This window comes from Acinetobacter haemolyticus, assembly GCF_900406815.1.
In the GTDB taxonomy this organism is placed as follows: Bacteria; Pseudomonadota; Gammaproteobacteria; order Pseudomonadales; family Moraxellaceae; genus Acinetobacter; species Acinetobacter haemolyticus_A.
On the sequence record NZ_OVCN01000023.1, the window covers coordinates 1 to 51,615 of the forward strand.

At 38.5% G+C, this 51,615-nt stretch carries 42 protein-coding genes, 3 tRNA genes and 2 pseudogenes; 20 read left to right on the plus strand and 27 right to left on the minus strand.

Features of this window, described 5'->3' with window-relative positions; all coding sequences use genetic code 11:
• Together DK207_RS14145 and DK207_RS14150 are read right to left on the minus strand one after the other, a co-directional pair.
• A pseudogene (locus DK207_RS14145) lies at positions 1-509 on the minus strand (hypothetical protein); the annotation flags it as partial.
• A 101-nt stretch (positions 510-610) separates the two neighbouring features.
• Positions 611-2,965 carry a Tex family protein gene (locus DK207_RS14150; protein WP_109441739.1) on the minus strand — a complete coding sequence of 785 codons (2,355 nt, stop codon included), beginning with the start codon at positions 2,963-2,965 and terminating at the stop codon, positions 611-613.
• Positions 2,966-3,352: 387 nt separating this feature from the next.
• Between DK207_RS14150 and ompR the strand changes: the two genes are divergently transcribed.
• From ompR to DK207_RS14165, 3 genes are all read left to right on the plus strand, one after another.
• A complete protein-coding gene (gene ompR, locus DK207_RS14155) occupies positions 3,353-4,117 on the plus strand; it encodes a two-component system response regulator OmpR (protein WP_109441740.1) in 765 nt (254 codons plus the stop codon).
• A gap of 18 nt (positions 4,118-4,135) precedes the next feature.
• The gene (locus tag DK207_RS14160) at positions 4,136-5,590 is read left to right on the plus strand and encodes an ATP-binding protein (RefSeq protein ID WP_109441741.1); all 1,455 of its coding nucleotides are present in this window, start codon (positions 4,136-4,138) and stop codon (positions 5,588-5,590) included.
• Positions 5,591-5,711: 121 nt separating this feature from the next.
• Positions 5,712-7,226, plus strand: a complete 1,515-nt coding sequence (locus tag DK207_RS14165) for an acetyl-CoA hydrolase/transferase family protein (protein WP_109441742.1) — start codon at positions 5,712-5,714, stop codon at positions 7,224-7,226.
• 147 nt (positions 7,227-7,373) lie between these two features.
• On the opposite strand, the gene DK207_RS14170 is transcribed toward DK207_RS14165, so the two are convergent.
• The 5 genes from DK207_RS14170 to DK207_RS14190 all read right to left on the minus strand — a co-directional run bounded on the left by DK207_RS14170 (position 7,374) and on the right by DK207_RS14190 (position 9,652).
• Complete coding sequence (locus DK207_RS14170) at positions 7,374-8,093, minus strand: hypothetical protein (RefSeq protein ID WP_109441743.1); 720 nt, start codon at positions 8,091-8,093, stop codon at positions 7,374-7,376.
• An 82-nt stretch (positions 8,094-8,175) separates the two neighbouring features.
• On the minus strand, positions 8,176-8,622 hold the full coding sequence (locus tag DK207_RS14175) for a hypothetical protein (protein WP_109441744.1): 447 nt from the start codon (positions 8,620-8,622) through the stop codon (positions 8,176-8,178).
• A gap of 262 nt (positions 8,623-8,884) precedes the next feature.
• Positions 8,885-8,960 (minus strand) — tRNA-Phe (locus DK207_RS14180).
• Positions 8,961-9,095: 135 nt separating this feature from the next.
• Positions 9,096-9,171 (minus strand) — tRNA-Phe (locus DK207_RS14185).
• Between the two features lie 103 nt (positions 9,172-9,274).
• Positions 9,275-9,652: a GNAT family N-acetyltransferase gene (locus DK207_RS14190; protein WP_109441745.1), complete on the minus strand. Its 378-nt coding sequence runs from the start codon at positions 9,650-9,652 to the stop codon at positions 9,275-9,277.
• 104 nt (positions 9,653-9,756) lie between these two features.
• Between DK207_RS14190 and hisB the strand changes: the two genes are divergently transcribed.
• The 6 genes from hisB to DK207_RS14220 all read left to right on the plus strand — a co-directional run bounded on the left by hisB (position 9,757) and on the right by DK207_RS14220 (position 15,148).
• Positions 9,757-10,350, plus strand: a complete 594-nt coding sequence (hisB, locus tag DK207_RS14195) for an imidazoleglycerol-phosphate dehydratase HisB (RefSeq protein WP_109441746.1) — start codon at positions 9,757-9,759, stop codon at positions 10,348-10,350.
• Positions 10,350-10,967: an imidazole glycerol phosphate synthase subunit HisH gene (hisH, locus tag DK207_RS14200; RefSeq protein ID WP_109441747.1), complete on the plus strand. Its 618-nt coding sequence runs from the start codon at positions 10,350-10,352 to the stop codon at positions 10,965-10,967. Before hisB ends, hisH begins: the two co-directional genes overlap by 1 nt.
• Before the next feature lie 185 nt (positions 10,968-11,152).
• Entirely contained in the window at positions 11,153-11,686 is a 534-nt protein-coding gene (locus DK207_RS14205; protein WP_109441748.1) for a DUF805 domain-containing protein, read from the plus strand.
• Positions 11,687-11,854: 168 nt separating this feature from the next.
• The gene (gene hisA, locus DK207_RS14210) at positions 11,855-12,586 is read left to right on the plus strand and encodes a 1-(5-phosphoribosyl)-5-[(5-phosphoribosylamino)methylideneamino]imidazole-4-carboxamide isomerase (RefSeq protein WP_005087083.1); all 732 of its coding nucleotides are present in this window, start codon (positions 11,855-11,857) and stop codon (positions 12,584-12,586) included.
• A gap of 236 nt (positions 12,587-12,822) precedes the next feature.
• Positions 12,823-14,277, plus strand: coding sequence for a SulP family inorganic anion transporter (locus tag DK207_RS14215; RefSeq protein ID WP_109441749.1), 1,455 nt, complete (start codon positions 12,823-12,825; stop codon positions 14,275-14,277).
• Positions 14,264-15,148: a DMT family transporter gene (locus DK207_RS14220; protein WP_109441750.1), complete on the plus strand. Its 885-nt coding sequence runs from the start codon at positions 14,264-14,266 to the stop codon at positions 15,146-15,148. The genes DK207_RS14215 and DK207_RS14220 overlap by 14 nt, the downstream gene beginning before the upstream one ends.
• Before the next feature lie 35 nt (positions 15,149-15,183).
• Here the strand turns inward: DK207_RS14220 and DK207_RS14225 are convergent, their stop codons facing one another.
• From DK207_RS14225 to DK207_RS14235, 3 genes are read right to left on the minus strand one after another with little or no spacing between them, the layout of a single operon-like run.
• Positions 15,184-15,576: a DUF4870 family protein gene (locus DK207_RS14225; RefSeq protein ID WP_017395074.1), complete on the minus strand. Its 393-nt coding sequence runs from the start codon at positions 15,574-15,576 to the stop codon at positions 15,184-15,186.
• Between the two features lie 36 nt (positions 15,577-15,612).
• A complete protein-coding gene (locus DK207_RS14230; protein WP_109441751.1) occupies positions 15,613-16,230 on the minus strand; it encodes a DUF1294 domain-containing protein in 618 nt (205 codons plus the stop codon).
• Between the two features lie 9 nt (positions 16,231-16,239).
• Positions 16,240-17,190 (minus strand): homoserine kinase, encoded by a 951-nt coding sequence (locus tag DK207_RS14235; protein WP_109441752.1) that lies wholly within the window; start codon positions 17,188-17,190, stop codon positions 16,240-16,242.
• Positions 17,191-17,302: 112 nt separating this feature from the next.
• Here DK207_RS14235 and hisF point away from each other — a divergent pair, with 112 nt between their 5' ends.
• Positions 17,303-18,061, plus strand: coding sequence for an imidazole glycerol phosphate synthase subunit HisF (hisF, locus tag DK207_RS14240; protein WP_004641438.1), 759 nt, complete (start codon positions 17,303-17,305; stop codon positions 18,059-18,061).
• A 300-nt stretch (positions 18,062-18,361) separates the two neighbouring features.
• Here the strand turns inward: hisF and DK207_RS14245 are convergent, their stop codons facing one another.
• Complete coding sequence (locus tag DK207_RS14245) at positions 18,362-19,009, minus strand: sterol desaturase family protein (protein ID WP_109441753.1); 648 nt, start codon at positions 19,007-19,009, stop codon at positions 18,362-18,364.
• Between the two features lie 115 nt (positions 19,010-19,124).
• On the opposite strand from DK207_RS14245, the gene DK207_RS14250 reads away from it, so the two are divergent.
• On the plus strand, positions 19,125-20,132 hold the full coding sequence (locus DK207_RS14250) for an AraC family transcriptional regulator (protein WP_109441754.1): 1,008 nt from the start codon (positions 19,125-19,127) through the stop codon (positions 20,130-20,132).
• A gap of 169 nt (positions 20,133-20,301) precedes the next feature.
• Positions 20,302-20,427 (plus strand): annotated as a pseudogene (locus DK207_RS14255) (aquaporin); the annotation flags it as partial.
• Positions 20,428-20,496: 69 nt separating this feature from the next.
• Here the strand turns inward: DK207_RS14255 and DK207_RS14260 are convergent.
• The 3 genes from DK207_RS14260 to DK207_RS14270 form a co-directional block, all read right to left on the minus strand.
• Positions 20,497-20,739, minus strand: coding sequence for a hypothetical protein (locus tag DK207_RS14260; RefSeq protein WP_075314483.1), 243 nt, complete (start codon positions 20,737-20,739; stop codon positions 20,497-20,499).
• Positions 20,740-20,810: 71 nt separating this feature from the next.
• Entirely contained in the window at positions 20,811-21,887 is a 1,077-nt protein-coding gene (locus DK207_RS14265; RefSeq protein WP_075314481.1) for a DNA/RNA non-specific endonuclease, read from the minus strand.
• Positions 21,888-22,046: 159 nt separating this feature from the next.
• Positions 22,047-23,927, minus strand: coding sequence for a potassium transporter Kup (locus DK207_RS14270; protein WP_109441755.1), 1,881 nt, complete (start codon positions 23,925-23,927; stop codon positions 22,047-22,049).
• Positions 23,928-24,048: 121 nt separating this feature from the next.
• Between DK207_RS14270 and DK207_RS14275 the strand changes: the two genes are divergently transcribed.
• Both DK207_RS14275 and DK207_RS14280 read left to right on the plus strand, forming a co-directional pair.
• Positions 24,049-24,139: transfer RNA gene (locus DK207_RS14275), tRNA-Ser, on the plus strand.
• A 183-nt stretch (positions 24,140-24,322) separates the two neighbouring features.
• Positions 24,323-25,507 (plus strand): tyrosine-type recombinase/integrase, encoded by a 1,185-nt coding sequence (locus tag DK207_RS14280; RefSeq protein WP_109441756.1) that lies wholly within the window; start codon positions 24,323-24,325, stop codon positions 25,505-25,507.
• A 67-nt stretch (positions 25,508-25,574) separates the two neighbouring features.
• On the opposite strand, the gene DK207_RS14285 is transcribed toward DK207_RS14280, so the two are convergent.
• On the minus strand, positions 25,575-26,705 hold the full coding sequence (locus tag DK207_RS14285) for an N-6 DNA methylase (RefSeq protein WP_109441757.1): 1,131 nt from the start codon (positions 26,703-26,705) through the stop codon (positions 25,575-25,577).
• A gap of 85 nt (positions 26,706-26,790) precedes the next feature.
• Between DK207_RS14285 and DK207_RS14290 the strand changes: the two genes are divergently transcribed.
• Positions 26,791-28,506: a helix-hairpin-helix domain-containing protein gene (locus DK207_RS14290; protein ID WP_162540242.1), complete on the plus strand. Its 1,716-nt coding sequence runs from the start codon at positions 26,791-26,793 to the stop codon at positions 28,504-28,506.
• Positions 28,506-29,402: a hypothetical protein gene (locus tag DK207_RS14295; protein WP_109441759.1), complete on the plus strand. Its 897-nt coding sequence runs from the start codon at positions 28,506-28,508 to the stop codon at positions 29,400-29,402. Before DK207_RS14290 ends, DK207_RS14295 begins: the two co-directional genes overlap by 1 nt.
• Before the next feature lie 164 nt (positions 29,403-29,566).
• Here the strand turns inward: DK207_RS14295 and DK207_RS14300 are convergent, their stop codons facing one another.
• From DK207_RS14300 to DK207_RS14320, 5 genes are read right to left on the minus strand one after another with little or no spacing between them, the layout of a single operon-like run.
• Entirely contained in the window at positions 29,567-31,516 is a 1,950-nt protein-coding gene (locus tag DK207_RS14300) for a hypothetical protein (protein ID WP_228247951.1), read from the minus strand.
• 12 nt (positions 31,517-31,528) lie between these two features.
• On the minus strand, positions 31,529-35,140 hold the full coding sequence (locus tag DK207_RS14305) for a hypothetical protein (RefSeq protein WP_109441760.1): 3,612 nt from the start codon (positions 35,138-35,140) through the stop codon (positions 31,529-31,531).
• Between the two features lie 39 nt (positions 35,141-35,179).
• Complete coding sequence (locus DK207_RS14310; protein WP_109441761.1) at positions 35,180-37,387, minus strand: DEAD/DEAH box helicase; 2,208 nt, start codon at positions 37,385-37,387, stop codon at positions 35,180-35,182.
• The gene (locus DK207_RS14315; RefSeq protein ID WP_109441762.1) at positions 37,384-38,700 is read right to left on the minus strand and encodes an ATP-binding protein; all 1,317 of its coding nucleotides are present in this window, start codon (positions 38,698-38,700) and stop codon (positions 37,384-37,386) included. The genes DK207_RS14310 and DK207_RS14315 overlap by 4 nt, the downstream gene beginning before the upstream one ends.
• 1 nt (position 38,701) lies before the next feature.
• A complete protein-coding gene (locus tag DK207_RS14320; RefSeq protein WP_162540243.1) occupies positions 38,702-40,978 on the minus strand; it encodes a TerB N-terminal domain-containing protein in 2,277 nt (758 codons plus the stop codon).
• A 415-nt stretch (positions 40,979-41,393) separates the two neighbouring features.
• On the opposite strand from DK207_RS14320, the gene DK207_RS14325 reads away from it, so the two are divergent.
• A complete protein-coding gene (locus DK207_RS14325) occupies positions 41,394-42,851 on the plus strand; it encodes a hypothetical protein (protein WP_109441764.1) in 1,458 nt (485 codons plus the stop codon).
• Positions 42,852-43,004: 153 nt separating this feature from the next.
• Here the strand turns inward: DK207_RS14325 and DK207_RS14330 are convergent, their stop codons facing one another.
• The 5 genes from DK207_RS14330 to DK207_RS14350 form a co-directional block, all read right to left on the minus strand.
• Positions 43,005-43,235, minus strand: a complete 231-nt coding sequence (locus DK207_RS14330; protein ID WP_109441776.1) for a helix-turn-helix transcriptional regulator — start codon at positions 43,233-43,235, stop codon at positions 43,005-43,007.
• 88 nt (positions 43,236-43,323) lie between these two features.
• Positions 43,324-44,226 carry a hydrolase or metal-binding protein gene (locus DK207_RS14335; RefSeq protein WP_109441765.1) on the minus strand — a complete coding sequence of 301 codons (903 nt, stop codon included), beginning with the start codon at positions 44,224-44,226 and terminating at the stop codon, positions 43,324-43,326.
• A gap of 142 nt (positions 44,227-44,368) precedes the next feature.
• Positions 44,369-45,511: a YqaJ viral recombinase family protein gene (locus tag DK207_RS14340; protein ID WP_109441766.1), complete on the minus strand. Its 1,143-nt coding sequence runs from the start codon at positions 45,509-45,511 to the stop codon at positions 44,369-44,371.
• Between the two features lie 150 nt (positions 45,512-45,661).
• Positions 45,662-46,711, minus strand: a complete 1,050-nt coding sequence (locus tag DK207_RS14345; protein ID WP_109441767.1) for a DUF932 domain-containing protein — start codon at positions 46,709-46,711, stop codon at positions 45,662-45,664.
• A gap of 63 nt (positions 46,712-46,774) precedes the next feature.
• The gene (locus DK207_RS14350) at positions 46,775-47,092 is read right to left on the minus strand and encodes a hypothetical protein (protein ID WP_109441768.1); all 318 of its coding nucleotides are present in this window, start codon (positions 47,090-47,092) and stop codon (positions 46,775-46,777) included.
• 807 nt (positions 47,093-47,899) lie between these two features.
• On the opposite strand from DK207_RS14350, the gene DK207_RS14360 reads away from it, so the two are divergent.
• The 3 genes from DK207_RS14360 to DK207_RS14370 all read left to right on the plus strand — a co-directional run bounded on the left by DK207_RS14360 (position 47,900) and on the right by DK207_RS14370 (position 49,275).
• Positions 47,900-48,175, plus strand: a complete 276-nt coding sequence (locus tag DK207_RS14360; protein WP_109441770.1) for a hypothetical protein — start codon at positions 47,900-47,902, stop codon at positions 48,173-48,175.
• Positions 48,176-48,353: 178 nt separating this feature from the next.
• On the plus strand, positions 48,354-48,662 hold the full coding sequence (locus tag DK207_RS14365) for a hypothetical protein (RefSeq protein WP_322872394.1): 309 nt from the start codon (positions 48,354-48,356) through the stop codon (positions 48,660-48,662).
• 100 nt (positions 48,663-48,762) lie between these two features.
• Positions 48,763-49,275 carry a hypothetical protein gene (locus DK207_RS14370; protein ID WP_109441772.1) on the plus strand — a complete coding sequence of 171 codons (513 nt, stop codon included), beginning with the start codon at positions 48,763-48,765 and terminating at the stop codon, positions 49,273-49,275.
• Positions 49,276-49,374: 99 nt separating this feature from the next.
• Here DK207_RS14370 and DK207_RS14375 read toward each other — a convergent pair whose 3' ends face one another.
• Positions 49,375-50,238 carry a hypothetical protein gene (locus tag DK207_RS14375; RefSeq protein WP_109441773.1) on the minus strand — a complete coding sequence of 288 codons (864 nt, stop codon included), beginning with the start codon at positions 50,236-50,238 and terminating at the stop codon, positions 49,375-49,377.
• A gap of 53 nt (positions 50,239-50,291) precedes the next feature.
• Entirely contained in the window at positions 50,292-51,248 is a 957-nt protein-coding gene (locus DK207_RS14380; protein WP_109441774.1) for a YagK/YfjJ domain-containing protein, read from the minus strand.
• Positions 51,249-51,615 lie beyond the last annotated feature (367 nt).

Here is a 51,615-nt window from a genome sequence, read left to right on the forward strand (position 1 = left end):
CTAAAATGAGTACAAACATTTAATATATCAATATTAAAAAGTTCATCAACCACAAGCTTAACGAACTCCAATGTATCATCCGACTTATCCTTATACACCTTTCTAAATAATATAAAAGATAAATTATAATAAAAAGTACTTTTATTATGACTTACTTCTCCAATTAGGTGAATAAATCTCTCCTTCGAAAGTTTATTCAACAAATATAAGTCTATAATTTTCAACAAAACTAGACCAAACCAAAGATTAGAGAAAAATTTACTTTGTGTTTCATAAAATCTTATTTTTTTATCTACCTCCTCATTATTTTCATTTTGATTTTTATTGTTTTTCTGAGACTTTACTGCATTAATTAAATCAGCACTAACCTTACCAAGAGATTTAACTATATTATCAAACTCAGTATCTGTAAAAACTAAATTACGAGTATCCTCATTATCCTCAAATCTCCCTTTAACAATTCCTTGATACTTAAGATACTCAAGCACTAATTTAAATTTCTCATTCATAAAATTACCAATTATTTTCAAGTTATTAATTATTCTAAAATTTTCAAATAAAAAACCTCCCTAAAGAGGTTTTTTTATACAACAATTATTTAGAGCCTTAATTACTTAGAGCCTTTAATGCCTGCTTGTAATAACAAGGCACCCAAACCACCGATTTTTTGCTCTTGTGGCTTGTCAGTTTTTGGCTTGTTATGTTGCGGACGCTTAAAGTCACCGTCTTTACGTGGCGGACGTTGACCTTGAGGCTTACGCTCTGAACGTTCAGGACGATCCTGTTGTGCACGTTGCTGACGTGGTGCTTTAGCAGGTGCAGAACCTTCTGCACGCATACTCAAGTTGACGCGATTACGCTCCACATCCACTTGCATCACACGGACTTGGACGATTTGACCTGGTTTCACTACTTTGTGTGGATCAGAAACAAATTCATTTGCAAGTTCAGAAATATGCACTAAACCATCTTGATGTACACCCACATCCACGAACGCACCGAAGTTGGTCACATTGGTTACAACGCCTTCAAGCTGCATACCTTCAGTCAGTTGGGCAACTTCAGTGATGTCTTCACGGAACTTCGCGGTGCGGAACTCTGGACGTGGATCACGGCCTGGTTTTTCCAACTCAGCTAAAACGTCTTGAATCGTTGGTAATCCGAATTTGTCATCAACAAACTCATCCGCTTTGACTTGGCGAATGATTTCAGTATTGCCAATAATGTCTTTTACTGTAGTTGCTTTTGCTTCAACGATTTTTTCCACTAAACCATAACTTTCAGGGTGAACTGCTGAGGCATCCAATGGCTCAGAACCATTTTGAACACGTAAGAAACCTGCGGATTGTTCAAAAGTACGCTCACCTAAACGTGGTACTTTTTTCAAAGCTTGACGGTTATCAAAACGACCGTGCTCTTTGCGGTATTCAACGATTTGCTGAGCAATTGCTTTGTTCAAGCCTGCAATATACGCCAAAATTGCTGGTGACGCGGTATTCACATCCACACCGACCGCGTTCACACAGTCTTCAACAACTGCATCTAGTGTTTTTGCTAAACCTGTTTGGTTTACATCGTGTTGGTACTGACCTACACCAATTGATTTTGGATCAATTTTTACCAGCTCAGCCAACGGATCTTGCAAACGACGTGCAATTGAAACTGCACCACGAATAGAAACATCAAGTTCAGGAAGTTCTTGTGCAGCCAACTCACTTGCAGAGTAAACCGATGCACCTGCTTCACTTACGGTAATACGTGTTAATTTCAGATCTGTATTTGCAGCCATCATTTCTGCAACAACTGCTTCGGTTTCACGGCTTGCTGTACCATTTCCGATCGCAATAAGTTCCACGTGGAACTCTCGACACAAACGTGCAAGTTCTGCAATTGAACCTTCTTTATCTTCTTTTGGTGCGAAAGGATAGATGGTGCTGTGCGCAAGAACATCACCCGCATCACTCACCACAGCAAGCTTCACTCCTGTACGAATACCAGGATCCACACCCAATGTTGTACGGCTACCTGCTGGGGCAGAAAGTAGTAAGTGACGTAAATTTTCAGCAAACACATCCATCGCTTCAGCTTCAGCAGCCAAACGCTTATCCGTGAGTAATGAATGCTCAATTTGAGGACGCACCTTACCCAGCCAGAATAATTTTGCAGTTTGCTTTAAATAGTCCTGACGGTTTTGTGGTTGAATTTGTTCAAGATTATATTCAGTTTCAATACGCGCCAATGGTGCATCATCTTCACCATCTACTTTTAAGCCTAAAACATTTTCTTGACGGCCACGTAACATTGCCAATAAACGATGTGAAGGCACTTTATTAAGATTTTCTGAAAATTCGAAATAATCACGGAATTTCTTACCAACTTCTTTCTTCTCTTCAGAAGCGACTGCACTTTTCAGTACGGCAGTTTTAGAAAAAGTTTGTTTTAATTCAGTGGTTAATGCAATATTTTGTGCCCAATCATCAATCAAGATATGTTGAATCGCATCAAGCTGGCTTTCAACATCTGGGTAATCTTCATGACTAAACCCAGCCAACGCTTCCGTTGGATCAATTTGTTCTGCAATAATTTTTTCTGCAATCGGACCTAAACCCGCTTCTTTTGCTTTAAAAGATTTACTGGTACGTTTTGGTCGATATGGCGCGTAAATTTCTTCGAGTGCATTTTTCGTTTCAGCTGCATTTACACGCGCCAATAAATCATCACTTAATTTGTCTTGTTCTGTTAAAGACTGAATCACTTTTTCACGACGTTCATACAAATCACGCAAATACGTTAGACGTGTATCGAGTTGACGCAATTGAGTATCGTCTAAGCCTTGCGTGACCTCTTTACGGTAACGTGCGATAAAAGGAACACTGGCGCCTTCATCAATTAAACGAATAGCAGCTTCTACTTGGTTTGGACGTACGGCAAGTTCATTTGCCAACTGCTGAACTATGTCAGTCATCGTGATTGATTCCACAAGGGTTAAGTCTAAAAGCACTGATTATAAAGTTCATGACCATAAAATCCACTATTGTTTTTTTAAAATATTGTGCACAAGCTCCATTCCTTTGTAAAAAACCCTAGAGTTTATGCTAATTCACCAATGTTTCTAAAATACCGTGCTTTTTTTGCCTATCTATTGAAAAATAGGTTGATTGTCATATTTTCACCTGTATATATTTGGTATCTTTCTCTTGATTTTATTGGCAATATTTGTTGCTTTATAACATAGTCAAATCTGTACAATGAATCGTATACTCGTGGGTCTACGGATACTTCATAATTGAAATATCAATACATCCATAGCATTGCATAAAGACGATGACAATAAACGATAAAGGAGCACAGCATGAGTTTAGTTGTACCTGCCGAATCGACGGAAACTGCTCAACATGAAACAGACCGCGTCGAACGCATTTTAGTGGTCGATGACGATGTGCGTTTGCGTACACTTTTACAACGCTTCCTCGAAGATAAAGGTTTCGTCGTTAAAACAGCCCATGACGCAACACAAATGGATCGTTTGCTGCAACGCGAATTATTCTCGCTGATTGTTCTTGATTTTATGTTACCTGTTGAAGACGGTCTTAGTATTTGCCGCCGTTTACGCCAGTCCAATATTGATACACCAATCATCATGCTGACAGCTCGTGGTAGCGACTCTGATCGTATTGCTGGCTTAGAAGCAGGTGCTGACGATTACTTGCCAAAACCATTTAACCCAAATGAGTTACTTGCTCGCATCCGTGCGGTATTACGCCGCCAAGTGCGCGAAGTCCCAGGCGCACCAAGCCAACAGGTTGAAGTGGTCAGCTTTGGTCCTTGGGCACTCGATCTTTCTACTCGCACATTGACCCGTGAAGGTCAGGTCGTCACCTTAACCACAGGTGAATTCGCGGTATTAAAAGCATTGGTTCAACATCCTCGTGAACCTCTAACCCGTGATAAGTTGATGAACTTGGCCCGCGGACGTGAATGGGGTGCAATGGAACGTTCAATTGACGTTCAAGTCTCTCGCTTACGCCGTTTAATTGAAGACAACCCTGCTCGTGCTCGCTACATCCAAACCGTTTGGGGTGTAGGCTATGTATTTGTTCCAGATGGTGCTGAATAAGTTCAGGAAATTTAGACGTTGAAACTTGAACCTATCGACCCACAAGAGTTTACTGATTTTGTGGCCTATTCAGAGCGGCCACGGACCAAATGGGAACGCTTTTTAGATAAAATCAAACCTCGTTCCGCAGCCATGCGTACCACGATCTTGGTATTGCTCATGGTTTTTTTCAGTCTTTTTATGTCGTTATGGTTCTTTTGGCGTACGCTCTATTTACCTGAATTACAGCAACATGCACGCTATCTCGCGATTGAACTTGAACTGGTTAACAATCCTGATATCCGTATTTTGCATCGTGATACCGAAGTCGATGTGGATACATGGCTTAAAAATCGGATCGGCATTGAATACATTACCGATCCTAGAGAGTTTCCAAAAGTTGAAGATAAGTTTCTAGCTGAACTATTCACCAATCAAATCGAGGAAAAACTAGCCAAAGAATTAGGTGTAGATGACGTTACTGTCTATTTTAAATTTAAACCGATTCCACGGATCTGGATTCAAACCCCAGAAATGAATGGCAACTGGGTTCGTGAACCCCTAAAAACCTATGTCAACTATAGTGTTGAGCTCATCGCAACGTGGCTATTCGGTGTCCCAATTCTTTCCTCAATTATTATCTTAATTTTGGTTCGCCAGATGAATCGTCCATTACGACGTTTACAAAATGCGGCGAATACCTATAGTAAAACAGGCAAATCCCCTTATCTTGATACCAATCACGGCCCACTTGAGATTCGTCAAGTGAACCAAGCCTTTAACCATATGGTGTATACGCTTGAGCAGACCGAACGTGATCGTCAAATCATGCTAGCTGGTATCTCGCATGACTTACGTACACCACTAACACGTATCCGTCTCACCGCTGAGATGTTACCTGATGAGTTTTTGCGTGAAGGTCTGGTATACGATGTTGATGATATGGATGCGATCCTAAATCAATTCATCTCGTATATGCGTGATGGTTCAGATGAAGAACTCAGCGACACCAATATCAATACTTTATTACAAGAACTGGTGGTGCAATTCCAGCCTCTCGACATCCAGTTTGAAATGCAAGAATTGCCGATTATTCCTGCACGTAGCTTGTCATTAAAACGATTGATTGCGAATTTATTGAATAACGCCAAACGTTATGGTTCAGAACCAATTGAACTCTCAGCAAGCCATGTCGATGACCATATTCTGATTACTGTTGCGGATCATGGTGAGGGTATTCCACCAGATCAAGTTGAAGAACTGATGCAACCGTTCGTGCGTGGTAATTCGGCACGAACAATCCAAGGCAGTGGACTGGGATTGGCAATCGTGAAACGAATTGTGGATATTCATCAAGGTCAGATCAATATTCGTAACCGTGAGCAAGGTGGTTTAGAAGTTGTGATTTCATTACCGATCCCATCGCCTGAATCAGATGAACCACAAAGTAATACCATTGATAAAATTAGACAAACACTAACGGGACACTTTTAATCAGACAATTTCTGATCAAATATATTGTTATTCACCTTAGACCTTAGCCTAAATTCAATACACTTTTCACATTTTAGGGATAAAATCCATTGCTGATAAAAAGCAACATTGAGAATGGATGATGTCACTAAGTCGCATTCGCCTTCACAGCCTACATAACAAAATTATGAGTGCTGATCAGGCTTCCAACTTTATTGAAAATGATATGACAGTTGGCATGAGCGGTTTTACCCGTGCAGGTGAGGCAAAAGCCGTTCCGCAAGCATTGGTTAATCGTGCCAAAAAAAATCCGTTAAAAATCACGTTAATTACGGGTGCAAGTTTAGGCAACGATTTAGATAAGCAATTGACTGAAGCAGGTGTATTGGCGCGTCGCATGCCATTCCAAGTGGACAACACTTTACGTCGCGCCATCAACAATGGTGAGGTCATGTTTGTTGATCAGCATTTGTCTGAAACTGTTGAACAGATGCGTAATCAACAGCTTAAACGCCCAGATATTGCCGTCATCGAGGCGGTTGCGATTACTGAACAGGGGCATATCGTCCCGACCACTTCTGTGGGTAATTCGGCAAGTTTTGCGATTTTTGCTGAAAAAGTGATTGTCGAAATCAATACATCATTAAGTGAGAACTTTGAAGGTTTACACGATATTTATATTCCGACTTATCGTCCAACGCGTACGCCAGTACCGTTAACCCAAGTCGATGATCGTATTGGTTCAACAGCGATCCCGATTGATCCCGCTAAAATTGTAGGGATCGTTTTCAATGACACGGCGGACTCCCCTTCAACAGTGACTGCACCAGATGCAGAAACGCAGGCGATTGCCAATCACTTAATTTCATTCTTTGAAAAAGAAGTTGAAGCGGGGCGTTTGGCTAAAAATTTAGGGCCGTTACAAGCAGGCATTGGTTCAATCGCCAACGCTGTGCTCACTGGTCTAAAAGATTCTCCATTTGAAGATTTAGTCATGTATTCAGAAGTACTTCAAGACTGTACTTTTGAACTCATTGATGCAGGGAAAATCAAGTTTGCCTCAGGCAGCTCGATTACGCTTTCTGCAAAATGCGGCGAGCGTGTTTTTGGTCATCTAGATCAATACAAAGACAAATTGGTACTCCGCCCACAAGAAATTTCAAACCATCCAGAAATCGTACGTCGTTTAGGCATTATTGGGATCAATACCGCGCTTGAATTTGATATTTATGGAAACGTAAACTCAACGCATGTTTGCGGCACTAAAATGATGAATGGAATTGGCGGTTCGGGCGATTTTGCACGTAATGCACACTTGGCTATTTTTGTGACCAAATCCATTGCTAAAGGCGGTGATATTTCGTCAGTTGTCCCTATGGCAAGCCACGTCGATCATTGTGAGCATGATGTGGATATTTTAGTAACCGAGCAAGGGTTGGCGGATTTACGTGGTTTAGCCCCGCGTGAGCGTGCTCGCGTGATTATCGACAATTGCGTACATCCTCTCTATCAAGCTGCATTAAATGATTACTTTGATCGTGCTTGTGAACGTGGTGGACATACGCCTCATATTTTACGTGAAGCCCTGTCATGGCATGCGAATTTTGAAGAAACGGGACACATGCTCAACGCTTCTCCAATTGCTAAAACAGCTTAAAAACGGTATTTAAGATTGAGGAAGTCCGCTATATAGCCACTTCCTTAGTCTACGTTATTCCAAACCAATTTAAGTCACGGTCATCACCGAAATTCTCAATAAAACCAACAATCTTAAAATTTATAGCGTTCATAAACAGATATACGATTATAGAACCTCAACAATCCGATAACTTGCTTGAGCAATTGGTTTAAGTTGATCGTGCATTTGATAAACCTTGACATCATAAGTACCTATTTGCCACCCAGCTGGAGGCGCAGCACTAACCCAGTTCTGGGAAACATCTTGGGTAATCTTTCGGGGGGTAAACATCAACACTTCGCCAGTGTCACGATTTAACCAACGAATAAATATTTGCTCATCCGCAGGGAACTTACCCAAGGTATCAAAATGCGCAAAAATGCTTTGATTTGAATGGACCTGACTTAAATCTTCAGAGATTTGCGGCATCACAGGAGTAAATCCTAATACTAAACGACCAGATAAAGTCTGTTGATCATTATGCGAACTCAATTCTTCTAAAGCCCGTTGAGCAAACAATTTTTTATTTTGGATCGCAGTGAAATCCTGTTTGGGAAAAGCTTTATTTAAATATTCATCGATTTGCTGTTCAGATGCATTTTCAATAATTTTAGACACTTGTTCACGTTGTTGCTCTGACAAGGTCTTGATTGATGATGTTGCGCTGTTGGTTATCGGTGATGGCACTGAAGCGACGATTGCTTGTAAATCGTTGACGACCATCGGTGTATTCTGTACATGTTTATCGAGGGGCGCCAATGAAGGTACGATTTGCTTAAAATCAGCTACCAAATACCCCAATCCGAACCCAATGATTAAGAATAAAATATATAAATACTTTTCCATGACGGACCCCAAAATTAAAGGTGAACACGTCACCTTTAATCGCTAAGCTTGGTTTAATAACCACTAAGCATGGTTTGAATTTTTACGCACACTTAATCGTCGTGCCGTTGATAATCAAGTCACCACCAGAGGTAAATAAAGCACCCTCTGCCAATACCTTTTGTTTGCTATAACCTGTACCTGTCAGCAATCTTAACGCGGTACTCGTTCCACCACTGATACAAACACCTGTTTGCTGTTTTCCACCAAGCGTAGCGATACAGCCATTTTGTGTGACCGTCGTCGTATCCATACTGGTGGCACACTGCGCAGTAATTACAACGCCTGGCGTTGATGTCTCGCAAGCTGAACAGTCATTATTGTTTTCACATGCATTTGCCGCAGATTGAGATTTACAGATATAAGTCACTCCATTTTTGTTAATTGTTTTAGAGAAAGAAGAATTAAAATTATCACCATCCCCTCCTCCACATGCCGTTAAAGCACCTAACAATAATGCAGCAGTCGCTAATTTGATTTTGGATAACATATTAAGGCCTTTATCATTTTATCTAATTTAAAGTTTTGTTCGTTTGAGTTTTTATACTCAATTTTTGGATTTCGCACGCTTATTATTTTTTGAATTCAATTCGTTTCACATAAGCACACTTAGCGAAATACATGCCGAAGATTAGCGTAAGGGTACATGATTAATCAATCAAATAAATTAATCAAAGAGTCAAAAACTATTTTTCAAATCAAACCAAGACAATAAAAAAAGCCCCAAACTTTTGTTTGGGGCTTTTTGAATATGGTGGCGTGACCCAGGATCGAACTGGGGACACACGGATTTTCAATCCGTTGCTCTACCGACTGAGCTATCGCGCCAATGGCGTGTATTAAGCCGTATCTAGCCAAAATAGTCAATCAATATCCTGAGCTTTTGATTTAAATGCTTATTTTTCAGGCAAACATGAGGCAAAAAAAATCCCTGATGGGATCAGGGATTGAAATTTGAATCTATGGTGGCGTGACCCAGGATCGAACTGGGGACACACGGATTTTCAATCCGTTGCTCTACCGACTGAGCTATCGCGCCAAAGTGGGCGTATTAAACAATGTTTGTCAAAATCCGTCAAGCATATTTCTGGATTTTTCGATTGAGCGTTTAATTTTGCTGCAACACCCATTATCCAAACTCATTAAATTTTGCCAATATGCGATAAGCAACGATGGATTGCACCACACCCGGGTTCAAATACCTTTACCCCGTGCTCTTCTTCGAAACGGCACACTTCTTCCACAAGGCGTTCAGCTACGCCACGGCCACGATTTGCAGGGTGCACGACCACATATTCCAAAACTCGGCTTTCACCTTGTCCTGTCACCCAAATTGCACCTATAATTTTGCTGTTAAATTCAGCGGTATAAACTGTGGTATATTGCTGTAGATTTTGTTCAAGTTGCTCCACAGCATCTTGCCCATCACCAAACTCTGGGCTGGTGTCATAAAGTCGCTCTAGCTGGGTGCGTATTCCTAGATTTTCTAGTGAACTGTAAGCATGTACGCTAATAGGCATTGATTAACCCTCCTGAGCAAACTATGATGCTGTCACTTTTTCGTCACAGCGAAACTATTGGTTTTTAATTCAATCATTTTTGACGTTTTTTGAGGAACGTGTCCATGACGCAACGTATCAGTGAAGTGGTAAGAAATACCAACGAAACAAAAATTCGAGTTCGTCTCAATCTCGATGGTACTGGTCAAGGCACACTCAACACTGGAGTTCCATTTTTAGACCATATGATTGATCAAATCAAGCGCCATGGTCTATTTGATATCGATATTCATTGCGATGGTGACCTAGAAATCGACGATCACCATACTGTTGAAGATTGTGGAATCACCTTGGGGCAAGCCTTTGCTCAAGCTTTAGGCAATAAAAAAGGTTTAAAACGCTACGGTCATTTTTATGCACCTTTAGATGAAGCCTTATCTCGTGTTGTGGTAGATCTTTCTGGTCGCCCTGGTTTGTTTATGGACATTCCATTTACACGTGCCCGTATCGGAACATTCGACGTCGATTTATTTTCAGAGTTTTTCCAAGGTTTTGTCAATCATGCATTGATGACCTTACATATTGATAATCTGAAAGGTAAAAATAGTCACCACCAAATTGAAAGCGTGTTTAAAGCATTGGCACGTGCGTTGCGTATGGCGTGCGAAGTTGATCCGCGTGCCGAAAATACCATTGCGTCAACCAAAGGTAGTTTGTAATGACTCGTATTGCTTTACTTGACTATGGCATGGGCAATTTACATTCTGCTGCGAAAGCACTTGAACATGTCGGCGCAACTGTTGATGTCACTAACGATCCAAAGTTAGTCGCGAAAGCAGATAAAATCGTATTTCCCGGTGTGGGTGCCATGCGTGACTGTATGCAGGGCATGCATGAAGCAGGCATTGATGAGGTGGTTCGTCAGGCTGCTTTTAACAAGCCTGTGTTGGCCATCTGTGTAGGCATGCAAGCCTTGTTGCAAACATCAGAAGAAAATGGTGGTGTTGCTGCGCTCGGTATATTTGATGGTGTGGTGAAGCATTTCCCAGAAATGCCAAATTTAAAAGTTCCACATATGGGGTGGAATCAAGTGCATCAACTTGACCCAAGCCATCCGATGTGGAACAACATCGAGCAAGATGCGCGTTTTTATTTTGTACATAGTTATTATGTTGAGCCAAACGACTCGTCTGTGATCGCTGCAACTTGCGATTATGGGGTGAATTTCTGTACTGCGATTCACAAAGATAATTTATTTGCCACTCAATTCCACCCTGAAAAAAGCCATACCGCTGGTTTGCAGTTGTTAAAAAACTTTGTGGAATGGAAGATTTAATTCTTTTCAAAATATTTTTTTAAATATTCAAAATCAAGCCACTTTATGTCGGCTTGATTTTTTATAGGCTTTTCTATTTATTTTCAATTATTTTTTGCTTATTATGCAAACGCTTTGAATAAAAACCAAACAAGTTATCTTTTAAAAATTTAATTTTAAAAAATCAGCGACTACAGGAAAATAAAATGTCATCTCATCTTCAAACAAATGATTCGGGTTTTAGTGCAAGTGGACGTTTTGGCCGACTATCTTATTTAGGCTGGAATATGTTACTCGCAGTCTTCGTATTCATTTTAGGTATTATCGCTGCAATATTTATCCCTGCTTTTGATACTTCATCAACAAGTTCAGCTGTATATATCTTAGGTGCACTCTTTGTTATTGTTTACATAGCCATGATCTACTTCAGCTTCGTTTTTTCAATTCGCCGTTTACATGACCGCAATCAAACAGGCTGGCTATCACTTTTAATGCTTATCCCATTAATAAACTTCTTCTTTTTCATTTATTTAATTTGTGCGAAAGGCGACCCAGATTCAAATAAATATGGCACTCCTCGTATCACGAAAGGGTGGGAAAAAGTATTAGCATGGATATATATTATCCTTTTACCTCTTAGTATTGTATTTTTAGCGGCTACTGCAATCCCAGCTTATCAAAGTTATGTTGAGCGAAGCCAACAGATTCAAATGCAATATCAACAATACGATGCTGAATAATATTTCTTCTCGCTAGATCAATCGGCCAAGCTATGATGCTTGGCTTTTTTATAAGCATAAAATCTACAGAAAGATGCAGTCGTGTAACGTCCAAAGCTTAGCGATTGAGCAATAACTTTGCTAATATGTAGTCAATTTAAACTCCATGATGTCGCAAGGAGCGAAAGCATGCTAATCATCCCTGCAATTGACCTGAAAGATGGCAAATGTGTTCGTTTAAAACAAGGTCGTATGGAAGACGATACCGTTTTCTCAGATGATCCTGTGGCAACTGCACAACACTGGGTCAATGAAGGTGCACGTCGTTTACACTTAGTTGATTTAAATGGTGCTTTCGCAGGTACACCGATTCATAAGCCAGTTGTAGAAGCGATTGCACGTGCGCAACCTGAACTTCCGATTCAAATCGGTGGTGGTATTCGTTCACTTGAAACCATTGAACACTATCTTGATGCTGGCGTAACTTTTGTCATTATCGGAACAAAAGCCGTGAAAGAGCCTGAGTTTGTTGAAGAAGCATGCAAACGCTTTGCAGGTCATATTATTGTGGGTATTGATGCGATCAATGGCATGGTGGCAACTGATGGTTGGGCAAATGTCACCGATGTAAAAGCCACTGATTTAGCGAAACGCTTTGCTGATGCGGGTGTGTCTAGCATCGTTTACACCGACATTGCACGTGATGGCATGATGCAAGGCGTCAACGTAGAGCAAACTGTAAACTTAGCGCAATATTCTGGCTTACCAGTGATCGCTTCAGGCGGTGTCACCAACTTAGATGATGTACGTAATCTAAAAGGTCAAAAAGGCATTTTAGGCGCGATCACAGGACGTGCGATTTATGAGGGTACATTGAATCTTCGTGAAGCGCAGTTATTGCTGGATGAAGACCGCCTATAATCGATCAGAAGCTCTAGTGATTTAAATAATGGCTAGAGCTTTTTAAGCTTAAATGTTATCCTTGCCTCGATTTTTATTTTGCTCTTCAATTTTATAATGACACTTACGCCACCCTAGTTTTTACAGCCCCCCTTTTTGTAAATAACTCATCACTGTCTAGTGATGTGGTGTAGTCGTGTGTTTGTTATATATCACATCACTAGCCTTTAAAATATTTTTTAAAATAGGCTATTTCTATGTTTTCCAATGTACGAGAACAATGGTTCTCTAATATCCGAGGCGATGTCCTGGCAGGCCTGGTGGTCGGCTTGGCGCTGATCCCTGAAGCCATTGCATTTTCCATCATCGCGGGTGTAGATCCCAAAATTGGTTTATATGCTTCCTTCTGTATCGCCGTGGTGATCTCATTTGTTGGTGGTAGACCAGGCATGATCTCCGCTGCCACGGGTGCGATGGCTTTACTCATGGTCACTTTAGTCAAAGAGCATGGTTTAGAATACTTACTTGCTGCCACCATACTGACTGGGGTAATTCAAATCATTGCGGGTTATTTAAAACTGGCTAAGTTAATGCGATTTGTCTCCAAGTCAGTGGTGATTGGTTTTGTAAATGCCCTCGCCATTCTGATATTTATGGCGCAACTTCCTGAACTCATTAATGTGTCTTGGCATGTATATGCCTTAGTTGCATTGGGTTTAGCCATTATTTATTTATTCCCTTTATTACCTAAAATCGGCAAATTAATTCCCTCTCCATTGGTGTGTATCATCATCATTACCCTGCTCGCGATCAGCTTCGGTATTGATATTCGTACTGTTGGGGATATGGGGCAATTACCAGATACCCTTCCTGTGTTTTTGTTACCTGATATTCCTTTAAACCTTGAAACATTGACGATCATCTTGCCCTATTCGATTGCACTTGCGGCAGTCGGTTTACTTGAGTCCATGATGACCGCCACGATTGTGGATGAAATGACAGATACACCGAGTGATAAATTTCAAGAGTGTAAAGGTCAAGGTATTGCCAATATCGCTTCAGGTTTTATGGGGGGTATGGCAGGTTGTGCCATGATTGGGCAATCCATGATTAACGTCAAATCTGGTGGTTTAACACGGTTATCTACCTTTTCAGCAGGTGTTTTCCTTCTGATCTTAGTGGTATTTATTAGCGATTGGCTGAAAGTTATTCCAATGGCGGCCTTGGTTGCTGTCATGATTATGGTCTCAATCAGTACCTTTGAATGGAAATCGCTCACCAGTTTCAAAGAAAATCCGCAAAGCAGCAACGTTGTCATGGTCGCAACCGTCATCATTGTTGTGGCAACCCACAATCTCGCACTCGGGGTGCTCACAGGTGTACTCCTCTCGGCGCTATTCCTTGCCAATAAATTGGAAAATGACATTCGTGTAGAACGTTATCTCGAAGGTTCAACCCGTGTTTATGATCTCCGAGGACAAATCTTTTTCAGCTCAGCAGAAAAGTTCATGCAGGGTTTTGACTTTAAAGAGAATATTAATGACGTCATTATTGATTTAACACATTCTCATATTTGGGATGTTACCTCTGTGGCGATGCTGGATTCCGTTGTGAATAAATTCCAACGCAATGGTGTTCAAGTCAGTGTTCGTGGTTTAAATGAGGCCAGCTCGATCATGATTGATAAATACGGTACACATGCAAAAATCTAATTCTTATCTTCCCCAATTGGCGCTGATTTTGATTACCGTCATTTGGGGCGGGACATTTTTAGCAGTGCAATATGCACTGAATTTTAGTACGCCAATGTTTTTCGTTGGCTGTCGTTTTGCAGTGGCTGCATTCGCAATCCTCCTGATTTCATTAAAATCAATGACAGGCTTAACACTCAAAGAAACCTTTGCTGGAACTGCAATTGGGGTCATGATCGCAATTGGTTACGGCACACAGACCATTGGTTTGCAAAGCATACTCAGCAGTGAGTCTGCCTTTTTGACGGCATTGTATGTTCCCTTAGTCCCAATTTTGATGTGGATTATTTTTCAGAAGCGTCCTTCTTTGATGACATGGATCGGTACCGCTTTGGCGTTTCTCGGTTTGGTGTTGCTAACCGGTAATGGTTTTTCGAGTATCACCTTGAGTTATGGGCAAGTCCTGACTTTGATCTGTGCATTTGTGATTGCTTTAGAAATTATCTTGATTGGCTTTTTTGCTGGCAAGGTCAATTTAAGACGCGTCACCGTGGTTCAACTCATCGTTGCCTCGGTTTTGTCTTTTGCTTGCATGCCGTTTGTGGGTGAACATCACCTGCCTGCATTTTCATGGCCATTACTCCTCATTGCAGTTGGATTAGGACTGGCAAGTGCATTGATTCAATTTGTCATGAATTGGGCACAACGAATGGTTGATCCAACTCGCGCTGCGATAATTTATGCGGGTGAACCCGTTTGGGCAGGGTTATTTGGACGGATAGCAGGTGAACGCTTACCACTGTTGGCTTTGTTCGGTGGACTGCTTGTGGTTTTAGGGGTATTGATCAGTGAATTAAAATTTAAATTCTTTGAAAATAAAAAAGAGAGCTAAAAAGCTCTCTTTCACCAATCTAGCAATTGTACAAATTACGAATACATTGGTTTATTATCATTAAGTGCAATCAAACCACGAATGGCGCGATATACAATCCAAATCCATGCGACAAACACCACAGCAAAGGCAAATGTGACCGCAGAAAGTGCAACACCTGCAAATACGTTTGGATTATCACCTGTAAAAAACAGGAAAAGGAACGGAATAAAGGCGATAATATTCCATGCCAGATACCACCAGAAAGTGCGAATCTGCCATGTAAAATGACTCTCAAAAATAGAACCTTGCACATCACGACGTTTGACATAGTTAATGATCAAAGCCACTATTGCCAACAAACCACCAGTAAAAATCGCAATGATATAAAGCACATAAAGAATTAAGGTCAAGGTGCGATTCGGATCTTGATCAACAGAATAATTCATTTTTTATTTCTCCAGTACGAACCAACTCCCCTTAATTTAGTAAAAAACATTAAGCGGAGAAATTAACCAACATATCAACAATATATGAAAAGCTATGGTACAGAAATAAATCTGACGAAACGGTTGTTTTTGTGTTTTATGTCTCAGTTTTTGCTGAGCATACCAACCAGCACACCATCCACCCAAAGCATCGACAATATGTAAAGTCTGTTCAGGTACACGGCGATTGCCCAACTGCGCCGCTTCTTTATCTTGAGCATATAACCAATAACTCAGCGCATTCATCAAGCTTACAAACAGTAAGCTATACGGCGGTAGCCATTTGGCTAAACTGGCAACAACCATAAAGCAGATATAGACCAAAATCCCAATTTTCATCGGCGTCCATGTCTGCTTCTGCTTAAGCTTATTCGGCGCTGCTCTATGCTCAATCACTTGTGATGCTTTCAAATAGGTCACTTGCTGTGCACGATAACGTCCGCGCTCATCCAGAATCACGAGGTATTCCAACGCACACCCCACAATAGGACGCGGCCCAGGACGAGCAAAGTCTTTGATATGCAAAAAAACGCGATCTTTAAATGCATCATTAGGCTGAATAAAGCCGTAGCCTTTTTCATCAAACCATTCGACTAATCGACCTTGATCTCGCATCACTTCTTCCTAAGCTGTGGTATGTTGTAAACGGTCTTGCAACATCATGCGCATTTCCATTGGATCTTTTTGCAAAATATCGCCACCTGTACGTCCATGTGCTGCATTTTTTTGCGCAACTTGCAAACGCATACTCCAAAAACGACATGCAGCCATCGCCAAAAATACATCTAAACACGCTTTCTCATCGTGGGTGAGCTCACGAATCGTTTGATAAGCTTGCAAAAACGCGTCGGCTTTGGCTTGATCAAGATGAGCTTGCGGATAGGCAGTACAAAAGTCATTGATACTAATCGCGATATCAAACAGCCATTCATCCTGATTTAACTCATAAAAATCTAAAATGCCCTGTAATTGATTGCCTTCAAACAGCGTATTGTCTCGAAATAAATCTGAATGAATAAAACCTGTTGGGCGATCTGGATGCTGTTGGGTAATTTCTGCAAATTGTTGAAAAACCTGTGCCAATAAATCCTGATCCGCTTGACCCATGTGAGGTTTCAACTGTTCAGCAACGTCAGTCCAATACTGATGGTTACGATTAAAATCACGAACTAAAGGAAAATCTTTTAAAGCCAAATGCATTTTAGCTTGTGCTTGAGCGATCGCTTGTATCTGCTCTATGGTGGCATCTTCAGGATGTTCACCCATCAAACGTGGCGCAATTTGGGCAGGTTTGTTTGCAATACTGTGAATTGCTTGACCATGGTGTTTGAGTGGTACCGCGACAGCGACACCAGCCTCACCCAAGCAGTCCAATACAGGGACCAACTCACCTGCACCTTCCGCATCTAACTCTTCAAATACTGTCAAAACATATTGCTTTTGTGTTTGATCCACCAAAAAATAATTGGTGTTTTGAATACCGCCTTGGATTGGAATCAGATCAATCACTGCCAAACCATAAGGCTCAGCAAAGGCTTGAACTTCATCTAAACTCAACGGGGTATAAACCGACATGGAAAACCTGCAAAAAATAGCTGTGAAGTTTGATAGAATACCCTTTCCCACCATGAAGGTGTAGCACCTAAGTCGGTCTCCTTTCTTTATTGGCGATTTTTTGGAAAATTTTATGCTCGCAAAACGTATTATCCCTTGCTTAGATGTTGATAATGGTCGAGTCGTCAAAGGCGTTCAATTCCTTGATATTCGTGATGCAGGTGATCCTGTAGAAGTTGCTCGTCGTTATAACGAACAAGGTGCCGACGAAATTACCTTTTTAGATATTACTGCCACCCATCATGGACGTGATACGACCTATCGTACCGTAGAGCGAATGGCTGAAAGCGTCTTTGTTCCTTTAACTGTAGGCGGCGGTGTTCGTAAGGTTGAAGATATTCGCTTATTGCTCAACGCAGGTGCGGACAAAGTCAGTATTAACTCAGCGGCAGTGTTTACGCCTGAGTTTGTTCAAGAAGCATCACAACGTTTTGGTGCGCAATGCATTGTGGTCGCAATCGATGCCAAGCAAACAGGCGAAAATAAGTGGGAAATCTTTACCCATGGCGGCCGCAAGCCAACAGGTATCGATGCCATTGAATGGGCGGTCAAAATGGCAGACTTCGGTGCGGGTGAATTGTTAATTACCAGTATGGATGCTGATGGCACTAAAGCAGGCTATGATATTGCCTTGATGCGCCAAATTAATGATCGTGTCAGCATTCCAACCATTGCTTCTGGTGGCGTTGGAAACTTACAACATTTAGCAGATGGGATTTTAAAAGGCGGCGCAGATGCAGTATTGGCAGCTTCTATTTTCCACTTTGGTCAACATACTATTCCAGAAGCGAAACAATATCTGGCTGATCAAGGCATTGAAATGCGTTTATAAGCATTAAAGTGATAAACAGCAGCCTCCCAGCATGATCGCTTGGGAGGTTTTTTATTGAGAAATTTTAGTCAAAAAAATACCTTGCTATGCAAGGTATAGAAACTGCGTTTATTCAACGCCAGAGGGTAACTTCAACAACAATAACACTGGATTAATCTGAAACATTCACGCTGCTTGCACTAACATAGCGATAATCAAGTGGTAAATATTGACAGTAAAACCCTATATTATTGACAATTCACGACATAAGCACATGGTCATCATCATATTTCATCCCAAATACCTTCTTTGCATTTTTCATCAAGATGCCACTGATACTGTTTTGGTGTCCTTTACCTGAGTGGTAGTCACTAATTTCGGCTTTTGCTCCACCCATTTAGCAGGAAAAATGGATTCAATGGCTTGCGTTAGTACTTTAGAAATAGGCGCTGGCAATGGCAAGCCCAGTGGATTGGTTTCTTTTAAGTCAGCAGAAGATACCACCCGCGTTCCCATGACGTAGTCAAACCATGGTCGAGTCACACACCAGTTAGCATCCTGATTTGAATTCATATGATGATCATAGTGCCAAGGAATGGTACGTCTTGCCCAGTCTGGCTCTAAATGCGCACGACGATGTACATAATAATAATTCCCAGCGCTATAAAGTGCAGCGAGCGACATTCCTTTTGAAAATGGATAGAACGCCACACTTGCCACTCCAGCTACAACGGCCAATGACATGATTTCATTACGGGTACGCCAATGTTCGAATCCTTGTACATAGCATTCATCCGAAAATTCCTGTTTACGGACTTCACGATGATGTGCCCAGTGTGACTCCATGCTTTTTGGTACAGGGCTATAACGTGGCTGTCCTGGCCGATGAACACCATGCAAAATATATTTATGTGCAAACCACTCAAATGCATTGGCAACTGCCAAACCTGCGATGAACCCCTTGAACATGGTTTTCTCCTGATACTTCCTTCTTCTTATTTAAGATATAAATTTTTATAGGCGAAGTATTGACGATACGATATATTAATATTGACAAAACACGACAAGATAAGGAGTAGACAGGATGTCTCAACTCAAGAACTATACTGGCTCTGTTTTTGGTGGTTTGGGGCATTTATTAAAAGCCTACTGTGAAGCGAAACATATCGCTATTCCAGAACAATTACAGCGTGTTCAAAATCAAGAACGCTTCGATTATGTCATTTGGCGAGATTTGCTGGAAGACCTCAATCGCATACATCCCACCACCGCCTTAGGGCTGGAAATCGCTGAATATGTTCAGCCCAAACATTTAGGCATCATTGCTTATCTGGCACTGTCATGTGAAAACCTAGGCGAAGCGTTGGCTCGTTATCATGATTTTCATCGTCTTATTTATGATGGTAGTCCCTTGATTGTAGAGTTTGATCATCCTTATGCATCGATTCGTTGGGAAGCACCAGAGCCTCACCCCACCCAACTTACAGATGAAATTGCGATTGCCTTAATGGTGCAATTTCTCAAATTATTTATGTCTGGCGAAACAATTCATTTACACGAAGTTCATTTCGTCAATATTGCACCCAAGCACATACATATTTACGAGCAATATTTCCGTTGTAAAGTTCGCTTTGAACAACCTAAAACACAACTTCTATTACCTGCGACCGAAGCATTTAAACCGCTAAAAACGGGCGATCACACACTACAACAATTGTTATTGCAGCAAGCCCAAGCCTTATTGGAAAAACTTCCGAATTCCACACAACTTGATCAGCGTTTACAGCATGCAATTCTGACAGGCCTACAAAAGAACCAATATCAAATTGATTTTATTGCCGAAAAGCTTGGGCTTTCAGTTCGACAGCTACAACGACACTTGCAACAGCAAGACACTACATTTCAGGCCCGTGTTCAGCAAGTTCGCTTTATGTTGGCAGCAGAATATTTAAAAGACCCCCACCTTAGTCTGCAAGAAATCGCCTTGTTACTGTGTTATTCGGAACAAAGTGCTTTTCAACGTGCTTTTAAGCTTTGGACAGGGAAAACACCGCAACAGTGGCGGAACAATAACACAATTTACAATTCGTAATAAAACTCAATTCAAACTTACGGTTTCACAACTGTTCATTGTTTTTACAGCATTTATACAAGAGCGTAGAACCTGTGTGAATTAATTCACATTTTTTCACAGGTCATCAGAAAATCCATAATAAATTTTTTTGGATGTTTTTTTATTTTTTATACATGGTTTGGTGATAACAGGGGTGGCTTTCTTTGCCGAAACAGCGGCGTTAGGTCAACTTTGGTTATTCTGGGTTGCCCCAATTATCGGTGCTGTGATTGGTGCAGTGATCTATAAATTGGTTGGACGTGAAAACAACTAAATCATGATGAAGTTCCAACGATTTATGATTAAAAAATGCCCCCTTTAAAAGGAGGCATTTTTATTGTGCTTATAAAAATGGATTATCTATTTCCTTTTCAGGCAAACGCTCAATCTTTGCGGGTAAGTCGTCTTTCTCTAATGCGATGACCACATCATTGATGAACTGCTGTAGTGCTTTTGCTGTTTGCAATCCCACCTGATCTTTGGTGATCTGCAAATTCCCATACAAACTGACGCAATCCACCTGATTTTCCAAAGTCAGATCATCAATCGCCGAAGATTCATTGCCATTTTCAAACGGTTTAAACATTTCAGCCTCACATTGTTATTTTATTTGAGATAGCCTGCGCTGTGCATTCTTGCTTTGCAAGTGATCCTACATTATCTCAACACTTGTAAAAAATACTGCACCAGCATATCCACCAACTGTCGAATAACTTCTTGCTTTGCTTCCTCATCTATTGACGACACTGGGCGTTCAGCCGTTAGCGTTGAGTTATTCCTAAACTGACGTTGTTGTGCCTGAATACTGTCTGCGCTGGCATCTTCTGCGCATTGGCTTTGACCATCCCAATGCAAATACCTCAACTCGCTCTGTGCTTTGACCTGCTGTGCTGAGGTGGGTAATTGATAGACATTACGCTTCTGTTGTTCTGTTAATTGGGGAAATAAATTAATGCCTAATTTCTCTTCCAAATAACACACACTGACTACTTTTACCTGCAGCGAATTATTATTCGGAGCATAATACGCCCCAATAATCCCCTGCTTCGGCAAATACACCGCTTTATAAACTGCGGTTGGAACAATGACACCATTACCAATGGTTTTTAGTCTTTGCCCTTCAAACACAGGCCCTGTAATCACATAAGCATCTTTATGCTGCTTACTCACCACTGCACGTACCGCTTCCTCAACTTTACGCCAGACTTCCTGATTATTTTTAGGCGCTTGCGGCACCATATTTGCCAAGGAAAAACTATCGTATTGTGCGGCTTTGTTATTCATATCACCGTTTGGCGCCATATGTCCACGATCATAACCTGAACCACGATAGTCCGATAACAAAGCACGATGACGTTCCGCTACACGTGTTTCTTCATGGAAATTGTCTTCACGCTTGATCTTGATACTCAAACGTTGTGGAGTCAGATAGGCTGCTGACCAAAGTGGTGTTTTGGACACCCCTGAATACATCACATTAAAATCATTAAAGCACAGTGCATAACTGTCTTTTTGCAAACTGGCTTTGCTGAGTAAGGGCGGAACATCACGATAAAACTGCTTTAAACAAGTGGGATTACTACTGCTTTGCAAGGGAATAAATTTGGCAATTTTTTCATTGCCAAAAGCTATTGCAAAACTACTTGTTGCAAGCAGCGCTAATACGATCTTTCCAAAATTTTGGCTCAAAAAAGCGAATTTCGCTTTACTCTTCCTGCTCGTTCTTCTTGCCATAACCATATCAAAATCAACATGAACGCGCAGCTTATCAAGTCAAACCCTTGCTGTACATTGAACAGCGGCTTAGAACGACACTTTATGTCGTAAATCTGAACACTCAATCATCAAACATAAAAAATGGCACCCGATGGTGCCATTTTTATCGATCCAAGTTTAGATTTCGATCTGACTTCCTAACTCAACCACACGGTTGGTTGGAATCTGATAAAAGTCGCTGACTGGACTGGTATTACGTTGCATCGAAATAAACAGCTTTTCGCGCCAAGGAGACATTCCGTCACCCACCGTATGTACAATACGATCTCGTGAAATAAAGAAACTCATTTGCATCATATCAAACTCAAAACCAAGCTCTTGATATGCTTGTTCCAACGCATTTGGGATATTCGGTTGATCTTTAAAACCATAATACATGTAGATACGATAGAAATGATCATCGAGTTTTTCGACTTTGATTCGATCTTCTCGTGCCACATATGGAATATCTTGGGTATATACCGTAACGATTACATTGCGTTCATGCAGTACTTTATTGTGCTTGATATTATGCAACATCGCATGAGGCACAATATTTGGCGTTCCTGTCAAAAAGATCGCTTCACCCGGAACAAATTGTGTTTCCTTGCTCATTCCAATACTTTTGATGAACAATTCAATCGATAAAGCATTTGTCTCCATGCGCTTGAAAACAATCTCACGACCACGCTTCCATGTCATCAAGATGGTATAGACCACCGCACCAATTAAAATTGGCACCCAACCTCCTGCCAAGATTTTTAATGAAGTTGATGCAACAAAAACTAAGTCCAATAGTAAAAATGGGATGGCCAGCAATGCCACTTTCCACCATGACCAACGCCAAACACCATATGCCAAAGTCGAGATCAGAATGGTGCCACACAACATGGTCATGGTCACCGCGACACCATAAGCACTGGCTAATTCGGTACTACTTTCAAAAAGTAAAATCAAAATGAAGACCGAAATAAACAACACCCAGTTGATAAATGGCAAATAAATCTGACCTTGCTCCACATCAGAAGTGTGATGCACAGTTAATCTCGGTAAATAACGGAGTTGCATCGCCTGATTGGCAACTGAGAATACACCCGTGATCACCGCTTGAGATGCAATAACCGCGGCAGCCGTTGCCAGTCCAATCATCGGGAATAGCGCCCAATCTGGAACCAAAAGGTAGAATGGATTTTCAATTGCTGCTGGATTACGCAATAGTAATGCGCCTTGACCAGCATAGTTGAATAGCAAACATGGCAGTACGATACAGAACCACGCTAATTTGATCGGCATACGACCAAAGTGTCCCATGTCCGCATATAGTGCTTCACCACCTGTCATGGTCAAGATCACTGCTCCCATGGTGATAAATGCAATGGTCGGCTGCTCATAAACAAAGTTAAATGCCCAGTAAGGATTGATCATCATCAAGACATAAGGGGTCTGAATAATACTCCACAACCCCACCAAACCGATTGAGATAAACCATAACAGGGTAACAGGTCCAAAAAGTTTTCCCATCGTGGCAGTCCCATGCCGTTGTACCAAAAATAGTCCTGTTAAGATTCCTAACGCAATCGGCACCAACCATTGATTAAAAGCAGGCGTAACAATACTCAGACCTTCAATCGCAGACAGTACTGAGATCGCAGGCGTAATAATGCCATCACCAAAAAACAAAGACGCACCAATAAAACCGAGTGCGATGAGATATAGTTTATGCTTATCTGAAAAAATTTTAGAGCGAAGGTTTAATGCCAGTAAAGATATGATTCCACCTTCACCATTGTTGTCTGCCCGCATGATCACGGAAACATATTTAAAACTAATGGTTAGGTTCATGCACCAAAAAATTATCGATAAAATCCCAAGCACCGATGCTTCACTGATTGCCATGTGACCGGTGTTAAAACACTCTCGTATGGCATATAGCGGACTTGTTCCAATGTCTCCAAACACCACCCCTAAGGCTGCCAATGTCATCACTGGCAATGCGGCTTTTTTTGCAGAACTTTGCATATATTTTAATCAAAACAACTTTGAGATCGTGCCATATTACCACTAGCTCAAAACTTTTTCTGCAAATCTGTTTGGTGATAACTTGGCAGCTGGCTTTTTTTTGGTTACTATCGCACACCTTGGTGAGGTGTCCGAGTGGCTGAAGGAGCACGCCTGGAAAGTGTGTAAACGTTTATAGCGTTTCGAGGGTTCGAATCCCTCTCTCACCGCCAAGTTTACTTTATATGGTATCTCATAGAGTCCTAAAAGCTTAAATCTAAAGGGTTTAGGCTTTTTTTATTGCCTTATGTTTTCCAATTAACCCTATTGAATCCTGAGATAGTTGGGGGTATAAATGGGGGTATAATAAATTACCCCTATTTTTATACCCCCAAATTTCTACGGGAAGCGTTGCAATGCTTACAGATGCTCAGGTCAGAAAGATCAAACCTGCTGAAAAGAAAACCAAATATTCTGACGAAAAAGGCATGTATCTGGAAGTCACACCGTCAGGTGGTATGCATTGGCGTATGAAATTTCGCTTTCAGAGCAAAGAAAATATTTTTAGTATTGGTACATATCCAGACACCACACTTGCTCAAGCAAGAAGAATCCGCGATGAAGCTCGCTTAAAGTTAAAAGATGGAATTAATCCCAACGAAGCGAAGAAACAAAAAAGATTGCTGGTCGATGAGAGTACTCTTTTCAGAGCACTTGCAATGGAATGGATGCAAGACCGTAAAGCAGTTATTAAAGAAGCAACTTACTTACGTGATTTATCCGTATTTGAAAAAGACCTATTTCCAGCTCTAGGCAATATGCCTATTGACCAAATTAAGGGTAAAGATGTTCTTGCTTGTGCCAAAAAAATTGAAGAGCGTGGTGCGCTGGAAATGGCGAAACGTTCAATACCTTTAACTGGTCGTATTTTCAGATTCGCGATTCGTAAAGGTATTATTGAAAATGACCCTACTCCACACTTAGGCGAAGCTCTTAAACCACGCAAAGTCAAGAATATGGCACGTTTGGATATTTCTGAATTTCCTGCCTTTCTTGAGCGTATGGATCGCTACCATGGCAACCTTATCATTCGATCCGCCTTACAGCTCATGACTCTGACTTTTGTTAGAACAGCAGAGCTGCGAATGATGGAGTGGAATGAGATTGATTATGAGAACCATTTATGGCGCATCCCTGCGCACAAAATGAAAATGGCTATGCCTCATATTGTGCCCTTATCAAAACAGGCTGTAGAGATATTAGAAAAAATTCAACCAATTACGGGCATTAAACCGTACGTTTTCTATAACTACAGCACAGCCAAGCCAATCAGCAGTAATGCCCTTTTATGCGCAATTCGTACGATGGGTTATAACGGTAAAATGACTGGACATGGCTTCCGTGGACTTGCATCTACGACCTTACATGAGCAAGGCTATATGCACGATGCCATTGAAATTCAATTGGCTCATCGAGTTGGTAATACAGTTTCTCAAGCTTATAATCACGCCCAACATTTGGGCTATCGGGTTAAAATGATGCAGGAGTGGTCTGATTTTATTGATGATTTGAGGGGGAGGAGCATGTCTTCTTTGGCATAAAAAAGCTCGACTACAAGTCCTAAATATTCCACTACATCATGTCCGTCCTATTACGACTAAGGTTAAGTTAGAAGGTAAAACTCTTCAAATCGTCAATTATTAAATATTTGGAACAAACTCCTCTAGCCATACATCTCAGTTGATTAAGACCTTCTTCTGAATTAATATGTTTATAGAAATCTTGCTTAATCTTCGGATCTTTAAATTTTAGGTGATATAAACAATCTGAGAACTCTAATGATTCTCCAGAATACAAAAAGGATTTTCCAACAACTCTAGCCCCTACTCTACATATATACAGCTCACTATTATTATTTTGATTATTGATTTTATATCTACTTACATGAGTAGAATGTAGATAGCTGACGCCACTATTTAACAATTCTTTATGAGTCTTTTTCCCTCTAGAAATAATCGCATAATCACCTAATTTTCTTACATATTTTGTTTTTTTACAGTTGTTTTTAAAAAAAGAGTAATCCATTCTATCAATTAGCAATTTTTTTGATATCTTAATACTCTTACAACCTTTACCATTTTGGTCTATACACAATATTTCCACCCAATCTAGCTTTGGTTTACATTTTCTAATGTAAATAATATGCGTTTTAGCTTCTGTGAAAGCAAAAGGAGACCCTTGAATTTCCACAATTTTTTCAATTTCCCACATATCCATTAATGATTTTCTAAACGGTCTAAAACTCTTTCCACACAAAAGCGAATCAGGTAAAATTATTCCTAAAATTCCATCCTTTTCTAAAACAGAAATATATTGAGAAACAAAAATCAACTCTGCTCTAATATTGACATGTAATTCATAGTCTAAATTCAGATTTTCTTTGACCATCCTCTTTATAAAATCATCAACATTAATTTTTGATAAAAATGGAGGGTTACCCAAAGCTAAGTCAAATTTAATACCGCCTAAAAAATCAAGTGATTCCATTGAGTTTCTATTATAGACATTGAAATCCATACTCTCATTTAAAATACAAGCATTTTCGCTATCTATATCCAAGGCTGTAATGTTGCAATCTGGAACTACTCTTTTAAGCGGTTTAATTAAATCACCATTGCCCGCAGCTAATTCAATAGCATTACGAGGTGGTAATCTTAATAAATTTAAGGCCATAGCAACCATAGCCGAAGAGATCAGACTGGGAGTGTAAAACTGTCCTAGGGCAATTTTTTTGTTCATTTCGTAATATTAGCCAATACATCTAGTATAGAATAATAGCTAAAGAAATCTATCGGTACCAGTTTTTTTAAAGGATAAATATGTTGTGATAAACGAAGCTGAAGAATTGGAGTATAGAGCTGACCATATGACTCTGGATGAGCTGGAACGCATTACAGCTGAAACAAAATTTTATGGAAATGTGGTAAACAAATTGTTAGCGCGTGGCTCTAAATTAATTGTTGGGCCTCGTGGCGTAGGCAAAACACACCATATGAGAATTGCGTTCAAGCAATCGATTAATCATAAGACAGGACCATTGCCTATCTATATTAGTTTTTCAAAATATTTAAGATTAGAACCTTTAAAAAATAAGACCTCTATAGCGATCCAATATTTTCATTGTTGGGTGTTATCCAAAATATTATTAGGAGTTAAAGATACTTTAACAATTGGTAACTTTGATAGTTCTTCTGTCAATGAATTATTAATTGAAATTGATTGGGAAAAGCTACAGTTATTTTGTGAACAAATTGAAAAACAACAAACTCGTGATTGGCAAAATACTTTATTAGATAGTATATCTGTTGACAAAGTTTCTAATTTTATCGAAAAAGCACTTTTTATTACTAACAGAAAGCATGCGATTCTTTTATGTGATGATGCGGCATTAGTATTAACTAAAGATTACATGTTCGAATTTTTTGATATTTTTAGATCTTTAAAATCTTCAAAAATTTCTCCTAAAGCCTCTGTCTATCCAAACACTGAATTTGGTCCAAGATTTCACATTGGGCAAGATGCAGAAAGTATTTCTTGTTGGCCTTCTATAACTGATAATGAATATGAAAAACTATTTGAAGATATTTATCAAAAAAGATACAGTACTAAATTAAAGGAAGATATAAAAAAGTGTTTTATGTATACAGCCTTTGGTATACCAAGAGCATTCATAAACTTGATAAATCAATACAATCTTAATAATAGTAAAGGACAACAAAACCAAGTAAATACTGTTTTGATTAAGCAGTCTGAAGTGATATTAGAAGAATTTTTATCATTAGCAACTAAACAACCTCAATATAAATTTTATGTACAAGCTGGTTATGATCTTTTCAATAAAGTTATAGCGACGATGGTAAAGGAAAACAAAGAAGCCTTAGTCAAAAAAGAGCAACAATTTTTTTTGGGAATACTTAAAGATCATGATGATGGTAAGAAGCTAACTAAAGATTTAAAAATTATCACTCGACTATTAGAAGAAACTGGATTATTAGCTAGAGCTGGTGAAGTTAAGCATGGAAATAGTTCAACTGGTAAACCTAGAGTTTATGAACGTTTCATACCTCATTTTACTTTACTTATTAAAGAGGGTGGTTATCAACTAGGGCGAGCATCTCTAAGTAGTAATTTTGCTGAATATGTAAGCTATCCAAAAGAAAAACACCCGTGTAGAAAAAATTCATTTGCTGAATTTCTAGATGCAACAGAATTAGAAAAGCTATCACTTGATCTTCCTCCATGTGGAAAATGCGGGAATCCACGAAGTGATATTGCTCAACGATTTTGTATGTACTGTGGAAGTGAGTTAGTTAACAAATCTACCTTTGAGGAGCTAGTTTCAAGAAAAATAGAGGATCTTCCTTTGTCTGCATGGTTGAAAAGTAAAATTATCCAAGAAACTGGAATTGAAACAGTTGCAGATATTATTTTTGAAACCAATCCCACTCAGGAGTTACGTAAAGCTAAAGGTGTGGGAGAAAAAAGAGCATTAAAAATTATCGAAGAAGCGACTAAGGATATTGAGGAATTTTTATACTAATGGCTAGCAAGTCAAAGAAAACATTGCCCTACTTTAAAGTCAATGGAAATACAATATCAGTTCAGTTAGATACTTCAACTCTTTTTAATAACTCTCAGGAGCTTACAGCATCTCCTATTGACATTTATATTAATAGGAATAAGTATTTCTTAATGAAATTAGGGCTTATAGAAAGAAGTGGCATTATTACAAATCATGATTCAAATGATATTGATATATATAATTTATTCTTATTAGGATTAGTATCTAATGTTGAATCTTACTTTAGAAGAGTAATACGTGAAATTATATTAGCCGATCAAACTTCATATGATAAATGTTTAGAACAGTCCTTAACATATGCAGCTGCCATTCATCATACTAATGAGCTATTGCCTGAAGCATTATTGGAACATTGCAGCTTCATTTCATTTGAAAATATTAAATCTACAATAAACACTTTTACAGGACTGTCCTTTGGTGGGCAATCTATCGAAGAAACTGAAGTTAGAGAGAGTATTTTTCTTTTTGAGCAATTATGCCAATTAAGACATTGTATTGTTCACAGAGCAGGTCTTTTAGGTTCTAAAAATGCTATTAAATTAGGTTTAAATACTCACAAAGCTTTTTTTGAAAAGCCTATATGCTTAGATTTAAACTTCTTACAAGAAGCTAGCACTATATGCCTCAATTGCGTAAAAAGCTTTAATACATTTGCATTTAACACATTGATTAATAGATACATTAAAAACAATAAAGGCAATATAACTTGGAACTATACAACAGATAGAAAATGGTTTAGTAAATACTACAAATTACTTTCTTCTGAAGAAATTAATAGTGATTTATTTCAGCAAGGTGAAAAGATATATAATGCAAAAGAAATCTATGACTCATTAAGAGTTTACTATACATAGATTTAATTTAAAGCATACAACCTATAAGATATCATTTTAATAAAAATGATATCTTATATTAGCTCAAAATATAACAGAATTTCTTAACTGTTAATTAATTTTTAGGGATTTTATTTTATAATATTTCAACCAATTATATAATCATTGCATGATTGATTGATTAATTAATCAATCTTAAAAAACTCTCTTAAATGTTTAAATAAAAAAGGATAAACAGTTGGCTGTTTATGTCGAATATGGAAAGCCTCCATCATCCTCAACAACTCGTTTGGTACCTCATCTGCATCAGTGACAATACGTCGTATACGACAAAATTTTGGAACTGATTTAACGTTATCTTTATCACCGACAAAGTATAGTTTTTCTTCTTCACTATAAAACAAACCTAATGATGCCTCGATATAACCACTATCTTGGGCTTTAAGAGAAGCACCTAGTCTCAATCCTTTTTCTAAGGCAACCCAATCAAAAAAAGATTGCATACTGCCTTTATAAGCAATTTTATTGGTTGGGTTACCAAAAATTTCTTTCTTACCAAAAACCTCTAATAATGGATTTTGTTTTAATAAATCACCTAACTTCGACACTACCAATTCTTTATTCGTTAAATCAATTAAGTCATACTCTAATAAATTTAAGAACTCAGTCACCCACTCCCGTTGAATCCCCTTATCATAGCCAGCATCAAGTTCCTTCATAATCTGGGCTAATTCAGCAAAATTTGGTAGCGCAATATACTTGGTTTCCTCTATGAGATAAGTCTCTTGATTGTCAAGATCTACAATCAAGAGCTCTTTATCAGTCATTAACTTTGGTAAATTTAACAAGTATTCTTGTACATCCATTGAGTTAAGTTTAGCAAAGGTCAACTCGCCTTGATGACTGCTGACTGTAAAATAAGACTCTTCAATATCTTTAGGTCTTTTACAAACAATGAATAACCAGTTGCCAACTGGTGTAAGTAATTTCAATCTACGTGATACTACTTCCCACTTAACAAGCAGTTCTTTCTTACAGGCCTCATAAGTTGTTTTAACTAACTCACCATTCTTTAATAAAGTATCGGGATAAGCAGATTGAATAATAATAGTATCGCTTGCTCTTAATTGCTGATAAGGATCTATCTGCCCAGAATCTTCATAAAACTCTTTAGAATGATGAACTGCCAAATTGAATGCCTCATCATCCACTTCATTTGATAGGTGTACAGTGATACCATCTGCAATAAATGCTGCTTGTAAAGGTGCTATATCAATTTCTGTCAAATTAATCAGATTCATTCTTTTTTGCTTAAGCAGCTCATCAATAGCCTGATAAGTTTCCTTTACATTCGTATCTTTAAATCGAACACGATACTCTGAACTTAATTGATCAAATTGTATTGAGAGATATTTTTCTAAATACTTTTCTACATCACTCATAAAGAGCGCAAGAATACCCGCTTTCGTATTCCAAAACTTAGATGGATTCTTTGTATCCAAAGAAACTACATCACTTCTCATTCTTTTGCTGCGATGGGCCTTTTTTATAAACTCGCCATGTTTGGATCGATTCATCGATTGCGACCATCTATCAAACTTAAATCGAGGTAAATGTGTACAATCTCCATATAGCTCACCTTGAGCATTCGTATGATAAGTGATAGGAGTGAAAGTAGCTCCATCAATTTTCAAAACTAAATGCCCTTGTTCCTGCTCTATTTTTATCTCAAAGGTTCTAATAACCTCAGTGCCACGAATATTCTCAATATCTGATAAGTAATAGAGCCCAACTCCTTCACAAGATTGCGTGTTCCCTGATAGATAAGGCAAGGCACCAATAAGGAGTTTTGCACAATGGTACGAATTTAAATCAATTGGGATAACTGGCGCTACTGCAAAATGAGGATTGTCTAGCTTATATCGATGTTCTTTATGAACTAAAGCATAGTAAGCTCCCTTACCAGCATTACACAATGACAATGGCGTGATTTCTTTATAAATCGTGTTAATCACTTGTCCATAATGCTGTTTTCCACCCAAATCACTCGTAATTTTTAAGACTGTAAAGTCTTTTGACATCATGACCTGATCCAATTTGAGATCAATACGATTTACAAGAATTCCATCATTCAACTTTCATCTCCCTTAATTCAACATCCAACGAGCAAGTTCAGTGATTGCATTTATATTGACCTGTCCACTCAATTCATCGAGTAAATTAGGGATAGTCATAATTGATGCCTGAGTTCTATCTTCAATATATTTAAAATTTTCATCAAAGAATAATATTGGCTCTTCATTACTTCTAAAAATATTACAAATGACGAGTCTATCAATATGCAATTCACGCAATTTATAAATTGTTTTGAGCATATCCACCTTTTGTTCTTCTTGTGAGATGGCTCGCCTTGCTGACAAATCCCAGTATTTAAAATCAATAAATATTTTCTTGTCCCGAAATGTTAGAATAGAATCAAATTTCTCAAACTGGTCACCTTTGATATCCTCTAATTGGAAACCGTGTTTGACAAGTACAGCCTTACCTGCTTCTTCACCTAGAGCACCAAGATAGATATTTGTGTACATTTGAGGTGTCAGAATGTACCTCGCTCCTTTAAGCCACTCCGTGCAAAATTCATTTTCGACACTCTCAAAATACTCACGAATATCTTTATTCTTCATTAAAACTGGTAAGCGTGAATTTGACTCACTGATCAGCCTAATAGGAGATTCTAGATTTTCAAAGAACACATAGCTATTGGTTTTAAATTCTTCTTTCGGTGCAAAATACTCATATTCATCAAGAGTTGGAGAATCTATGTAATACTCACGATTCTTTATCGGTGCTGTGATAAAGGTTGGATTCTTGAGTACGAATTGTCTTAATGTTTTCCAGTCCTGCTCATATTCATTATCTAACTTATGATTTATACGCTCAAGTAGACTTTGAATTTTGCTATATGATCTACCCGAGTGCAATATTGCTAGATTTTTCTGTCTACGAAGCTGACGACTGATTGTTGTACTAATTGGGGGCACCATAGTACGTGCATACTCAACTAATGCTTTATATTCATGTGAAAACAATACACTTGACCGAGTATCATTTGCCAATAAAGTGACTAACTCACAATCTACTGCAATATAAATAGTTTCCCTTTTAATTGCAGTACGTGCTGTTCGGCCAACAGTTTGCTCTATCATGCGGTAAGTAGCATGCAAGTAATCATCAGATTTATGGTAATGATTTTTTTTTATAGCTTGGCAAGCATTATATAAATCACTATTACCTATTACTTCATTGACCCAAATGTGGGCTTGATGAGGTGATATAGCCCCCACCTCCTGCAACCCCATTGCATTACTTAATAGCAGCAATCTATCACTAGTTTTACTTTCCTGAGAACCATTTACGGATATTAAATTCGTAGGTTCCTCCAAATACATATAGTCAATATCTGTACGATTAGCTTCACGTATCCCTACATGCCTTAATGTATTATTTTCTAGTTTAGAATCAAATTGATAATCTGGATTCTTACCTGAAGACATCGTTTGGTAGGTAGTTAATACAATAACTTTACCCGGTCGGGTTTCTAAATGTTTAATCACTTCCTCATCAAACTTACCTTGCTTCAAATAGTTTGCATCAACACCAGAAACTAACTTGGTCACAATGCCTGTCATTTGCTCCAAGTTTTTGACATACCAGTGTAGAAAAGGTGTGAGAGATACCTTAATACTACGATTAAGCATCCCAACCATATAACGATTATTCTTTGTATTTATAAATGCTGATATCGCTTGGCATAACTTGCTTAGCCATCTAAGAGGGAAATCATAATCAGAGTAATCCTCCCCAAAAAGCTGCTTATAGAGTACATTTTCAATACGTGCCTGGGGATTCCATTGATGGATTAAAGTCTTAATATAGGCTCGATCATTAGTGATTTGTATTATTGAGATATCAACCGCAGCCTGAGTATAATTTCTTTCACGCTGATAATAATCATGGATCACATCTCTTTGAAACTGAGTTAAATCAACATATTGTGTGCCTAGACTTTCTTTTAAATAACGAATATCAAAATTATGTACAACACTTCCACATTCGGCTGTAGCACTAACTCCTAAAATATGGCAGCCTGACTCCACCCATGATGCCAACATACCTGTAGGTGTAACATTGAAGCCATGATGTTTGAACATCACTGAATCCTGTGACTCGGGTAGACGATCAATTTCCGTCATTTTAATACCCCGAGTATGGAAATTTGCTGCACTTTTCCGATCACTACGCTGATGGCCAACAAGATAATTCAAATGCTGATTCAGTTGTCCCTGTAATGCATGTAAATTTAACTGATCCAGAATACTTGAAATCACCTGAGTAGAAGTTAAATTCCGAGATACTTGCTCGGATGGGAGTCTTGATAAATTCTTCCGATAGAGTTCTTCAGCTTCACGAACAAGATACTGAAACTCTCGATTAACAAGCCTTTCTAACTTTCCCACGAATTTTGGGAAATCCGACTCCTCTCTTTCTTCTTCAAAATGATGCTTTAGCGCAATTTCATGCTGTAGATGCTTCTGATTCAAGCTGAATTTCAAAAGTCCATTTACGTTTGTGTTATGTGTTGTTAATTTATCACTAAATAAAAGTACCTGTTTTTTTTCTTTCGTTAAACTTTGATGAATATCAAAACTATGACGAAGCTGATATGTTTCAAAAAAATCCTGAACTTTTTTTAAATATGGTTCAAAAAGTTGGGCTATTCCATCATATTGAAGCTTTGAGCAAAGCTGATGTTCTTTCATATTTGAATGAACTGTACGTATCGTTGCAAGTAAATCAATTTCATTAGCAGCTACAAGATGTGTCAGAATTTCATGGTGTTGCCTATCCACCTCATCAATGATGAGTATATTTTCTGACAGGTCACGTGTAGGATGAAATTTCCCTATTGATTGCTGTAAACCATACAAAAACTTTTTAGTCGTCATAAAGACAATACGAGTTATACCAACTTCTAAAGTCACACCGGGTATAAGCAACTTAAGAAGGTTTGTATTTTTTTCATTTAACTGAATTGGCTTATCACCTGTTTGAACGTTCTGAATGTGTCGTATTATGGAGGAATAACATTTCTGAGCCGACTCTATCAAACGTTCTGATAGAACTTTCTTAAAAGGAAGTTCTTTTAATGTACTTAAAATAGTTTGTTCAGATTTTAGATTCTTGATTTCATTAAGTAGAGATGTATTTTTTGTTATAGAAAATAGATCCAATAACTGATCTAAAGCTCTTTCATTATTATTGAGCATATCCAGCAATGATCTTGAGTTTGCAGGAGCATACAGCACCCTTTCCTTAACAATATCTTTTTGGGTCTGGCTGAGATAATCAGTCTCATCAATACTTTTCATTAAGCTATTAAAAGCATCAAAGACATTATCAACCGCATTCGTAATGTAGTAGCAATATCGAGGCTTATAGTTTTCCCCGAGCACTACTTCATTCCTAATATCATCTAGTAATACTTTCAGAATAAGCGACAATGTGTTGTATGTTTTCCCTACGCCCGTTGGAAAAGCGATTGGCATAAAACATCCAGTTTTTCCCTCAAGAACGTTTTCTTGGTAGAAAGCTTTATTCAATAAATCAAAAATAGGATTTGACTTGTTAATTTCTATAGGCTGAAAATCTGCGAATGCTTGACAAACTTTTTTATGACGGGCTATGTTAATATTGTGCATTATCCTCTTCCCAAATTACATTCACTTAGATTAATCTATTTATATTTTCTCTGCTGCTAGAAGTTTATGTATATAAGAAAAAGTATTTTTTGAATCAAACATCCTTATACCATACCCTTGATTGAGCAATTCTTCATTTAGATATTCGTCAAACTTCTCAATAACTTTATCTTGAATATATACAGCAAGTTCTTGCTCTGTAGGTATTCCACGTGTGAGAACTGCTTTAAGATATTCAATCACAGCTTTTTTCGTTGTTTGCTCTATTTCAATAACTCCGGAGATCGCAGTAACTAAAAAGTTATTCATTACAAATATGACTTTTAGGGTATCTGTAATTTTGTCACCAAGCCAAGTAAAAATATAAACTTTCTGCCCAACTTCAATAATTGACTGATTTGCTAAATTAGACCCATTAAAAGCTGCAATACTTTCATCAAACAAAAGCTTTGCTGTACGATCAATAAAGTCAACTTTATGTGCACCTACTGTTATCCTATAATCATTATTTTTTAGAATTTCAAACATTTCTTGCCTGACAATACTATGTACTGATAAACCCTCTCCACCAAAAGAGGGAGGAAGTCCGCCTTTAGCAGCGATAACTCGGATTACTTTTTTATCGGACTCTACATCTAATATTTTCCAACGTTTACCAGCAAATATAATATGTTGGTCTTTTAAAACAACAGTTGTAATGGGTAGTGTACCAAGTGTTTTTGATCCAGAAATAATCCTGTACTCTTCTGGTGTTTTAAAAACGGCATAAAAACTATAATGGTTAACAATTTGTTCTCCACGTAAGCCTAAAGTAAGTTCACCACTCTTCAGCTGCACTATAAGATCATTTTCCCCCATACAGGTTAGTAATATTTTGAATTGTATAATGGATACTTTATTAAACGGGCCCGTTTTACAGAGTAAAGTATATATCTGATCAGGTCTAACCCCACCCCATTGAGCAATAATTGCTAATATTTGGTGAAGTAAGGTTGAAAAGTGAAATTGTGATGTATCTGCTGGCTCAAACCATTTACTAGCAATTAATAATCGTATCATTGCAAGAGATTGAATTAACTCTAGACGTAACATGTCAACAATATGGCTATTTTTTGTTAGCTCCTCTTCTTTTATAAGCATTCTAAGAATAGCCGGTTCACTTCTACGTCCTGATCGCCCCATTCGTTGTCGCAGACTTGCTACTGAATGTGGTGAAGTAACTTGAATTACAGAGTTAACTTTGCCTATATCAATCCCCAATTCAAGTGTCATTGTACAAACCGCTGTTGTAGGTAGGCTCTTTTTCTGTAATCTATGTTCTAATTCTTCACGCAATTCTTTAGCAAGAGAGCCATGATGAGGGAAAAACTCATTCGGAACTCTGTTTTGACGGCATAATTCACCTAGTGCGTTAGCTATACTTTCAGTTCTTTGACGACTATTTGCAAATACTAGATGCGATCCACCGCGGCAAAATTTATAAATATCCTGAAAAATTTGAGCTTCTGCATTATTTAAGTGATCGGATTTATTCTGAAACGGATTAATATAACCCTTTACTTGTACCTGCATAGTCGCAGAGTTTTTGGTTGTCGTAATTATTTCGCATGGTAATTTTTGGTTAGGTCTCAATGCCAAAGGTACAGTTTCTAATTCACCTAGCGTAGCACTTAAAGCAATCCTAGGTATGGGGGGGGCATACTGACCTAATAAATGATCAATACGATTTAGTAAAGATAAGAGATGCTGACCGCGATCTGTACCAATAAATGCATGAAATTCATCAATAGCAATATACTTAATATTAGAAAAAGCAGTTTTTAGCCATCCACTTTCCCTAATCAGTAATGACTCGAGTGATTCAGGAGTTATTAATAAAATACCTAAAGGATTCTTTTTAGCATTGTTTTTTCTACTTTGTAAACTATCGCCATGCCACGGCGTTATAGGTATTTTAAGTTCTTCTCCCAAACTTTCCAGCCGACGAAATTGATCATTAATTAATGCTTTTAAGGGACTGATGTAAAGTATTCCAAAACCAGCTTCTAAATTTGCTATTTTACTACAGGCAGGTAAAAAAAAAGCTTCTGTCTTACCTGCTGCTGTCGAGGCACTGATTAAGACATCTCGGTCCCCAGATAAAATAGGATTAAGGGCCTTTTTCTGAATTTCTCTTAGATCTGGCCATCCCTGTTTATACACCCATCTTTGTACTGAAGGATGTAGTGTCTGGAACTCATCTTTCATATTCTAAATTCAGTTAATTCTTGGTTTTCAGACGTTTCATCATCATATATTTCATCCATATCTGTGATACGATCTTCTTCAATAGAAAGCTCATTAATAAGATCATTCCATTTAATATTTGGATTTTGTTCTATCACTGCTAGCAAGTCTAGAAATGCTTTAATTGTATTACGCGGAGTTCTAAAATAAGCATCCCCTATAGTTTCATTACAGTGTTTCAGAAATGCATAAAGTGCTTCATCTGGAATAAGATATTTTTCAAATTCCCCACACGCTACAACATTTCTTAAGTTTTTGAGAAGAATAAAAAATTCTTCTGGTGTTAAATTAGCAAGGTGCAAAGCTGTTGAAGAATAATCAACGACTCCCGCTCTTTGTGCAAAACCATTTGCTGCTAATCGAGACTGTAGTGCTTCGTAACTATATAGCCCTTTGCGAGGATCTAATAAAAATTCAGGAGTTCCCCCTAATAGAAATCCCAAATATTCAGTAGTGCCTTGAAGACAATCATTTAGAACCCTTAAAATTTGCTCGTAATTAGACATCCTTGCTTGTGTACTATGTAATTTATATAAGTTAACCATCTCATCTAAATTTACCAATAAGCCTGCATAACCCGCTTGACGTATAAAAAGACTGAGTAATTTTAAAGAATCATAGAATGAACTGTCTGAAATAATTGTACTTACCTTTAGATCTTTCTTAGCCTCAGTTTTGGTTGTATATTCAGCCCTTAACCATCTGAGAACATTGGATTTCAATAGTTCATTATCCTGTTCATGTGCAATCCAATAAGTTTCTATCACCTTTGCAAAATCATATCCCCCAACTAATTCTGACAGTGAAGTTAATTTTTCTTGAATCACTTTTGATACCGTTACTTGCTTAAAATCGGCTTCTTTCCTTGCTTCAGTAATAAAACGCTCAACTACACTTGTTAAAGCATTCCCATCTGGCTTATTTCGTGTAGCCATATTACGTATTAATTCAGAATATAAATTTCGAGCCTGCCCTGCTGAAGCATGTATTCTACGGTCTGGTGAAAGGTCTGCATGTACAGTGACTAGTTTTTTTTCTAATGCAATTGAACGGATAACACTAAGAAAAAAGGTTTTACCTGATCCATATTCACCAATAATTAATCTAAATGCTGACCCACCCTCAATAATTCGGTCAATATCTTTATTTAAAGCTGTAACTTCGTTTGAACGTCCCACTTGGATATGCTGCAATCCAATTTTAGGTGTAACACCTGATTTGAGAGACTGGATGATTGCTTCTTTCTCTTTTAATCTTATAGGTTTAACTAACACTCTATTCCCCTTTTAATTCTGAAACAATTTCTTGGTCAACAAAGATATCACCATCATCTTCAAATACAGGTGCATCTACAACCTCGTAAGCCCAATCATTAATAGTCTCAAGGGCACCATCAACTAACAAGTCAAATTTTGCACAAATACTTTCAATTTCTTCACGTAACCACTTTTCTTTACTAATCAAAATTTTAAATAATTCATTATGCTGCTTATCTAAAGTGACAGATAAAACTGGACTTGATAAAGTAGGCTCTATTTGTTCATCAATTATATTTTCTTCTGTAAAAATAGAGCCCAATAGCGCCTGAACTTCCGTTGTTTCAGCTTCATGTTGAGCAAGAATTGATTCATCTATAATAAATGATGAGGTAGGTATAGATACCAGCTTAACATCTCTATCAGATTTCTTTTGTGAACCATATTGATGTAAGTCGCTAAGAACACAAGACTTATCAATTCCTAACATAGTATACAATTTTTCAAGCTGTTTAATTTCAGATGCCTCTACCGTTCCATCAGCTAAAGTCATTTGGATCAACATCTTTCTAAAATTTGCTGTAGACGTTTCATCCATAACCTCTATTTGTTGTTTTAATCCCACAGTGTTCGTTGGAGTATGCATACTCCACAGAAAATATGCTTTTAAGGAACTCTTTTCATTTATTGTTAAATGCTCATCTTCATCAATAATTTTATGGACTAACTCCTGTTCCTTTTCATGCAATTTATCATCAGATTTAGCAATAATCACTGCTAATCGAATAAATAAAAGAATTCTATTGAATGCAGAAGATATCTGATGATCTCGATTTATACTTCCATGAGTTAATACTATATACCCATTAATACTTGGTTTGATCTTGTGTACTCTATGATCTGGAGTATAAGAATAATTTCCTAAACTTAGAAAATTTTCTAAAAAATCAGTTTCTTTCTTATTAAGTTTTTCAGGTAAGGATTTACCCGTAAAATTCCATAATTCAGAAAAAAAAACTAAACCTGTATGCTTATCAATTTTCTCATTGGCCCATACTTTAAACTCATTTAATAATTTGTTTTTATTTATATTTTTCAAATTATTTGGTAATAGAAGTATAGCTTCTATATCCTCTTTATTTGTACCCTTTCGCCCAAGATATCGACTGTATTGTTCCAAAGCATCAGTACACTGATCAGCAATGTAGGCTAACTTTTTGATGGGAGCCTTTAATATACTAGGGTCAGGTAAATCAATAATACCTAGTTGAAATCCACGTAATGTTCCACTTGCTGGATAATACTCTAATTTGAGCTTAGTCTTATTAGGTTTGACTACTAATCCACCTTTTGTTTCTTTCAAATATAGCTCAGAAAAAAGAATAGCAAATTCCTCAGCACATCTTCTTGCTGGTGTTCTTAAACTATACTCATCTGTGCTTTGTATCCATAGTAAAGCTAATTCACTTGTTATGGGTTGTTCTGCTTGAACTTGCTTAGCCAAATAATATTTAAAAAGAAGAGAATCATATCTAGTTGAAATATCAGAATATTCAACTTTTAAAACATGGGGTCTTAAATAGACCATCATTTCAATAAGTCTAGTTGAATAATTATAGAAAGCGTAATGCTCTTCAAATATTTGACGTAATCTATTTAATTCATCAAATATTGCTATGAACTCATTATCATCAACTGTGCCATGTTCAGTACTATCAATTAATATTCTACGCTCTAGGCCATAAAAATAAATAAAAACATATCCTATTGGAGTTTCAGGATCAGATCTCTCCCCAAAAAGCCAATTTAAATATGCACCTCTTGCTGATGGAGATAGCTCAATATACTTAGGCCAATAACTCAATGTGGAGTCAGTATAAAATTGATCTCTTTTCTCAAATTGCAAGCTTTCATCAACTAGAGAAGCTTCTGTTTCATGGCTATTGTAATAAGTGCCCGCTTTATATGCTTCTAGTTTTCCACCAAAATAAAAAAATCCTTTGTTGGACTCAAATTCCTTTACTCTTACGCTCTCACCTTGTTTAATCCATTGTCCTACTGACACATTAGATGACTTTTTTTCAGAGGCTCCAACTGATATTGTAAATGTAACTAAATTTTCATCTTGATCGTCTTTGAAACTTTGCATCAAGTCTCTAGGAGAATTCTGGAGCCCAATAATAATATCCCTTCCATTGTTGGTTTCTATTTTTTCAGAATACATGGCTTGTTGAGAAGCTAAAGAAGCGTCAGTCAAATTTTCTTGTTTAGGTTTCACTTCATTAAATGAATTCAAGCTTTTAGTCTGATCTACTGTGGTAACTAAGCGTATCGGTGCATGCTTGTTAGTTGACTTTTTCTGATTGGAAGATTTAAAGAGGCAGTATATAATTATACAGAATACTATTAGAATTATTAATCCCACGTCCCCACCAAGAAATCAAATATTTATTTTTTATTATCCATTTTAAAGAGCAAATAATCAACAGATCAAAAATTATGAATTATCATTATTTAACAGTACTAAAGCACCCTATCCTGTTCTGGCTTGGGTTAGACCGTATATTTTCTAACTGATTTATTAGCTGATCCTTGAAAAAAATTCAATTTTTAAAGATATAGCATCTTTTTTAATTTACTATGTTTTATTCATTTTTCTTTTTGTATAAACTTAATGTATAACTAATAAAAATCAAGTGATAGCCTAGAAAATGAGAATTTCAGAAATTTATAATTTGCATTTGACCCAACCTTATTTAGATTTTCTAGATATAGATATAAATACAGATCTTTTGGTCTTTGTTGATCCCACTGCGTTAAGAAATTTACAATCTCCTTGGGGCCATGATTGTGCGGCCCTAGTTCAAAATTATTTCGAAACAGTACTAGATAGAATCAAAAATGGTAAACATGATGAAGCCAAAAGATTACTCACTGGACTGAATGAAACAAATGAATTTCATCTAGGTTACTCCAAAAATCGTTCTAGAGGTCATGGCTTTGGTCCACATTCGGCAGGTTTGGTATGGGATGCATTATTTAAAAGCCAAGCTTCCGTTTCTGGTCTTTTACAAGACTTAGAAGATACAGCATTAATGATTGAGGGCATAGGTAAAGATATGATCTCAGATGCTGTCTGCAATATTATCAAAGCACCTCTGATCAAATACACTCAAGATATGTGTAATTATTATGGTATTCCCTTAGTACCAAATGTTAGTTCAGGTCCTATCTGGAACATAGAAAAAGAAAACTGGGAAAATCATTTTGTTGACTTACCGTTAGCCAATGGTGAAAAATTAATCTTAATCCCAAAAATAATCGTAAGAAGAAACATAGCTTATGACTATCAAGATTATTATCAACATTACTTATTGCCAACCATGCAACAGGAGGAAATTGTTAAAAACTCAAGTTTAGTTAGATACTTAAGAGATGGGACTCCCAAAGTTACTAAGAAAGACCTAAAAGAAAAATACGGTGGAGATAAACTTTCCGTCGTAAATGAAACTCTAAAAAGGCCAGAAATTCTCGAAAAATATAGAGAAGCTAAAGTTAGTAATCCTTCTGACCCCTTAAAACATGAAAATCTATCAGATATAGAAGGTCATGAGTTTGAACTTCCTAATTGGGATGATTTAATTAAAGAATTAAAATCAATACCTGTAGGAAAAGAACATGCTGGAATTTATGAGAAAATTATTGAAAAAATCTTCTCTGCCTTGTTTTATCCCAATTTAGTGAGTCCAATTAAACAGCATCCAATACATGATGGTAGAAAACGTATAGACATTACTTATGCCAATGAATCAAAGTTTGGTTTTTTTCAGTGGCTTTCAATGCATTACCCGTCAGCTTTTATTTTTATTGAATGCAAAAATTACGGTAAAGAAATAGGAAATCCTGAAATTGATCAACTATCTGGCAGATTCTCTCCAAGTAGAGGTAAAGTAGGTATATTAGTCTGTAGAAGTGTAGAAGATGCTGAGCGTCTAAAGAACCGTTGCATTGACACTGCTAAAGATGATCGAGGTTATATCATAAGCCTGACTGATGATGATATTGAGCAACTAATAGCTAACTATATAAAAGAAGGTGCTTTGAACCGGAAATTAAGCTTTAAATATTCTCTACTTCAGAAAAAATTTTCTGTACTTATTAACAGTTAATTTATATCCCAAGCAATGTAATTAAGGTTTTACTAATATTTTACCTAACGTTAGTATTCTAAATACGGAGAATTATTTCTAGTTTAAACTTTTAGTTACATTACAATTTATTAACCTCAAATTTAGAAAAAAATAAGGGAGCAAAAGCTCCCATTACTCTCGTTCTTCCATCTTAGACTCAATCCACTGATGGACTTCCCAAGCAGACCAACCGATACGCATCTCTGTTAACCGTATAGGCTGAGGAAATGTCGGATCATAATACTTTGATTTCTTATTAATCATCTCATAGATTTTTGATTTGCTCAGAGCAGTAAATTCAACGACATGCTTGATATTAATGATTTGATTCATCTGAAAAGTTTGACCTGTGAACGCATTCATGATGTTTTTCTCCCAATCAATGATGCGAGCGCAATTTCGCTCAAATAATAGAGCTCGCTGTAAGAAAAAACGTCCTGCTTCCACCTAATCAATTCAAAGCCTGAACCGACTGCTGCAACCCTTTCTGGATATCTTGAACATGAGTCAAATCATGGGACTGCTGATACTGCTCTGGCTTCGTTTCATCCCTGTAAAACTCCTCAACAATACCCAAGCCCTCTTCACCACCTACCTCAAAGCTGGCATTGCCATAGCCCTGCCGTGCCACATGATCTAAAGCTTCCTGATAAAACCCTGCTGCTTTGCTCTGCTCATCAATCTGTTTGGCTGAACTAATCGCATCTTGCAGATTCACTCCATCACGTAAAGTCAAATCCACGTAGTAGATCGGAGTACGGTAACTTTGAGTGGTACTCTTGCCCCGCAAAGTCAGTTGCAATGGCAAACAAGAAAGTAAGTCACTTGATGCCGCATGATAGTAACTAAGCCGTGCTGCCAAAGTACGAATGCTATTAAAGCCTGTGGTTCTAAAGATGAAGGTGCCAAACTCATCTGATTCATCTAAATTCACATACAGCCGTCCATAAGGTTTACACAATCCACCTTGCGCCAGTGGGCATAAATCAGGGGATGGACAAGGATGTTGTTCAATGCCATTTTGTCCGAGTCGCTGACAGATTTCGCCATTGCCTGAGCAGATTAAACGTCCAGTTTGGCGGTCAAATAAGCTGTACTCCGCTCGTAGATTCAGCTCAGGGTCATTGAAGATCATACGGACTGGGATGCTTCTTAGCTTTTGGTTTTGATTCGGTGCCTTGGCACGTAACTGTTCATCCAGTGGATGTTTCACCCAGCCATCCTTATTCTGGATTTGGCTAGTAATGGTGAATTGATCATCCTTTTCAGGCAGTCGTTTACCATTCTTTTCGACAATTTTACCGATACTGATACGACCTAAAACGGGTGGTGTGATTGCTAAACCTTTAATCATGATGCTGTCCTCTATATAGATGTGGAATAAGTGTTTGTGATATGGGTAAATAAATTTTGGACATAAAAAATCCCATACCTGTTGGGGTATGGGATCGGGTTGTTTGAGTTGGAATGAATTGTTGATGTCGGTAATGTCTGCTTTACCCACCATTCGGATAAATCTGAAAGCGTCTTGTTCCAGCTTTGGTTTGCGGAAACTGTTGTAGATATTCAGGATGCAGTTTAAGCAGGGATTTGCTGTCTAGGCTGATGGAGTCTTGCGACTTTTTCCAAGTGACTGAACCACCTGTAAATACCGCTCGCTCTGCTTCTTTCATCATCATTTGTAGTTGATGTTTCAGTTCATCATAATACTGCTGGTGTTGTTCAACTTTATGTCGCTCCTCTAGTAACTGATTAAATAAATAATTAGCTTGTTCATTTTGAGTCAGGTCTTCTACGGTTAATGGAATCTGTTCTGGATAAAGTTGTTGTAAGGCTTTTGCAGCAGAATCCGAAGCATCTACACTGGGTGGAATACCTGATTCTACACATTGCCAGAAGTGACGCTCTGCATTAATGATGTGCTGAATCACCGTTTCATTACGTGTCACTTTATAGATTTTGGTTTCATGTCCACAGATCAAGGCACAGATATGCGCTGCCTGTTTACCTGTCACTGCCAATTGATGCTGTACCTGACACAGCACATATAAAGGCACACCATCTCGCCATAGTTTTGAGCCATATTCCCCCACGGTTTTACACTCTAATATCTGAACGTCACTATTGCCCACCACGGCATAATCCAAATTGGCGAGCATAAAATGCTTGTCTTCAACAGGATGTTGTAGCACTGCATTGACTCGACGCACCTTATTATTGGTGTGCATGCTATAGTATTGGGCAACTAATGGTTCTAGCTGTTTACCCCAGTACAAAGGTGCATAGCCTGCACTTTCGTCTTCAATATTCTGCTGCATCCGCCCTGTCTTGATCATCCATAATTCCAGCATCGACATATAAGGATTCAGTCCACATGCGGTAGCGGCATCACTACTGCCAATACCCTGTTTTCTGACTTCCAGCCATTGCTGGTAATTCATCTGTTTAGTATTGGCAAGACGTTTAGCTACAGGTGTTTTAGTTTTTCGTGGCTGTTTGTTCGGTCGGTCTCGTTTGGTTCGAGTTCCTACTTCAAGCTGTTGATTCGATGAGTTCTGGATGGATAGATTCAGGTTTGGTGAATATGGCTGTAACGGTGGATGATTTAAGGCATTTTGAATTTGAGTATGGCTATTCATTGGCAAATATTCCTGTATGAGTAAAATCGTAAAAGCTGAATTTTGGGCATAAAAAAAGCCGCATCTGAGGGTGCGGCTAAAGGTGTTGCTGTGCTTGTACGGTGTTACCGTATGCTTAGGCTAAAGGAAGCGGCTTAATTGAAACTGAATTTAGGCAATCATTCGAAGTGCCTGTTCCAAGCCTCGTTGCTTGATCACTGCTCCTGCTCCAAACCAAGCTGTATCAAGACGATGGTCTGTACTCATGGCGCGACGTTCGTGGTCACAAAACTCTGTAATACTACAGAGTAATCCATAAGCGGTGTCTTTGGCTGAACTCAGTTCTGCACCTCGTCCATGTCCGTTAAACATGGTCATCACCTTGGACATGGCTCGGCCATTGGGTTCAGTTTTATTGTCGGCTTTGGATGGGCTTGGTTGATTTGGCATGGCTGCATTGCGGTAGTACTGGACAATGCTTTCATCCTGTTCTGCTACACTCAGGCTACTGTTGTTAAATACTGCATCAAAGTAGGCTGTCGCTTCCTGCTGTGTCACTTTACGTTGACTCAGTTGTTTCATTTCATACATGTGTTCATCCCACGCCCGAACTGAAATACCCAGTTGCTGTTTGACCCGTTCCGCATTGAACTTGGTACTGTGAGGCACTTTAACCACACCTGCACTGGTATTTTGTCCTTTGAGTGCAATGGCTAGAGTGTTATTACAAACTACACGGATCGAAGTAAATTGTGCGGTAGTAGCAAGTGTGCCATCACAGGCTGTCGCTAAAAGAATATAACCATTACTCACATCCTTACCTTTCAGTGCGGAACTTTGTCCTGTTCGTGCCAATGCCCAGAATTTCTTGCCGCCTTTGAGTACCCCTGCGGTTTCCAGTTCAAAGCCTGATTGCTCAGTCAGGTCTTTGTAGAAGTGTAGGATTTCCATCGGTTGAACTTCCTGAAAGCGCTGACTCACTACCGATAAAGGTGCGTGAGTATCTGAACGATATAAAACCCGTTGTTCTTCAAAAGGCATAATAATATTCTGCCCCTTTTCATTCTGAGCCATATAACTGACATCCGAAGATTCTATTCGCCAATCCATGCCTGCCTGCTGTGCCCAAACCTCAATCGGTTGGTTTGGAGTCAGTTCATTGCCTAAACCATGCCAAGGGGTCTGTCCTGTGAATGCCATTGTTTCAACTAAATGTGCCATAAGAATAATTCCTGTATCAATTTTAAATGGGTAAAAGGGTTGGGTTTAAATTTTGCTGAAGATTTAATTGCGTAAATTCGGGCTAAAGCTGCGATCACAGTGATTGCAGTAATACTGTCTACGATAAGTTGGGTGTAGCGGTTGTTGCTGTTCTTCATCCGTGATCAACATCCATATTCCGCCAATCAGTACACCAACAATTGCGCCTGCAATTGGTGGGATGTTTAGACTTTTGGAAACACTCACTCCTAATGTGGCAAGTGCCATTGGTGACATCACACTATTGGAAATAGAGCTATTAGTTGAGGTACTGGGTAAATGTTGGGGGGATTGCAGTTGTACCGTCTCTCGGGACTGGCAATTAGGACATGGCAAACTCATTGTGGTATTTCCTGTAAATGAATAAAAAAGCCTGCTGGGGAAGCAGGCAAAATGATTGCTGGGTAGTTGAAGCATGTATTGGTGCGGTCTCGAATGGAGAAACACCGTTGTCATTTAGATGCTATGTATTTGTATTTTTTTAGAATGCGTTTTTTATCATCAGTTTTAGACAATTTTTGAATACTCGGTCTACAGATCAATTGACCTGTTTTTTAGCAGCGATTATGATGCAAGGGCTGACCTACATTGTCAGTCGGTTTTGACAGACCGCAGATCCAGCACGATATATGAAAGTAATTTTGTATGTTGTGGGAACCCTCGCGTCCCCCTTTTTTTCTATGGTAGGGCGAGAGGGGGACGCCTCGTGCGTGCTGGTTCCTTGGATCCCAGTCTGTCAACCCCCTTTCGTTCTGCCACCATAATCAATTGACAGTGATTCGGCAGAACTTCTTATAATTCCAAGGAGTCAACCATGACGCAATTTACTGTGCTTTATTCCCCTGCACTTTCGCCCTCTCTCAGGCATTTCATTCCGATTCATTTATCACACGCTTTCGCTGTGTCCTGATTGATTCAAGGCATCAATTAACTACTGAGTCTATTTTGGTCAGTGGTGTTTTGTGCTGGATAAAAATCATGAAATTCATCACACAGCTTATTTTGGTTGTCATCGTCGTGGTGGCTCTTGGGCCAGGCTTTATTTTATTGCTGGGGTTTTTATGGCTGCTGGTCTATCTGGCAGGTTGGCATAAATAGGCAATCCATAACGATTTTAAAAACAACAAATCACAATGAATTGGAATATCTATGAAATATCAAACGTGGTTCGGGGTCATCACTATTGTTCTAAGTAGCAGCCTACTCATCGCCTGTGACAGTAAGGTCAAACGTGACTTTAAAGCAGGCTGTCAGGCTGGTGGACTAGACCGTTCAACTTGTTCCTGTATTTACGACAAGGTTGAGGCGCATTACTCGCCCGAGTTTATGGAAAGTATGGCTGATGTCACCACTCGAGACACCATGCAACCACCACCTGAATTTAACAAAGTGATGGCGAATGCTGTACAGCAATGTAAAGAATAAGGCAGGGATCAAAAATGAAAAATTATTTAATTATCGGCTACATCGTTATCGCAGTGATTTGCTCTGTCTATTTCAAAAATTGTAGCAGCACCGCTCACATGCCCTATTCCTACAACCTAGGCAAAGCAGCCGTTTGGCCTGTCACCATTTTTAGAAAATAAATGAAATAAGGAAACTGATGATGAAAAAACTATTTTTAGCTGTAGGGCTAAGTGTGATGTGTGGTACGGCTTTTGCCAAAGCCAATACTGTTACTGTCACGGTAAAGACAATTGAGGGCTTTAGTGAATCGGGAGATGCATTCACGTTTAAAGCGACTTCAGGCAAACGCTATATGGTTTATAACGCTGGTGGAGCAAGCCCGATTCAGGGAGAGGAGTTTATTTCGAGTTCTGCCAAATCTAAAAAAGCCATTTGTTTACGTCTCAGTAGCGAGCAGACCCAACCACGCATGGTTGAGTCGGTTCGTCATGGTAAATGTAAATAGCAACTCAAGTGATCAAAACAATAAAGCAAAAACGAGCCATTGGTTGAGCCGTGTGGCTCAACCAATGCAATACGAAGAATTTAATCATAGGAATTGAACAATGAATCTGATCAAGCCACTGCTGCTGTCAGGCTTGCTGATCGCTAGCCTCAGCGCATGTAGCCCACCCTCAAAACCAGAATCAACATCTGAATCGACGACTGCTCAAACAAGTGAAGCTGAAGCACCCTCATCAACCACTGAAGATCCAGCCGACGATAAGTTTAAAACCATAATGGTCGATAGCTCAGAGTATGATCTGAATGATCCACCTGTTGAACCTGCACAAACAGCACCACAAGAACAGTTTGAAGTCCGTGTCCGTCGTGAAGAATCACAATACTCCATGACAGGCTATAGCGATCTATTAAATATCATATCTTTAAATGATGCTCCGACCACCATCACAGGGGTTTTAATCAATCGTGGCAATTGTAGAAGCAAAGGCACTTACGATTACCAAAATATGCGTTATGGTTCGGTAGCAAAAGTTTACTTAGGCTGTTCGGCTGAATACGTGCGTGAAGTGACCATCACGACCAGCAGTGGCTTGACCTATACCTATAATTTCTAGGCATTCGCCCATTCATGCTTCAGTGGTTTAGTGGTCTAAGCGCATTGTTTTTCTTAGACCACTGTTGAACTACAACTCCATTAATTTTACTGAACGAGACTAATTCAGCGTTAAAGGAATGCGTTCACAATCAAAAGTCTTGCGACGAGTTCGCATCACCCTTAAATAATGATTTTTACTATTCGCATTGAAATCACTCTTGACCAATTGTAAGGTGCGTTGAATCTGTCTGTCATCCTGACAATTCACTGACCAACCTTTCTTGGCTTGTTCTTCAATGTGAGCTTCACCATAACCATTACTGAGTTCTTCCCACTTCGCTGCCAATTTATTGGCATGGTCAGATAAAGTCGTGTCCTGTGCTTGTCCTGCATAAATGAAGTAGATCTGGAGGTAGTAACCCCGATCAGGATGATGTTTCATTTTCCAGATCACTGAATGGATGCAACGGAATAAATTGATCTCCCTTGCCCTAACCTCTCTCAACAAGGCATAGACATAACATTCAAATTCGTTAAATGCTAATGACGATACATCTGCCCTGATACCCAACCGCATTGGAAAGATCATTAAGCAGTCCTTGTTTTGTATCAAATCCAAGAAGAAGCGTTCGACCTTTTTCATTTCAGCTTTATTCTGCTTCTGATCGTATTGATGACCATGCTGTATCAATTCAGATTTTGACTGGATATCGGCAATCATCAACTCAATCACATGATCGGGCAGATCATAAATATTTTTATACAATGTATATTTATTGGCTTGAAACAAGGCTCGTTCAATCAGCTTAAAAATAATAATGGAATCAACATAGTCATAACCAGCAATAAAAAAACGTCTAGACTTGATAATTAGAGGAACAATTTGTTGCTTGAATTGTTCACAACTGATTTGGTCATTCACCACATCCTTGATAAATTTTTCAATTTCACAAAAGGTTTGAGCTTCATTGTAGGTCGTCATGAGAAAACACATCCTAGGTTATCTGTTCATATCACTAGGAGTGCCGTAGTTTTTTAATTGTTGTTTGACTTAAATCCACATCGCTGTAAAGTTTGAGCAACACCTCTACGCCAATGCACTTCAAATTGACCTGTACCAAAGCTACGCATATACGGTATCTTTGCTCGTAGATGCTGTGCATACTTTTCAGGATTGACCAGATACATACCAGCATTCAATGCATTACTGATTTCCAATGCAACATTGCACTGGATATGTCCTATACCTAAGCGATTAAGTTCCTTAAACTTCTGCTTATATTCCATAGTATTACAATTAAAATGCACGCCAATATTACCCGTAATACTGTTCCACATTTGCCAAACCTGATCAGCGAGATACCAGTCATTTTGCCGTTTCGATGGATCATAAATCAGCAATAAGTGGCAATGATAGCCTTTATCTACACCTTGCTCTAATGCCCATGCATATCCTTGTACCCCCATGAAACAACCATCTTGATTTGCTATACGATTTCTTAAAATACTCATATGCTGTTGAACATTCTCGATACCAATATAAACCTGTTGCTCTTTGAGATAACCCAAATCGACACGTACAAATAACAGCTCCGAATAATGTGTCATGAGTTTAGTCAAATACTGATGCAGTGAATTTCGATTCTGCTGTTCTTGTTGGATAAAACGAGCATGCTCATTCCAATAATCATGTTTGTATTGGCTGATTACACAGCATAGGGTTTGAATCTGTTGAATATTAAAATTTAGGATATGGGATGCAGATTGACCATTCAGAAAATGATCAATCCAATACTTACACTGAATAAAATATTGGATGGATTCCGTGTAGTGAATCTGTGCTGAATAGAAGTACTGAAAGGCTTCATATAATGTACTGAGTGTTTGTTTGAATTGTTGTTCACCCATCTGTTCAAAACAGACATCGTAAACAAAGTCTTCAATCGCAGTACAAACACTGGATTCATTCCAAATAACTGTAGTCAAATTCATGTCGTGATAATCATCATGTTAGGATTCATATCACTGACTGATCTGTAAAAAATTAATAGCCATAAATTAGCTTATAAAATATAGCCTATACATATGAATAAAAATATATAGAAGTATTTAATAATATTAATAACCAGCTAAGCTGGATAGCTACTCGTCCTGTCTCTTATACACATCTGACGCTGCCGACGATCTTACGCGTGTAGATCTCGGTGGTCGCCGTATCATTAAAAAAAAAAAAAGAGAAAATGAAAGGGGTTGCAGGATGGAGAAGTAAAAAAAGAGAGAAAGAAAGACAAGGCAGGTGAAATTGTAGAAGCATAGTAGACGAGACAAATAAAGAGAGAGGGAGGGAGTAACAGGCATG

Coding starts and splice junctions, on each gene's coding strand:
- DK207_RS14150 (WP_109441739.1), bottom strand. CDS start 2,965: ATGACTGACATAGTTCAGCAGTTGGCAAATGAACTTGCCGTACGTCCA.
- ompR (WP_109441740.1), top strand. CDS start 3,353: ATGAGTTTAGTTGTACCTGCCGAATCGACGGAAACTGCTCAACATGAA.
- DK207_RS14165 (WP_109441742.1), top strand. CDS start 5,712: ATGTCACTAAGTCGCATTCGCCTTCACAGCCTACATAACAAAATTATG.
- DK207_RS14170 (WP_109441743.1), bottom strand. CDS start 8,093: ATGGAAAAGTATTTATATATTTTATTCTTAATCATTGGGTTCGGATTG.
- DK207_RS14175 (WP_109441744.1), bottom strand. CDS start 8,622: ATGTTATCCAAAATCAAATTAGCGACTGCTGCATTATTGTTAGGTGCT.
- DK207_RS14190 (WP_109441745.1), bottom strand. CDS start 9,652: ATGCCTATTAGCGTACATGCTTACAGTTCACTAGAAAATCTAGGAATA.
- hisB (WP_109441746.1), top strand. CDS start 9,757: ATGACGCAACGTATCAGTGAAGTGGTAAGAAATACCAACGAAACAAAA.
- hisH (WP_109441747.1), top strand. CDS start 10,350: ATGACTCGTATTGCTTTACTTGACTATGGCATGGGCAATTTACATTCT.
- DK207_RS14205 (WP_109441748.1), top strand. CDS start 11,153: ATGTCATCTCATCTTCAAACAAATGATTCGGGTTTTAGTGCAAGTGGA.
- hisA (WP_005087083.1), top strand. CDS start 11,855: ATGCTAATCATCCCTGCAATTGACCTGAAAGATGGCAAATGTGTTCGT.
- DK207_RS14215 (WP_109441749.1), top strand. CDS start 12,823: ATGTTTTCCAATGTACGAGAACAATGGTTCTCTAATATCCGAGGCGAT.
- DK207_RS14220 (WP_109441750.1), top strand. CDS start 14,264: ATGCAAAAATCTAATTCTTATCTTCCCCAATTGGCGCTGATTTTGATT.
- DK207_RS14225 (WP_017395074.1), bottom strand. CDS start 15,576: ATGAATTATTCTGTTGATCAAGATCCGAATCGCACCTTGACCTTAATT.
- DK207_RS14230 (WP_109441751.1), bottom strand. CDS start 16,230: ATGCGAGATCAAGGTCGATTAGTCGAATGGTTTGATGAAAAAGGCTAC.
- DK207_RS14235 (WP_109441752.1), bottom strand. CDS start 17,190: ATGTCGGTTTATACCCCGTTGAGTTTAGATGAAGTTCAAGCCTTTGCT.
- hisF (WP_004641438.1), top strand. CDS start 17,303: ATGCTCGCAAAACGTATTATCCCTTGCTTAGATGTTGATAATGGTCGA.
- DK207_RS14245 (WP_109441753.1), bottom strand. CDS start 19,009: ATGTTCAAGGGGTTCATCGCAGGTTTGGCAGTTGCCAATGCATTTGAG.
- DK207_RS14250 (WP_109441754.1), top strand. CDS start 19,125: ATGTCTCAACTCAAGAACTATACTGGCTCTGTTTTTGGTGGTTTGGGG.
- DK207_RS14260 (WP_075314483.1), bottom strand. CDS start 20,739: ATGTTTAAACCGTTTGAAAATGGCAATGAATCTTCGGCGATTGATGAT.
- DK207_RS14265 (WP_075314481.1), bottom strand. CDS start 21,887: ATGGCAAGAAGAACGAGCAGGAAGAGTAAAGCGAAATTCGCTTTTTTG.
- DK207_RS14270 (WP_109441755.1), bottom strand. CDS start 23,927: ATGCAAAGTTCTGCAAAAAAAGCCGCATTGCCAGTGATGACATTGGCA.
- DK207_RS14280 (WP_109441756.1), top strand. CDS start 24,323: ATGCTTACAGATGCTCAGGTCAGAAAGATCAAACCTGCTGAAAAGAAA.
- DK207_RS14285 (WP_109441757.1), bottom strand. CDS start 26,705: ATGAACAAAAAAATTGCCCTAGGACAGTTTTACACTCCCAGTCTGATC.
- DK207_RS14295 (WP_109441759.1), top strand. CDS start 28,506: ATGGCTAGCAAGTCAAAGAAAACATTGCCCTACTTTAAAGTCAATGGA.
- DK207_RS14305 (WP_109441760.1), bottom strand. CDS start 35,140: ATGCACAATATTAACATAGCCCGTCATAAAAAAGTTTGTCAAGCATTC.
- DK207_RS14310 (WP_109441761.1), bottom strand. CDS start 37,387: ATGAAAGATGAGTTCCAGACACTACATCCTTCAGTACAAAGATGGGTG.
- DK207_RS14325 (WP_109441764.1), top strand. CDS start 41,394: ATGAGAATTTCAGAAATTTATAATTTGCATTTGACCCAACCTTATTTA.
- DK207_RS14330 (WP_109441776.1), bottom strand. CDS start 43,235: ATGAATGCGTTCACAGGTCAAACTTTTCAGATGAATCAAATCATTAAT.
- DK207_RS14335 (WP_109441765.1), bottom strand. CDS start 44,226: ATGATTAAAGGTTTAGCAATCACACCACCCGTTTTAGGTCGTATCAGT.
- DK207_RS14340 (WP_109441766.1), bottom strand. CDS start 45,511: ATGAATAGCCATACTCAAATTCAAAATGCCTTAAATCATCCACCGTTA.
- DK207_RS14345 (WP_109441767.1), bottom strand. CDS start 46,711: ATGGCACATTTAGTTGAAACAATGGCATTCACAGGACAGACCCCTTGG.
- DK207_RS14350 (WP_109441768.1), bottom strand. CDS start 47,092: ATGAGTTTGCCATGTCCTAATTGCCAGTCCCGAGAGACGGTACAACTG.
- DK207_RS14360 (WP_109441770.1), top strand. CDS start 47,900: ATGAAATATCAAACGTGGTTCGGGGTCATCACTATTGTTCTAAGTAGC.
- DK207_RS14365 (WP_322872394.1), top strand. CDS start 48,354: ATGATGAAAAAACTATTTTTAGCTGTAGGGCTAAGTGTGATGTGTGGT.
- DK207_RS14370 (WP_109441772.1), top strand. CDS start 48,763: ATGAATCTGATCAAGCCACTGCTGCTGTCAGGCTTGCTGATCGCTAGC.
- DK207_RS14375 (WP_109441773.1), bottom strand. CDS start 50,238: ATGACGACCTACAATGAAGCTCAAACCTTTTGTGAAATTGAAAAATTT.
- DK207_RS14380 (WP_109441774.1), bottom strand. CDS start 51,248: ATGAATTTGACTACAGTTATTTGGAATGAATCCAGTGTTTGTACTGCG.